General features: G+C 65.2%; 56 protein-coding genes. 48 read left to right on the plus strand and 8 right to left on the minus strand.

The window, feature by feature from the left end; translation table 11 throughout:
* Nucleotides 1-460 precede the first annotated feature (460 nt).
* The 5 genes from AC1DMG_RS01750 to AC1DMG_RS01770 form a co-directional block, all read right to left on the minus strand.
* On the minus strand, nucleotides 461-1,717 hold the full coding sequence (locus tag AC1DMG_RS01750; RefSeq protein WP_441603003.1) for an EAL and HDOD domain-containing protein: 1,257 nt from the start codon (nucleotides 1,715-1,717) through the stop codon (nucleotides 461-463).
* Between the two features lie 95 nt (nucleotides 1,718-1,812).
* Nucleotides 1,813-2,259, minus strand: coding sequence for a flagella synthesis protein FlgN (locus tag AC1DMG_RS01755; RefSeq protein WP_477176975.1), 447 nt, complete (start codon nucleotides 2,257-2,259; stop codon nucleotides 1,813-1,815).
* Entirely contained in the window at nucleotides 2,256-2,579 is a 324-nt protein-coding gene (flgM, locus tag AC1DMG_RS01760) for a flagellar biosynthesis anti-sigma factor FlgM (protein WP_441603001.1), read from the minus strand. The genes AC1DMG_RS01755 and flgM overlap by 4 nt, the downstream gene beginning before the upstream one ends.
* An 83-nt stretch (nucleotides 2,580-2,662) precedes the next feature.
* Nucleotides 2,663-3,352, minus strand: a complete 690-nt coding sequence (flgA, locus tag AC1DMG_RS01765) for a flagellar basal body P-ring formation chaperone FlgA (RefSeq protein ID WP_477176976.1) — start codon at nucleotides 3,350-3,352, stop codon at nucleotides 2,663-2,665.
* The gene (locus tag AC1DMG_RS01770) at nucleotides 3,349-4,656 is read right to left on the minus strand and encodes a methyl-accepting chemotaxis protein (protein ID WP_477176977.1); all 1,308 of its coding nucleotides are present in this window, start codon (nucleotides 4,654-4,656) and stop codon (nucleotides 3,349-3,351) included. The genes flgA and AC1DMG_RS01770 overlap by 4 nt, the downstream gene beginning before the upstream one ends.
* Before the next feature lie 160 nt (nucleotides 4,657-4,816).
* On the opposite strand from AC1DMG_RS01770, the gene AC1DMG_RS01775 reads away from it, so the two are divergent.
* The 45 genes from AC1DMG_RS01775 to AC1DMG_RS01995 all read left to right on the plus strand — a co-directional run bounded on the left by AC1DMG_RS01775 (nucleotide 4,817) and on the right by AC1DMG_RS01995 (nucleotide 50,957).
* Complete coding sequence (locus AC1DMG_RS01775; protein WP_477180136.1) at nucleotides 4,817-5,746, plus strand: chemotaxis protein; 930 nt, start codon at nucleotides 4,817-4,819, stop codon at nucleotides 5,744-5,746.
* Between the two features lie 1,003 nt (nucleotides 5,747-6,749).
* Nucleotides 6,750-7,151, plus strand: coding sequence for a flagellar basal body rod protein FlgB (gene flgB / locus AC1DMG_RS01780; RefSeq protein ID WP_441602997.1), 402 nt, complete (start codon nucleotides 6,750-6,752; stop codon nucleotides 7,149-7,151).
* Entirely contained in the window at nucleotides 7,151-7,579 is a 429-nt protein-coding gene (flgC, locus tag AC1DMG_RS01785) for a flagellar basal body rod protein FlgC (RefSeq protein WP_477176979.1), read from the plus strand. The genes flgB and flgC overlap by 1 nt, the downstream gene beginning before the upstream one ends.
* A 16-nt stretch (nucleotides 7,580-7,595) precedes the next feature.
* Nucleotides 7,596-8,300: a flagellar hook assembly protein FlgD gene (locus tag AC1DMG_RS01790; protein ID WP_477178551.1), complete on the plus strand. Its 705-nt coding sequence runs from the start codon at nucleotides 7,596-7,598 to the stop codon at nucleotides 8,298-8,300.
* A 34-nt stretch (nucleotides 8,301-8,334) separates the two neighbouring features.
* Nucleotides 8,335-9,552 (plus strand): flagellar hook protein FlgE, encoded by a 1,218-nt coding sequence (flgE, locus tag AC1DMG_RS01795; protein ID WP_441602994.1) that lies wholly within the window; start codon nucleotides 8,335-8,337, stop codon nucleotides 9,550-9,552.
* Between the two features lie 6 nt (nucleotides 9,553-9,558).
* Nucleotides 9,559-10,299, plus strand: coding sequence for a flagellar basal-body rod protein FlgF (gene flgF, locus AC1DMG_RS01800; RefSeq protein WP_441602993.1), 741 nt, complete (start codon nucleotides 9,559-9,561; stop codon nucleotides 10,297-10,299).
* A gap of 23 nt (nucleotides 10,300-10,322) precedes the next feature.
* Nucleotides 10,323-11,108 (plus strand): flagellar basal-body rod protein FlgG, encoded by a 786-nt coding sequence (gene flgG / locus AC1DMG_RS01805; protein ID WP_046973171.1) that lies wholly within the window; start codon nucleotides 10,323-10,325, stop codon nucleotides 11,106-11,108.
* Between the two features lie 8 nt (nucleotides 11,109-11,116).
* Nucleotides 11,117-11,800, plus strand: coding sequence for a flagellar basal body L-ring protein FlgH (gene flgH / locus AC1DMG_RS01810; RefSeq protein WP_477176981.1), 684 nt, complete (start codon nucleotides 11,117-11,119; stop codon nucleotides 11,798-11,800).
* Nucleotides 11,800-12,969, plus strand: a complete 1,170-nt coding sequence (locus AC1DMG_RS01815) for a flagellar basal body P-ring protein FlgI (protein WP_477176982.1) — start codon at nucleotides 11,800-11,802, stop codon at nucleotides 12,967-12,969. The genes flgH and AC1DMG_RS01815 overlap by 1 nt, the downstream gene beginning before the upstream one ends.
* Entirely contained in the window at nucleotides 12,969-13,955 is a 987-nt protein-coding gene (flgJ, locus tag AC1DMG_RS01820) for a flagellar assembly peptidoglycan hydrolase FlgJ (RefSeq protein ID WP_477176983.1), read from the plus strand. Before AC1DMG_RS01815 ends, flgJ begins: the two co-directional genes overlap by 1 nt.
* 17 nt (nucleotides 13,956-13,972) lie before the next feature.
* Entirely contained in the window at nucleotides 13,973-15,847 is a 1,875-nt protein-coding gene (gene flgK, locus AC1DMG_RS01825; RefSeq protein ID WP_477176984.1) for a flagellar hook-associated protein FlgK, read from the plus strand.
* A gap of 6 nt (nucleotides 15,848-15,853) precedes the next feature.
* Nucleotides 15,854-17,083 (plus strand): flagellar hook-associated protein FlgL, encoded by a 1,230-nt coding sequence (flgL, locus tag AC1DMG_RS01830; RefSeq protein WP_477180137.1) that lies wholly within the window; start codon nucleotides 15,854-15,856, stop codon nucleotides 17,081-17,083.
* Nucleotides 17,084-17,340: 257 nt separating this feature from the next.
* On the plus strand, nucleotides 17,341-18,768 hold the full coding sequence (locus AC1DMG_RS01835) for a flagellin N-terminal helical domain-containing protein (RefSeq protein WP_441602987.1): 1,428 nt from the start codon (nucleotides 17,341-17,343) through the stop codon (nucleotides 18,766-18,768).
* A 195-nt stretch (nucleotides 18,769-18,963) separates the two neighbouring features.
* Nucleotides 18,964-20,448, plus strand: a complete 1,485-nt coding sequence (gene fliD, locus AC1DMG_RS01840) for a flagellar filament capping protein FliD (RefSeq protein ID WP_477176986.1) — start codon at nucleotides 18,964-18,966, stop codon at nucleotides 20,446-20,448.
* Between the two features lie 16 nt (nucleotides 20,449-20,464).
* Entirely contained in the window at nucleotides 20,465-20,896 is a 432-nt protein-coding gene (fliS, locus tag AC1DMG_RS01845) for a flagellar export chaperone FliS (protein WP_441602985.1), read from the plus strand.
* Nucleotides 20,893-21,192: a flagellar protein FliT gene (locus AC1DMG_RS01850; RefSeq protein ID WP_477176987.1), complete on the plus strand. Its 300-nt coding sequence runs from the start codon at nucleotides 20,893-20,895 to the stop codon at nucleotides 21,190-21,192. Before fliS ends, AC1DMG_RS01850 begins: the two co-directional genes overlap by 4 nt.
* Nucleotides 21,193-21,270: 78 nt before the next feature.
* Nucleotides 21,271-21,828 (plus strand): PilZ domain-containing protein, encoded by a 558-nt coding sequence (locus AC1DMG_RS01855; protein ID WP_477176988.1) that lies wholly within the window; start codon nucleotides 21,271-21,273, stop codon nucleotides 21,826-21,828.
* Between the two features lie 360 nt (nucleotides 21,829-22,188).
* Entirely contained in the window at nucleotides 22,189-23,610 is a 1,422-nt protein-coding gene (locus tag AC1DMG_RS01860; RefSeq protein WP_441603155.1) for a sigma-54 dependent transcriptional regulator, read from the plus strand.
* A 206-nt stretch (nucleotides 23,611-23,816) separates the two neighbouring features.
* Nucleotides 23,817-24,140 (plus strand): flagellar hook-basal body complex protein FliE, encoded by a 324-nt coding sequence (gene fliE, locus AC1DMG_RS01865; protein ID WP_441602982.1) that lies wholly within the window; start codon nucleotides 23,817-23,819, stop codon nucleotides 24,138-24,140.
* A 48-nt stretch (nucleotides 24,141-24,188) separates the two neighbouring features.
* Complete coding sequence (gene fliF, locus AC1DMG_RS01870; RefSeq protein ID WP_477176989.1) at nucleotides 24,189-25,892, plus strand: flagellar basal-body MS-ring/collar protein FliF; 1,704 nt, start codon at nucleotides 24,189-24,191, stop codon at nucleotides 25,890-25,892.
* A gap of 123 nt (nucleotides 25,893-26,015) precedes the next feature.
* Complete coding sequence (gene fliG / locus AC1DMG_RS01875; protein ID WP_441603154.1) at nucleotides 26,016-27,011, plus strand: flagellar motor switch protein FliG; 996 nt, start codon at nucleotides 26,016-26,018, stop codon at nucleotides 27,009-27,011.
* Nucleotides 27,008-27,655, plus strand: a complete 648-nt coding sequence (locus tag AC1DMG_RS01880; RefSeq protein WP_441602980.1) for a flagellar assembly protein FliH — start codon at nucleotides 27,008-27,010, stop codon at nucleotides 27,653-27,655. The genes fliG and AC1DMG_RS01880 overlap by 4 nt, the downstream gene beginning before the upstream one ends.
* Complete coding sequence (gene fliI / locus AC1DMG_RS01885) at nucleotides 27,652-29,013, plus strand: flagellar protein export ATPase FliI (RefSeq protein ID WP_477180138.1); 1,362 nt, start codon at nucleotides 27,652-27,654, stop codon at nucleotides 29,011-29,013. Before AC1DMG_RS01880 ends, fliI begins: the two co-directional genes overlap by 4 nt.
* The gene (fliJ, locus tag AC1DMG_RS01890) at nucleotides 29,010-29,444 is read left to right on the plus strand and encodes a flagellar export protein FliJ (protein WP_441602978.1); all 435 of its coding nucleotides are present in this window, start codon (nucleotides 29,010-29,012) and stop codon (nucleotides 29,442-29,444) included. The genes fliI and fliJ overlap by 4 nt, the downstream gene beginning before the upstream one ends.
* Before the next feature lie 34 nt (nucleotides 29,445-29,478).
* Entirely contained in the window at nucleotides 29,479-30,666 is a 1,188-nt protein-coding gene (locus AC1DMG_RS01895) for a flagellar hook-length control protein FliK (RefSeq protein ID WP_477180139.1), read from the plus strand.
* A gap of 900 nt (nucleotides 30,667-31,566) precedes the next feature.
* Nucleotides 31,567-32,067 (plus strand): flagellar basal body-associated FliL family protein, encoded by a 501-nt coding sequence (locus AC1DMG_RS01900; RefSeq protein WP_441602976.1) that lies wholly within the window; start codon nucleotides 31,567-31,569, stop codon nucleotides 32,065-32,067.
* Between the two features lie 13 nt (nucleotides 32,068-32,080).
* Nucleotides 32,081-33,097 (plus strand): flagellar motor switch protein FliM, encoded by a 1,017-nt coding sequence (fliM, locus tag AC1DMG_RS01905; RefSeq protein ID WP_441602975.1) that lies wholly within the window; start codon nucleotides 32,081-32,083, stop codon nucleotides 33,095-33,097.
* A complete protein-coding gene (fliN, locus tag AC1DMG_RS01910; protein ID WP_477176991.1) occupies nucleotides 33,094-33,432 on the plus strand; it encodes a flagellar motor switch protein FliN in 339 nt (112 codons plus the stop codon). Before fliM ends, fliN begins: the two co-directional genes overlap by 4 nt.
* 5 nt (nucleotides 33,433-33,437) lie before the next feature.
* A complete protein-coding gene (fliO, locus tag AC1DMG_RS01915; RefSeq protein WP_477176992.1) occupies nucleotides 33,438-33,806 on the plus strand; it encodes a flagellar biosynthetic protein FliO in 369 nt (122 codons plus the stop codon).
* Nucleotides 33,806-34,597, plus strand: coding sequence for a flagellar type III secretion system pore protein FliP (gene fliP, locus AC1DMG_RS01920; RefSeq protein WP_477176993.1), 792 nt, complete (start codon nucleotides 33,806-33,808; stop codon nucleotides 34,595-34,597). Before fliO ends, fliP begins: the two co-directional genes overlap by 1 nt.
* On the plus strand, nucleotides 34,594-34,863 hold the full coding sequence (fliQ, locus tag AC1DMG_RS01925) for a flagellar biosynthesis protein FliQ (RefSeq protein ID WP_046973101.1): 270 nt from the start codon (nucleotides 34,594-34,596) through the stop codon (nucleotides 34,861-34,863). Before fliP ends, fliQ begins: the two co-directional genes overlap by 4 nt.
* A complete protein-coding gene (gene fliR, locus AC1DMG_RS01930) occupies nucleotides 34,860-35,630 on the plus strand; it encodes a flagellar biosynthetic protein FliR (RefSeq protein WP_477165364.1) in 771 nt (256 codons plus the stop codon). Before fliQ ends, fliR begins: the two co-directional genes overlap by 4 nt.
* Before the next feature lie 10 nt (nucleotides 35,631-35,640).
* Nucleotides 35,641-36,777: a flagellar biosynthesis protein FlhB gene (gene flhB, locus AC1DMG_RS01935; RefSeq protein ID WP_046973099.1), complete on the plus strand. Its 1,137-nt coding sequence runs from the start codon at nucleotides 35,641-35,643 to the stop codon at nucleotides 36,775-36,777.
* 10 nt (nucleotides 36,778-36,787) lie between these two features.
* A complete protein-coding gene (gene flhA, locus AC1DMG_RS01940) occupies nucleotides 36,788-38,878 on the plus strand; it encodes a flagellar biosynthesis protein FlhA (protein WP_477180140.1) in 2,091 nt (696 codons plus the stop codon).
* A gap of 143 nt (nucleotides 38,879-39,021) precedes the next feature.
* Complete coding sequence (gene flhF / locus AC1DMG_RS01945) at nucleotides 39,022-40,446, plus strand: flagellar biosynthesis protein FlhF (RefSeq protein ID WP_477178552.1); 1,425 nt, start codon at nucleotides 39,022-39,024, stop codon at nucleotides 40,444-40,446.
* Nucleotides 40,443-41,384, plus strand: coding sequence for a nucleotide-binding protein (locus AC1DMG_RS01950; RefSeq protein ID WP_441602967.1), 942 nt, complete (start codon nucleotides 40,443-40,445; stop codon nucleotides 41,382-41,384). Before flhF ends, AC1DMG_RS01950 begins: the two co-directional genes overlap by 4 nt.
* Before the next feature lies 1 nt (nucleotide 41,385).
* Nucleotides 41,386-42,159 (plus strand): RNA polymerase sigma factor FliA, encoded by a 774-nt coding sequence (locus tag AC1DMG_RS01955; RefSeq protein ID WP_477176995.1) that lies wholly within the window; start codon nucleotides 41,386-41,388, stop codon nucleotides 42,157-42,159.
* Between the two features lie 157 nt (nucleotides 42,160-42,316).
* The gene (gene cheY / locus AC1DMG_RS01960; protein WP_121882234.1) at nucleotides 42,317-42,724 is read left to right on the plus strand and encodes a chemotaxis response regulator CheY; all 408 of its coding nucleotides are present in this window, start codon (nucleotides 42,317-42,319) and stop codon (nucleotides 42,722-42,724) included.
* On the plus strand, nucleotides 42,721-43,362 hold the full coding sequence (locus AC1DMG_RS01965; protein WP_441602965.1) for a protein phosphatase CheZ: 642 nt from the start codon (nucleotides 42,721-42,723) through the stop codon (nucleotides 43,360-43,362). Before cheY ends, AC1DMG_RS01965 begins: the two co-directional genes overlap by 4 nt.
* Nucleotides 43,363-43,365: 3 nt before the next feature.
* A complete protein-coding gene (locus tag AC1DMG_RS01970) occupies nucleotides 43,366-45,321 on the plus strand; it encodes a chemotaxis protein CheA (RefSeq protein WP_477180141.1) in 1,956 nt (651 codons plus the stop codon).
* A 1-nt stretch (nucleotide 45,322) separates the two neighbouring features.
* Nucleotides 45,323-46,063, plus strand: coding sequence for a flagellar motor protein (locus AC1DMG_RS01975; protein WP_441602963.1), 741 nt, complete (start codon nucleotides 45,323-45,325; stop codon nucleotides 46,061-46,063).
* A 15-nt stretch (nucleotides 46,064-46,078) separates the two neighbouring features.
* A complete protein-coding gene (motD, locus tag AC1DMG_RS01980; RefSeq protein ID WP_441602962.1) occupies nucleotides 46,079-47,230 on the plus strand; it encodes a flagellar motor protein MotD in 1,152 nt (383 codons plus the stop codon).
* A gap of 52 nt (nucleotides 47,231-47,282) precedes the next feature.
* The gene (locus AC1DMG_RS01985; RefSeq protein WP_441602961.1) at nucleotides 47,283-47,744 is read left to right on the plus strand and encodes a chemotaxis protein CheW; all 462 of its coding nucleotides are present in this window, start codon (nucleotides 47,283-47,285) and stop codon (nucleotides 47,742-47,744) included.
* Nucleotides 47,745-47,830: 86 nt separating this feature from the next.
* Nucleotides 47,831-49,768, plus strand: a complete 1,938-nt coding sequence (locus AC1DMG_RS01990; RefSeq protein WP_477176997.1) for an AI-2E family transporter — start codon at nucleotides 47,831-47,833, stop codon at nucleotides 49,766-49,768.
* 244 nt (nucleotides 49,769-50,012) lie between these two features.
* Entirely contained in the window at nucleotides 50,013-50,957 is a 945-nt protein-coding gene (locus AC1DMG_RS01995; protein WP_477176998.1) for a SphA family protein, read from the plus strand.
* 18 nt (nucleotides 50,958-50,975) lie between these two features.
* On the opposite strand, the gene AC1DMG_RS02000 is transcribed toward AC1DMG_RS01995, so the two are convergent.
* The 3 genes from AC1DMG_RS02000 to fliK form a co-directional block, all read right to left on the minus strand.
* Nucleotides 50,976-52,184: a DUF2252 family protein gene (locus AC1DMG_RS02000; RefSeq protein WP_477178553.1), complete on the minus strand. Its 1,209-nt coding sequence runs from the start codon at nucleotides 52,182-52,184 to the stop codon at nucleotides 50,976-50,978.
* Nucleotides 52,185-52,279: 95 nt separating this feature from the next.
* Nucleotides 52,280-52,555, minus strand: a complete 276-nt coding sequence (locus AC1DMG_RS02005; RefSeq protein WP_477177000.1) for an EscU/YscU/HrcU family type III secretion system export apparatus switch protein — start codon at nucleotides 52,553-52,555, stop codon at nucleotides 52,280-52,282.
* Nucleotides 52,552-53,694 (minus strand): flagellar hook-length control protein FliK, encoded by a 1,143-nt coding sequence (gene fliK, locus AC1DMG_RS02010; protein ID WP_477177001.1) that lies wholly within the window; start codon nucleotides 53,692-53,694, stop codon nucleotides 52,552-52,554. Before fliK ends, AC1DMG_RS02005 begins: the two co-directional genes overlap by 4 nt.
* A gap of 193 nt (nucleotides 53,695-53,887) precedes the next feature.
* On the opposite strand from fliK, the gene AC1DMG_RS02015 reads away from it, so the two are divergent.
* From AC1DMG_RS02015 to AC1DMG_RS02025, 3 genes are all read left to right on the plus strand, one after another.
* Nucleotides 53,888-54,199, plus strand: a complete 312-nt coding sequence (locus tag AC1DMG_RS02015) for an STAS domain-containing protein (RefSeq protein ID WP_441602955.1) — start codon at nucleotides 53,888-53,890, stop codon at nucleotides 54,197-54,199.
* Between the two features lie 14 nt (nucleotides 54,200-54,213).
* Nucleotides 54,214-54,576, plus strand: coding sequence for a response regulator (locus AC1DMG_RS02020; RefSeq protein ID WP_046973083.1), 363 nt, complete (start codon nucleotides 54,214-54,216; stop codon nucleotides 54,574-54,576).
* A 78-nt stretch (nucleotides 54,577-54,654) separates the two neighbouring features.
* A complete protein-coding gene (locus tag AC1DMG_RS02025) occupies nucleotides 54,655-56,640 on the plus strand; it encodes a chemotaxis protein CheA (RefSeq protein ID WP_477177002.1) in 1,986 nt (661 codons plus the stop codon).
* The last annotated feature ends 25 nt before the right edge of the window (nucleotides 56,641-56,665 follow it).

The following is a 56,665-nucleotide window of genomic DNA, read 5'->3' on the forward strand; positions in this document are numbered from 1 at the left end:
GGACATCCCTGTCCTGTCGAAAAACTGGCCGCATCCMTGCGGCCACCCTTCGGGCTTTCCTCCACCCGCCCGCCGCGTCATACGGGGACCCCGGGAGCCAAGAGCCAAGAGCCAAGAGCCAAGAGCCAAGAGCCAAGAGCCAAGAGCCAAGAGCCAGATTAAGAGCCAAACAACGCCCGGTCTTGCCGGGTATCTTTTTGTAGGAGCGCACTTGTGCGCGACCAGCCGACGGAGCGGTACATCTCGGCGCTGCGGTCGCGCACAAGTGCGCTCCTACAAGAGGGCGCTTACGCCGTGGGGCGCAATTGAAGGTTGCGGATAGGCTATTTGTGGGAGCGCACCCTGTGCGCGACAAGCCTACGGAGCGGTATACCCATGCGTGGCAGTCGCGCACAGGGTGCGCTCCCACAGACGAGCGGGCGTCAACCTTGGTGCAGCGAGAAAACCACGATCAGCAAGCTCAATTGGGTCGCTGGTCCGCGAACGCGTAAACGTGATCGGCCCACTGTGTGGCTTCGAGATAGATCGCTGCCATGCGGCGAATGACTTGTGGCTGCACTTCGCCACCGCGAAGGTTGCCTGCTTCCCACGCGCGGATCTGATCGAGCAGCGTCGCGAACGGTCCCTTGTTTTCCAGCAGTGCGCTGCTGATTTCGCGGGCGAGCGGCAGGTGCCACAGGACGAAATCCATCGGGGCTTCCATCATCGCGTCGAGCAGCGAGAAGAGGCCGGCGGTGAAGGCCATTTCGCGTTGTTCGGCGGGCATGTGCTGGGCGAGCTTTTCGCACATGTGGGCGCGGATGAGCGCGGCGCGCAGCAGTTCCGGCGGGCGGTCGCCGGTGCCGCTCAGCGCCATCGTGTAGATCCAGTTACGCAAGCGCGCGGCGCCGAAGAAGATGGCAGCCTGCTGCACGGATTTGAGCTGGCGCGGCAATGCGAAGTACGCGGAGTTCACGCAGCCCAGCAGCTTGTAGCTGAGGATGGCGTCGTCGCGCACGATCTGGCCTAGTTCGACCGGGCCCGGATTGCCTTCCTGCAAGGCCTTCATCAGGCGCAGCAGACTCAGGCGGCTGGCGGAGAGCACCGGCACGGCGACGGGTTCGGGCTTGAGCAGGAACTGGCCCTGGATCGCCTGCAACGGCAGCGATTCGCAGCGGTGATAGGTGTCGTGATCGTCGACATGACCGGCGACGACATGGGTGCCGCGCGCATGCAGGTATTCGCTGCGCGAGCGCAGCGTGGCCGGGTCGAGCTTGCTGGCGTCCAGGCGCACGAACTGCACGATCTTGAGCAGGGGTTCCACGGCGGGATTGAATTCCAGCGTGGTGTCACCGGCGTCGAGCATCAGCGGGCAACCGCGCTGCGCCATGCGTGCCAGGCGTTCCACCAGGGCGGCATCGGCGGCGGCCTCGGGCTGCAGCAGCACGCCGAAGCGTGGCTGGTGCTGCAGCACGTCGGTTTCTTCCATCAGCAATTCGTGCGTGAGCCTGAGGAACGTGCGGTTGCCGCGCACCAGGCGCGCGAGCGCGCCATCGGTGATGGTGGCGAGCGCGCGACGCATCAGTGTGGCTTCGTCCTCGGCATCGTCCTGGAAGACGATCTCGTAGGCGAACAGTTCGCGCTTGCTGTCCAGCATGGGCAGACGGATCACCGGCAGCGCTTGTTCGCTGGCGGTGGAGGCGTCCGAGGCGGAGGGGATGGCCGCAGCTTCGCTCATGATCAGTCGATGTGGTGACGATGGTGGAGAGGAGCGGCAACTGCCGCCTGCAAACAACCGCGCGTGCTGGAAGGCTGGACGCGCGTCATAACGTCTTAAGCCTCGGCCAACGACTGTGAGCGCAGGCTCGTGCGCAGATCACCGGTGCGGCCGTACACGCTCGCTTCGGCTTCGTTGCCGGTCAGTACGGCCAACGCCTTGCGCACTTGCTGCAGGCGCTGACCGACGAGATAACCGTTGCGCTGGTTGAGCTGCTGGCAGGCACGCAGCGACTGCAGAATCTCTTGCCAGCGGGGAGCCAGCGTGCGGCTGGCTTCCGGCGCGCCCTGGCTGAGCTGCACGCGTTCGCTGTCGAGCTGTTCCAGTCGCACCATCAGTTCGTGCTTGCTGGCGCCGGCCTGGTTGAGCGCATCGACGTCGGCCGTTTCCAGGGCGGTGCGCTCGGTGGTGAGCGCATCCATCAATTGGCCCACTGCCAGCCGCATCTCGTCCACCGCGGCGGTCAGCGCATGGTCCAGTTCGGCTTGCAGTGACGGGCTCATGACTTGCCGTTGAGCTGGTTTTCGAGGGACATCATGCGATCGGCGATCTTGCCTGCATCGACCTTGTAGGTGCCGCTCGCCAGCTGCTGGCGGATGTGCTCGACTTTCTTCGTGTCCATGGTGGCACCGCTGTTCGTGCGGGATGCTTCCTGCAAGGCACGCGCGGAGTCGGTCAGCTGGACGCGGTCGTTTGCGCCCGTGCTGCTGCCGGTGGCCTCGCTGGCCGTGGTGCTGGTCGCGCCCTGCGTGGAGCCGCTGGCCTGGCCTGTGGCGGGCTGGGGAAGCTTGGGCAAGCCGTTGTTGGAGATCGTGGTATTCATGGGTCCGTTCTCTTGGATATCTGGCCCTGTTGCTTACAGGATCGGCCGGGGGGCCGCAAACTTTAATGGCTCATGCACTGCATTCAGGGTAGCGCCAGGACTTCCCCCGGGGCCGTCACCATGGCGTCGATCACCTTGCCGGAGCTGCCGTTGCGCACCTTCAGGCGCGAACCGCTGTCCCCGCCACCCAGCGCGACGCCGCTGGCGCGGACTTCGATCCCATCCAGCCGGGACACCAGTTGCACCTGGTCGCCCGCCTTCACCGCGCTGCGCCCGCCCAGTGCCGCCGGCGTGACCACCGAGCCGGCGCCCAGGGCGCGCGAGAGCGTACGCCCCTGCAGCTCTGCCATGTCGTTGACATAGCCGTAGCCCAGGCGCGTGATGTCGCGCTCCTCGCCGCGCACGTCGTCGGCGCGAACGCCGTCACCGCGCTGCAGCGGATGAGTCAGCACCAGCACCTGGCGAAACACCTGCAATTGCACGGGCACGTGCAGAGTCCAGCCATCCGGGCCCGGGCACCTTACCAGCACGTTCATGCGTGGCATCAGACGAGCGCCTGCCTGCAGGCCCGCCGTCAGCGAGGCCGGGCAGGGCGCGAGCTGCAGCGCGTGCGTATCAAGTTCAGCGGCTTGCGCCACGACGCGGCTGCCGGGCGTCTCGTACTGGCCACGCAGCCATTGCTCGGCCGCCGTACGCGCCGCCTGTGCCGGCTCCGTCGCATGGACGGGCAGCACGAAGGCGCCGAGCAGCAGGGCGGCCAGAGGATGCTTCATAGATCGGCGAGCAGTGCGTTCAGTTGGGTCAGCAGCGTTTCGCGCTCGCCTTCGAGCTGTCGCATCAGCTGGCCCGCCTGATCGAGCTGGCCATCGCATAGCAGGGTGGCAAACGTGCTGCCTTGCTCGCGCATGCGCGCGCCAGCGGCCGAGAGTGCGCCAGCGGCGGCGTTGCTGGAGCGGCCTGCAGTGAGGCGGTCGAGCGTGCGGCTGAGGGCCTGGGTGTCGAACCAGCGGCGATCGAGCGCGGCCGGCTCCTGCAGCGCCAACTCCATCGCCTGGCGCAGGCCTTGGGCGGCTTCGCGCACGGTGAGGCTGAGGCTGGCCGGATCTTCGCCACTTTCGCTCTCCAGCCAGTCCAGCGCGAGGCGATGGCCGAGCAGGGCGCCGCGGCTCAATGCTTCGGACTGGCGGGTGGCTTCCGCCGAACGACGATGCCACGCGCCCAGCGCGGCTTGCGCCGCGACGGCGCGGGCGTGGTGGACATCCTGGTTCTTCTGCATGCTGCCGATGCGCTCGCCGATCTGGCGCAGCGCTTCGCCGCTGTCGCGCAGCGAGGTTTCGGTCTGGCTGAGGCCGCCCTGCGCGCGGTCGAGGCGCTGCAGGCCTTGCTGCACATCGCCATCCAGCTGCAGCGAGAAATCACCGATGGAGCCGGTGACCGTTTCGATCTCGTTGGTGGCCAGGCTGGTTTTCTCGGCCAGCTGTTTCACTTCGTCGGCCACGACGGCAAAGCCGCGACCAGCTTCGCCAGCGCGGGCGGCTTCGATGGCGGCATTCAATGCCACCAGGTTGGTTTGGTGGGCGATTTCCTGCACCACACTGGTGAGCTTGCGGATCTGCGCCACTTGTTCGGCGAGCTTGCTCTGGTTGCGGTTCATGGCCGACAGCGCCGTGCGCAGCAGGCGCAGCTGGCCGTCGAGCTCGCTCACGCTGCGCTCGCTGGTCTCGCCGGTCTGGCGTGCATAGTCCAGGCCGGTGCCAATCTGTTGGAGGGATGTCGAGATTCCGGCACTGCCGTCCGTCAAACGGCCGACGTCGTCGCGGCTCTCCTGCGCCGACTGGTGCATGGACGCCTGCTCGCGCGCCAGCTGCTGCGATGCACCCAGCACCAGGCCCAGCTGCTCCATCGTCTGCATGGCCACGGCCACGGGCGGCCTGGCAGTGAGAACGGCCGCCAGCAGCGGCGCCAATGCCTGCGCTGCGCGCGGATGGCGGGCCGTCAGCTGTGCGACCTGGGCGCGATCACCCGCCGCGGCAGCGCGGGCAAGTTCGGCGAGGTGCTGGCTCCAGATCAGACTCATGGGTGGATCTTTCCTTCCTTTAGGGTCGCCTCCGGCATCGGCGGCGAACGTCGGAACTTGAGAAGCAAGCGACGTGCCATGGCGATGTTGCTGCTCAAGCCGATGCGCTGGCGGCCGATACGCGGGAGATAAAGCGGCTGGGCCGCGGCGAGGAATCCGCATGAGCGCGTGGATGGACAAGGTGGAGCAGCAGACCCGGCTGGCGGGTCACAACCGCGTGGCCATGCTGTTGTTCCGGATGGGCGATGAGCAGCTGTTCGGCATCAATGTATTCAAGGTGAGGGAGGTGATGCGCCGTCCTCCGATGGAGCGCATGCCCGATGCGCATCCGCTGATTGCCGGCAGTTGCGACTACCGCGGCACGACGATACCCGTCATCGATCTGGCGGTGGCGCTGGGCTACGCGTCTTTGCGCGACGTGAGCTCGTCACACCTGATGGTCACCGAGTTCAGCCGCAGCGTGCAGGGCTTCCTGGTCGCCGAGCCGCAACGGCTGGTGCATTGCGATGGCGAATCGCTGGCTGCGCCGTCGGCAGCGCTGGGCTTTGGCAGTCGCGTCAATGCCGTGACTCGCGTGGACGGCTCCTTGGTCGCCGTGGTCGACGTGGAGCATGTGCTGGCCACGCTCAATGCCAACACCACCGAATTGTCCGCGCCGATGCAGCGCATCGCGCGCGTACATGATCTGCAGCCGCGGCGGGTGATGGTGGTGGACGATTCGCTGGTGGCGCGCAACCAGCTGGTGAACCTGTTCCGCCAGATGGACGTGGAATGCGTGGTCGCCCAGGATGGCCGCGAGGCGCTGGAGCGGCTGGAGGCGCTGGCGGAAACGCAGGGCGAGGAAAGCGTGACCCTGGTGGTGTCGGATATCGAGATGCCGCGGATGGATGGTTACGCGTTGACGCGGGCGATTCGCGAAACGGCGTCGCTGCGGTCGCTGAAGGTGGTGTTGCACAGTTCGATCAGCGGGATATTCAATGAGGCGATGGTGCGCGAGGTGAATGCGGATCGCTTTGTGGCGAAGTTTCAGCCGGATTTGTTGGCGCAGACGGTGTTGGAGTTGATGCCGGAGAGGTTTGAAGGGTTTTGATTTTTGGGGGCGATGTTGCTGAGGCCGTGATCGTCGCGACTTGCTCCCTCTCCCCTTCGGGGAGAGGGTTGGGGTGAGGGGCCAATCTAGCCTCACCGTGTGGCGGTGCTGCAGTCTTCTTTTGCTCGTCATCCCGGCGTAGGCCGGAAGCGCTCTTCAACAGCCGAATGGCTGGTCATCCGGTAGCGAAAGTCTCCGGTTGTTGCCCTATCGCCAGCGTGCCGCCTACGCGGCGGGCGTTTCGTCTGCCTGCCGGCAGCCGAGTTACTTTCTCTTGCTTGCCCAAGAGAAAGTAACCAAAGAGAAGGGCCCCCCGGATGACGCGCCTTCCGGGCCTTTGGCCCTCCAGGTGCGCGTGCGGGTTGCGGGGTTTTTCGACAGGACATCCCTGTCCTGTCGAAAAACTGGCCGCATCCATGCGGCCACCCTTCGGGCTTTCCTCCACCCGCCCGCCGCGTCATACGGGGACCCCGGGTCAAGAGCCGCATCAAGAGCCGCATCAAGAGCGCACGGCCAGTCGTTGCCCGGTGTGCTTCTCTTGTGGGAGCGCACCCTGTGCGCGACAGCCCCACGGCGCGGTACGCCGCAACTCTGCGGTCGCGCACAAGGTGCGTTCCTACAAGGGGTGCGCAGATTCGTGGGTGGCGGACCAATGATGACGGTCTGCCATTTGTGGGAGCGCACCCTGTGCGCGACAAACCTACGCAGCGGTACACCCAGCGTGGCGGTCGCGCACAGGGTGCGCTCCCACAGGCAAGCGCCAGGTGTGGCGATGGCTGAGGGTTGAGACGCTTGAGAGCATGGCGTGGACACTCCTTCAGTCCATGCGTCAGGAAGCCGCTACCGCCCGCGTCGAAATTCCGACTCCCACCCGAAAACCCACTCCAAGGCCTTGCGCAAAATCCGCGTAAACCCAGCAACGGCGCGGCCTGCCAGCCGCGTTGTGAACCGTGGCACGCAAATTGCTCAAACCGTCCCGCGGCCTCCGCCGCAGGAGTGAGTGATGAGTTCGATCAACGACAACCTGTTCGGATTGCACACGCAGGCGCTTGATACGTGGCAGCGGCGCAGTGAAGTGTTGGCGAGCAATCTGGCCAATGCGGACACGCCGGGATACCTCGCGCGCGATGTCGACTTCAAGAAGGCCATGGCCAATGCGAGTGGCAACAGCAATACGCTAGCCATGACGATTACCCAGCCGGGGCAGATCAATCCGCAGGCGCAGTCGGCGCAACAACTTGCGTATCGCACGCCCACGCAGCCCTCGATGGACGGCAATACGGTGGACACGCAGGTGGAGCAGGCGAATTTCGCCGCTAACGGCGTGCACTACCAGGCCAGCCTGTCCTTTATCACGGCGCAGATCCACATGCTGCGCACGGCCATCACCGGAGGCCAGAGCTGATGTCCTTGTTCAAGATCTTTGATGTCTCCGGTTCGGGCATGGCGGCGCAGTCGCTGCGGCTGAACACGGTGGCGTCCAACCTTGCCAATGCCGACAGCGTGTCGAGCACGCCCGAAGGCGCGTATCGCGCGAAGGAGCCGCTGTTCTCGGCGGTGCAGCGCGCGATGGGCGGGGCCAAGAGCGCCGATGCGGACAGCTCGGTGGGCGTGCAGGTGAAGGGCGTGACCGAAAGCCAGGCTGACGTGCAGGCGCGTTACGAGCCGGGCAATCCGATGGCAGATGACACGGGTTACGTCTATGGCAGCAACGTCAACCCCATCGATGAGCTGGTGAACATGATCACGGCGTCGCGCTCGTACCAGAACAACGTCGAGGCGATGAATACCACCAAGCAGCTGATGCTCAAGACACTCGACCTCGGCAAGTAAGCCGGCAGGAAACCCCATGTCCACGATTCCAAGCAGCACCAGCAATACCAATACGAACAACTCGAGCAGTTCCAGCTCGAGCAGCTCGTCGAACGTGAATTCGGCGCTGTCGAGCACGATGACGCAGGCTGATTTCCTCAAGTTGATGACGGCCCAGCTGCAGGCGCAGGACCCGACCAACCCGGTCGACAACTCGCAGTTCGTTTCGCAGATGGCGCAGTTCAGCCAGTTGTCGGCCACGCAGCAGCTCGATACCGACCTCCAGACGATGAGCAGCAATGTCACGTCGAACATGCAGACCTCGCAGGTGCTGAGTTCGGCGAACCTGGTGAATCGCGATGTGCTGGTGCCGGCCGGCTCGGCCACGTTTGACGGTACTGACGCGATAAAGGGCGCCATCAATGTGACCGCCGCGAGCAGCCCTACGGTGCAGGTGCTCGATGGCAGCGGCAACGTGGTGCGCACGATTGCACTCGGCGCACAAAGCGCGGGCCTGGCGCAGTTCAGCTGGGACGGCAAGGACGATAACGGCAATACGGTGGCCAAGGGCACTTACACGCTGCAGGCGAGCAGTGGCTCGGGCAGCGCCAGCACCTCGTTGGACACCTATGTCTCCGGCACGGTGACGGGCGTGGGTTATGGCGGCAGCACGCTGGGCACGTACTTGCAGGTATCGGGCGTGGGCGGCGTGCCGCTTAGCCAGGTGGCACAGATTCTCTGACGCTACACGCGTCCACTCACACGAGGAATAGAACATGGCACTCAACACGGCGCTCAGCGGCATCAACGCTGCCCAGTCCGATCTCAACGTCATCGCCAACAACATCGCCAACGCCAACACCACCGGCTTCAAGGGTTCGCGTGCGGAGTTCGCGGACATCTTCGCGGTGACCGGCCTCAACCTCAATTCCACCGCGGTGGGCAGCGGCGTCACGCTGCAGGACGTGGCGCAGCAGTTCAATCAGGGCGACCTGCAGACCACCGGCAACAGCCTGGACCTGGCCATCAATGGCAACGGCTTTTTCGCGGTGAACAACGGCAGCGGCGTGCAGTACACGCGCGCCGGCGATTTCATCAAGAACTCCAACGGCTTCATCACCTCGCCGGATGGTTCGCGCCTGCAGATCTACCCGCCCAACGGCAATGGCGGCTTCGACATGAGCACGCTGTCCGACTTCAGCTGGCAGACCGCGCAGAGCAGCGCCACGGCGACCTCGTCGATCACCTTGTCGTCGAACCTGCCGGCCAGCGCCACCGTGCCGACCAATCCGTTCAGCACCACCGATTCGACCAGCTACAACAACGCCGCGCCGGTCACCGTGTACGACTCGCAGGGTGGCTCGCACCAGGCCACGATCTACTACGTGAAGACCGGCACCAATACCTGGAACGCCAATCTTTATGTGGACGGCCAGAGCGCCGGCACGCAGCCGATGACGTTCGACAGCACCGGCAAGCTCACCACGCCGACCACCGGCACGTTGGCCTTCAACCCGGTCAATCTCGGCAACGGTTCTTCGCCGCTGACGCTGTCGCTCAACGTGACGAATATCACTCAGTTCGGTACGGACTACTCGGCCGCCCCGATCATCCAGAACGGCTTCGAAGCAGGCACCTTGTCGGGTCTGGACATCGACGAAAAGGGTGTGGTCACGGCGACCTATTCGAACAACCAGAGCACGCAGATCGGCCAGGTGGCCATCGCCAACTTCGCCAACGTGCAGGGCCTGCGCCAGCTGGGCAATACCACCTGGGTGGCGAGCACCGATTCGGGCCCGGCCACGATGGGTACGGCGAACTCGGGCGAGTTCGGCACCATCGAGTCCGGCGAGCTGGAAAGCTCCAACACGGCCGATACCACCGCACAGCTGGTCGACATGATCCAGGCCCAGCGCAACTACCAGGCCAATGCGCAGGTGCTGTCGACCGACAACACGCTGGCGTCGTCCCTGTTCAACGCCGTCTCGCGCTGATAAGCCATGGACCGTTCCGTCTACGTAGCGATGACCGGGGCGACGCAGATCATGCGCGCCCAGGACGCGGTGAGCCACAACCTGGCCAATGCGTCCACGGTCGGCTTCAAGAGCCAGATGTCCGCGTTCCAGAGCGTGCCGGTGCTTGGCGATGGCACGCCAGCGCGTATCAATGCGGTGACCCATGGCATTGGCCAGAGCAGCGCGCAGGGTTCGCCGGTCAACACCGGGCGTTCGCTGGATATTTCGGTGCGCGGTCCCGGTTTCATTGCGGTGCAGGCGCCGGACGGTTCGGAAGGCTATACGCGTGCGGGCGATCTTCAGCTCACCGCCGATGGTGGGCTGACCGATTCGCGCGGCAACCCGGTGATGGGCAGTTCCGGGCCCATCACCATTCCGCCGTCGACGGATATCAGCGTCGGTTCCGACGGCACGATTTCAACCGTGCCGCAGGGGCAGGGCCCGAACTCGGTATCGCAGATCGACCGCATCAAGCTGGTCAATCCCGATGTCGCGCAGATGACGCAGGCTGGCGACGGCCTGATGCATATGAGCGATGGCAGCACGGCCGCCGCCGATGAAAACATCACCATCGCCTCGGGCGAGCTCGAAGGCAGCAACGTCAATGCATCGGCGGAGCTGGTGAAGATGATCGCGCTTTCGCGCCAGTACGACATGCAGGTGAAGTCCATCAAGACCTCCGAGGACAACGCCGATTCCAGCCTCAAGCTGCTGCAGTCCAACTAAGCCTGACTTACACGGAGTAACCGATGTTTTCTTCCCTGTGGATTGCCAAGACCGGCCTGGACGCGCAGCAGACGCGCATGGACGTGATCTCCAACAACCTGGCCAACGCCAACACCACCGCGTTCAAGAGTTCGCGTGCGGCGTTCCAGGACCTGATGTACCAGAACAAGGGCCAACCCGGATCGCAGACCACCGAGCAGACGCTCAACCCGTCGGGCCTGATGCTGGGCACCGGCGTGAAAGTGGTGGGCAACGAAAAGCTGTTCACCGAAGGCAACCTGACCCAGACCGGCGGCTCGATGGATGTGGCCATCCAGGGTCGCGGCTTCCTGCAGGTGAGCATGCCCGATGGCAGCGTGGCGTATACGCGCGACGGCGCGCTGCATACCGATCCCAATGGCCAGCTGGTGACCGCGGACGGCTATCCGCTCGAGCCGGCCATCACCATGCCGCCGGGCGTGCAGAACATCACCATCGGCACGGACGGCACGGTCTCGGCCACTACAACGTCGTCCGCGACGCCGCAGACGCTGGGCACGCTGCAACTGGCCGACTTCATCAATCCCGCCGGCCTGCAGCCGCTGGGCCAGAACCTTTATGTGGAGACCGCCTCGAGCGGCGCGCCGCAGACGGGCCAGCCTGCGCTCAACGGCATGGGCTCGCTGCTGCAGGGTTCGCTGGAATCGTCCAACGTCAACGTGGTGGCCGAGATGGTCAACATGATTGAAACCCAGCGCACCTACGAAATGAATTCCAAGGCGATCAGCAGCACCGACCAGATGCTGCAAGACCTGACCGACAAGATGTGAGAACCGTCATGCTGTCCTTGCGCTTCCTCAATCGGATCAGTGTCGTGGTGGCCATCGTCGGCCTCGTGGGCTGCGTCATGCCGCAGCCGCGCGACGATCACCAGTGGGCGGCCACCATGCCGGCGGAACAGACCGCGGCGCCGCCGACCGATGGCTCGATCTACCACGCCGAGCAAGGCATGGAGTTGTTCAACGATGCGCGCGCGCATCGCGTGGGCGACATCCTTACCATCTCGCTGGTGGAGAGCACGCAGGCGTCGAAGAAGGCCAGCACCAGCACCAGCAAGAAGGACACCGCCAGCATCGATGCGCCGACCATTCTCGGTCAGGGCCTGAGCATCGGCGGCAAGGTGGCCAATACCACCACCAATGGCGACCGCAGCTTCGACGGCAGCGGCGACAGCAGCCAGAGCAACCAGCTGACCGGCTCGATCACGGTGACCGTCGCGCAGCGCCTATCCAACGGCAACCTGCTGGTGCGCGGCGAGAAGATGCTCACCATCAACCAGGGACAGGAGCTGATCCGCATCTCCGGCATCGTGCGTCCGCAGGACATCCTGCAGGACAACAGCGTGCCGTCGACGCGCGTGGCGGCAGCGCAGATTGCCTATACCGGCAAGGGTTCACTGGCTGATGCGAATACGCAGGGCTGGTTGTCGCGCTTCTTCAGCTCAAAATGGATGCCGTACTGATGAACATCCGTCGCTTGCTCCCGCGCGTCTCGCTCGTTCGTCTCCGCGAACGCGTTGCATCGGCGCTAAGCAGTACGGCCATCGTGCTGTGCGCGTGCCTCTCGGTGAACCAACCGCTACATGCGGACAAGATCCGCGACCTCACCCAGGTCGCCGGCGTGCGCAGCAATCAGTTGATCGGTTATGGCCTGGTGGTAGGCCTGGATGGCAGTGGCGACCAGACCACGCAGGCGCCGTTCACCACGCAGAGTCTGGAAAACATGCTGGTGCAGTTCGGCATCACGGTGCCGGCCAATGTGCGTCCGCAGCTGAAGAACGCAGCAGCCGTCACGGTCACCGCACAGCTGCCGCCGTTCGCCAAGCCGGGGCAGGCGATCGATGTCACGGTGGCGTCGATCGGCAATGCCAAGAGCATTCGCGGCGGCGAATTGTTGATGACGCCGCTGCGCGGTGCCGACGGCAATGTGTATGCGATGGCGCAGGGCAGTGTGGTGGTGGGTGGCATCAGCGCGCAGGGCAAGAGCGGCTCCAGCGTGCAGGTGAATATTTCCGCCAGCGGTCGCGTGCCCAATGGCGCGACGGTGGAGCGTGCGGTGGCTTCCGCGTTTTCCAACGGCGGCGACCTCGTGCTCAATCTCAACACGGCCGACTTCACCACGGCGACGCGCGTGGCAGAAGCAGTCAATCGCACCTACGGCGCCGGCACCGCGAGTGCGCTCGATGGTGGCTCGGTGAGCGTGCGTGGTCCGCTCGATCCGGCCCAGCGCGTGGCATGGCTGGGCGCGATCCAGGGCATCGAAGTGACGCCGGGCGATGCGCCCGCGCGCGTGGTGGTCAACTCGCGCACCGGCACCGTGGTGATCGGACAGGAAGTGCGCGTGACGCCTGCCGCCGTGGCGCACGGCTCGATCCAGGTGACGATTTCCGAGAATCCGCAGGTATCGCAGCCGGCGCCCTTCAGCAAGGGTGGGCAGACGGTGGTGGTGCCGCAAAGCGACGTGCAGGTCAGCGAAGACGGCGGCCACATGTTCAAGTTCGGCCCGGGTACGAATCTCGACACCATCGTGCGTGCGGTAAATCAGGTGGGCGCCTCGCCCAGCGATCTGATCTCCATCCTGCAGGCGCTCAAGCAGGCGGGTGCGCTGCATGCGGAGCTGGTGGTGATCTGATGGCGATCTCGGGCGACGCTGCCAGCAGTCTGAATACCTGGACCGATCTGTCCGGGTTCGCCGCGTTGCGCCAGAGCGCGCAGAGCGACGCCAAGGCGGCGCTGCCGGCGGTGGCCAAGCAGTTCGAGTCGATCTTCACCCAGATGATGCTCAAGTCGATGCGCGACGCGAGCAGCGGCGACGGCTTGTTCGACAGCGATGCCGGCAACCAGTGGCGCGACATGTTCGACCAGCAGTTGTCGGTGCAGCTGTCGCAGGGCGGCAATGGCATCGGCATCGCGCAGATGCTGGTGCGCCAGTTGGGCGGCGCACTCGGCGGCAAGTCGGATGGCGCGACCGGCGACGCCAGTGGCAGCAAGACGGCCGGTGCGGCAGGCCTGGACGACAGCTGGCAGAAGCGCCTCAGCGACATCGCAGGTTCGGCGCGGCAGGTCGGCGAGAAGGTGCTCAAGCTGATGCCGGCCGACGCGGAAGATTTCGTGCGCCAGCTGGCGCCTTATGCGCAAAAGGCTGCGGAGAAACTCGGTGTATCGGTACGCGCGGTGTTGGCGCAGGCCGCGCTGGAAACGCAGTGGGGCCAGCACATGCCGGCGCATTCCAACGGCAATACCAGCAACAACCTGTTCGGCATGAAGGCCGGGCAGAGCTGGGGCGGCGAAAAGGTAAGCGTGCCCACGCTGGAATTCGAAGATGGCGTGGCAGTGCATCGCCGCGCGCAGTTCCGCTCCTACGACAACCCGGGCCAGTCGTTCGACGACTACGCCCAACTGATTGCCGACAACCCGCGTTATGCCAAGGCGCTCAACCATGGCGAAGACGTGGTGGGCTTCGCCCGCGGACTCGCCAGCGGTGGTTATGCGACCGATCCGTCCTATGCGCAAAAAATCGTGGCCATCGCCAATAGTCCCCAGATGCGTGACGCACTCGACGCCATCGGGCAAGCCGCCCTCAAGAAAGTCGGCGTCGCGCCGAACCCCTCCCAGTGATTGCCCCGGAATGACATATGTCTAACCTTCTCAGCATTGGTACCTCAGGGCTGAACGCCGCACAGGTGGCGTTGACCACCGTGGGCAACAACATCAGCAACGTCAACACGGCGGGCTATAGCCGTCAGACGGTGCTGCAGACCGAGGCCATCTCGCAGGCCGGCGGCAACTACACCATCGGCAGCGGCGTCAATGTGCAGGCGGTGCAGCGCGCTTACAGCGACTTCCTCACCACCGCGTTGTGGACGTCCAATTCCAGCCTGCAGCGCGCCACCACGTACAACAGCCTGGCCACCACGCTCAACAGTTCGCTCTCGGCCAGCGGCAACTTGCAGACTGCGCTGGATAACTTCTATGGCGCGTTCAGCACGGTCGCCAATACGCCAGGCGTGGCCTCGAGCCGTCAGTCGCTGCTGGGCAGCGCCGGCCAGGCCGTCACGGTGTTCAATACGCTGGGCCAGCAGCTCGCGGCGCAGCAGAGCCAGGTGAATGCGCAGATTTCGACCACGGTCGACAGCATCAACAACGTCTCGGCCAATATCGCCAGCGTGAACGCGCAGATCCATGCGGCGGGCAACAATGTTCCCAACGACCTGCTCGACCAGCGCGACAACCTGGTGCAGACGCTGTCGGGTTATCTGGGTGTGTCTGCCTATACGCAGAGCGACGGCACGGTCAGCGTGTATACCTCGAGCGGCGCGGCGCTGGTCACCGGCGACAAATCGTTTGCGCTCAAGACCGGCAACAATCAGTACGACGCCTCGCGCACCGAAGTGCTCGACAACACCGGCACCGTGGTCAGCAGCAAATTGAGCGGCGGCTCGCTGGGTGCGTTGCTCGATTACCGCGGCAACGTGCTCGACAGCGTGCAGAACCAGCTCGGCCAGGCGGCCGTGGCGCTGTCCACCAGCGTCAACACGCAGCAGTCCAAGGGCCTGGATCAATACGGCAAGCAGGGCGGGCCGATGTTCAGCGTACCGTCGCCGGCCGTGCTGCCCAGCAATCTCAACAAGGGCACGGCCAGCGTGTCGGCGAGCATCAGCGACGTGTCGCAGCTCACCGGTTCGGACTATGTGCTGAGCTACGACGGCAGCAACTGGAGCATGGCGACCACCGCCGGCCAGAGCGTGCCGATGACGGCCAACCCGGATGGCACGTATTCCGCCGACGGCATGACGCTGACGCTGTCCGGTACGGCGCAGGCGGGCGACACGTTCCAGCTGCAGCCGACGCGCCAGGCATCCACCGGCCTCGCGCTCACCATGACTGATCCCAACGGCATTGCTGCCGCAGCCGCGTTGAATGCGACGGCGGCCAAGGCCAATACCGGCAACGGCGCGATCGGCTCGGTGACGGTGACCGATCCCACCAATGCTGCCCTGCTCAGCGGCGCCACTGTCAGTTTTCCGACGTCCGGCAGCTATCAGGTGACCGACGGCTCGGGCAACGTGCTTGCCAGCGGCAGCTATGCGCCGGGGCAGACCATCAGCGCCAACGGCTGGAGCGTGACGCCGTCGGGCACACCGGCAGCCAGCGACAGCTTCAGCATCGGCGCCAACACCAACGGCCTCAACGACACCAGCAATGCGCTTGCGCTGGCCGGCCTGGCGGACAAGGGTGTGCTGGCCGGCGGCACGCAGTCGGTGATCGATGCGTACGGCACGCTGACCACCAACATCGGCACGGTGGGCAGCCAGGCAGGAAGCAACCTCACCACGCAGACCAGCCTGTTCAACCAGGCCATGTCCGCGCAGCAAAGCGTCTCGGGCGTGAACCTCGATGAAGAGGCGTCCAACATGGTCAAGTACCAGCAGGCCTACCAGGCCTCCGCGCAGGTGATTTCCACCGCGCAAACCATCTTCAGCAGCTTGCTCACCGCGATCCAGGGATAACCGTCCATGCGCCTTTCAACGAGCTGGATGTATCAGCAGTCGCTCAGCACCATGCTCAGCCAGCAGAGCGCGCTGGCGGCGACGCAGAACGAAGTCAGCACCGGCAATCGCATCAACCTGGCCTCCGACGATCCGGCCGGTGCCGGTCAGGTGGTGAGCCTCAATCATGTGATCGCGGCGAACGAGCAGTATTCGAACTCCATCGATACGGCGAACACCCGACTGAACACCGAGGCGAGCACGCTCAGCTCAGTCAACAGCGTGCTCGACAATGCACGCACGCTGGCCTTGCAGGCGGTCAACGGCACCTTGTCAGCGAGCGACCGCAACAGCATCGCCAGCCAGCTCAGCCAGATGCGCGACCAGCTCCTTCAACTGGCCAACACCACCGACAGCAACGGCAACGCGCTGTTTGCCGGCACCAGCACCACCAAGACGCCGTTCCAGTCGGATGCCAATGGCGTGGTGACTTACGGCGGCAACGATGCACAGCAACGCTCGGCAGTGGGCGCAGGCCTGCAGGTCGCCAGCAGCGATCCGGGCTCGGGCCTGTTCATGACTATTCCCATGGGTAATGGCRCGTTCGAAGCCAGTGCAGGCAGCGCCAACACCGGCACCCTGGTGGTGGGCAGCAACAGCGTTACTGATCTCAATGCGTGGAATAGCGCCACGTCCAGCAGCGGCGGCGGCTACACCATCACCTTCGGCACCGGCGGCACGTGGTCGGCGACCGATGCCAACGGCAACGCCGTGCTCGACAGCAGCGGCAACCCGGTCACTGGCACGTATACCGATGGCGGCTCGATCAGCTTCAACGGCATGACCATGGCGATGAGCGGCACGCCTGCCGCTGGCGACACGGTGTCGGTGACATCCGGTGGCCAGCAGGACATCTTCAGCACGCTCACCAACATGATCAATGCGCTGCAGAGCGGCAGCACCACCGATACGCAGCTCACCAATGTGATGAGTCGCCAGATCGAGTCGATCGACCAGACGCAGTCGGCGATCAGCTCGGTGCAGGTGTCCATCGGTGGACGCCTGGACACGCTGCAACAGCAGCAGGGCGCCTATCAGGATCTCAGCGTCACCTACAAGAGCGCACTGTCGGATGTGCAGGGCGCCGATGCGTATACCGCCATCAGCAATCTGTCGCTGCAGCAGACGGCGTTGCAGGCATCGCAGCAGATGTTTGCGCAGGTGAAGTCGATGAGCCTGTTCAACTATCTGAAGTAATCGCAGCAAGCTGCGCGCAAGGCAAACATCGCAAGAACGAGAGGAGGGCTACGCAACGTTGAATGGTTGATGGGACGGCAGAAAGGCGGGCAAGGCCCGATCCAGTGCGCTCCATCACGAATTGGCATCGAACACGGCTCAAGTAATCGCAGGACGGGCCGAAAAGTTCACTGAGGCGGATGGCATCCCACGCGGAACCTGATCGCCGGCACGCATACAGCCAATTCAACCGGTCACCGGTTACGTAGGAGAAATCCATGTCTCTCGTTATCAATACCAATATCTCGTCGCTGAACGCGCAGAACAACCTGACCAAGTCGCAGAGCGCGCTGTCCACCGCCACGCAGCGTCTGTCGTCGGGTCTGAAGATCAACAGCGCCGCCGACAACGCCGCCGGCTTCGCCATCTCGCAGCGCTACACCACGCAGATCGGCGGCCTCGGCCAGGCCAGCGCCAACGCGTCGGACGCCATCAACCTGGCGCAGACCGCAGGTTCCGCCCTGGACCAGGTCACCGCCAACCTGCAGGCGATCCGCGACCTCGCGGTGCAGTCGGCCAACGGTACCTACACCGATTCGGACCGCGCCTCGATCGACCAGGAAGTGCAGCAGCGCCTGGCTGAAATCACCCGTATCGCCAACCAGACCACGTTCAACGGTTCGAACGTGCTGGACGGCTCGATGAAGACGAAGAGCTTCCAGATCGGCGCCGACGTCGGCCAGACCATCTCGGTGAGCCTGGGCACCAGCGTGAAGTCGAGCGCCATGGGCCAGGTTGCCGAAGTGGCCTCGGGCGACATCAGCAATGCGTTCAAGGGCTATACGCTCGCCGCTGGCGCGCTGAACGTCTCCGTCGACGGCGGCACCACCAACGTTGCCGTTGCTGCTGGCACCTACCACAGCGCCGGTGACCTGGCTGCCGCCATCAACACGGCTGCGGGCAGCTCGGTGGCGTCGGTTGACAGCACGACGGGCGAACTGAAGATCAACAACGGCGGCGCCGCTGCCCTGACCTTCACCGGCGCAGCTGCCACCACGCTCGGCCTGCCGGCCTCGACCGCCGCTGCCGGCACCGGTGCCTCCACGGGCGTCGTGGCCGCCACGGGCGATCTGTCGAAGGAAGGCCTGACCATCAATGGCACGGCCATCGACCTGAGCAGCGCCAAGAGCCTGCAGGACGTGTCCGACGCCATCAATGCCGCCGGTATCACGGGCGTCAGCGCGGCAGTGAACGGTGCCGGCAACGGCATCAACTTCTACTCCGCCGGTGCGCTGACGGTTGGCGACACCAAGGGTCAGATCGTCGGCGCGTCCGCTACGGACGTGAACGCCGGTGCGACCTACACCCAGGGCACCTCGGCCGCGACCGGTGGCTCGCTCGCCACGGGTAGCGTGGGCACGGTGGATTCGGCCAACGACCTGATCTCCCGCGTCGACGTCGCCCTGAAGACGGTCAGCGATTTCGCTGCCCAGCTGGGTGCGGTGCAGAACCGCTTCCAGTCGACCATCTCCACGGTGGCCGCTCAGACCACCAACCTGCAGGCTTCGCAGTCGACCATCCAGGACGCGGATTTCGCGGCCGAGACGGCCAACCTCAGCAAGGCGCAGGTGCTTCAGCAGGCGGGTATCTCGGTGCTGGCCCAGGCCAACTCCAACCCGCAGCAGGTTCTCAAGCTGTTGCAGTAACGGACGCAGGCCCGGATGCGACTCCTCCCGAGTCGCATCCACCGCGGCCGGATCTACCACCAGGCGGGTTGCCCCTCGCAGCCCGCCCGGTGTTTCGGGAGCTTCCGGCAAAGTCTTCATGCGTGAAGATTTTGCCGGGGGCTCGAAAACTTCCGCCACGGCGGAATCACTTCGGGAAACGGACAAGGTAGTGCGATGACCACGACTAGCAGCACCAGCGGTAGCAGCCTCAGCGCGTTGCTCAATTCGCTCACGTCGGCCACCAGCGGCTCCGGCAGTTCATCCTCGTCGAGCGGTTCATCGTCCGCCGGCAGCGGCACGCTCAGCGCCGCAGGCATCGGCTCGGGCCTGAACGTCGATTCGATCGTCACGGCGCTGGTGAATGCACGCAAGGCCGCATCGCAACAGCAGATCACCACGCGCACCAACCAGACGAACAGCCTGCTGGGCGGCCTGTCGTCGTTGAATTCGGCGCTGGGCGGCATCCAGACCGCGCTGGCGACGCTCAGCGCCGCCAGCACGTTCAGCAGCTACAACGCGACGCTGACCGCGCAGGGCAGCAGTAGCAGCATCGGCACCGCGACGACGATGTCGAGCGCGCATCCGGGCACCTACACCATCGCCGTAAGCCAGCTGGCCACGGCGCAGAAGCGTGCCAGCAGCCCGGTGACTTCGGGTACGGCAGTCGGCGCAGGCACGTTGAACATCACGGTCGGTTCGACCACCATGAACCTGGCCGTGTCGGCCACCGATTCGCTGTCGAGCATCGCCACGGCGATCAATAATTCCTCGTCCAATCCGGGTGTGACGGCCACCATCGTCAACGGCACGAATGGCCAGCAGCTGATGCTGAGCTCGACCAAGACGGGCGTGGCCAACGGCTTCACCGTCAGCGCCAACGCCACCAGCAGCAGCGGCCTCACCAGTCTCGCAAATACGCTCAACACACCGGGCGGTAACGAGGCGCAGGACGCCAAGCTCACGCTGGACGGCATCGCCGTCACCAGTCCCACCAATTCCGTCAGCGGCATGATGGACGGTGTGACGCTCAACCTCACCGGCACCGGCACCAACACGCTGACCGTGGCGCAGGACAATACCGCCGCCACCAACGCGATCCAGGGCTTGGTGGACGCGTACAACAGCTATGCGTCCACCGTAACGTCGCTGTCGAGCTTCGACACCACCGGCGCCAATCCTCCCGGCGTGCTGCTGGGCGACAACACGCTCACCTCGGTGCAGCGCCAGATCGCCTCCGTGTTGAGCAATTCGGTCAAGGGCAACGGCATCGGCACGCTGGCCAATGTCGGCATCACGCGCAATGCCGACGGCACCATGAGCCTGGATAAAGACAAGCTTGCCGCGGCCTTCCAGAGCAATCCCTCGGCAGTGAAGGACTTGTTCACCGGTTCCAACGGCTATGGCACCACGCTCAACACGGCGATCAATTCGTACACGCAGAGTGGCGGCATCATCGGCACGCGGATGGACAGCCTCAACAATACGTTGACGCAGCTGGGCCAGCAGCAGACCTCGCTGGACAACCGCATGGCCACGTACCAGACGCAGTTGCAGCAGCAGTACACCGCGCTCGATACGCTGATGTCCTCGCTCAACAACACCAGCACGTATCTCACCACGGCGCTTGCGCAGCTGACCAACTCCAGCTCCAAGAACTGACCTCCGGGGATCGACCATGACCTACGGCTACATGCGCAACGCCAGTGCGCTCTATCAGGAAACCAGCGCGCGCGGCAGCGTGGAAGGTGCCGACCGTCACCAGCTGACCAATATGCTGTTCGATGGCGTGATCGACCGTATCAACCAGGCGCGCGGCGCGATCCGTCGCGGCGACGTGCCGGCTAAGGGCATGCACTTCAGCCGCGCACACGCGATCGTCACCGAACTGCGTGGCAGCCTCGATCATGCGCAGGGCGGGGCGCTGGCGGGCCGGCTCGATGCGCTTTACGACTACGTGAGTCGTCGCCTGCTGCACGCGCAGCTCAATAACGACGAGCGTGCGATCGACGAAGTAGTGGATCTGCTCACCCCGGTGCGCGATGCCTGGCGCCAGATCCGCCATGATTTCCTGGCAAAACAGGGCAGCCAGCCCAGCGCGGCGGCATGAACATGGACAACGCGACGCGCGCGGTGGCGCTTGAGCTCAGCGAACGCATGCTGGCAGCCGCCCGTGAAGGCGACTGGAACGCCGTGGCGACGCTGGAGACCGAGCGCAGCGAGCAGATCGCCCGCTTGCCCATGACCGAAGCCCAGTCGCTGCCCGTGCTCAAGACCTTGCTGGCGCATACCGAAGAAGTGCGCGAATTGGCTCGACAGCAGCGCGATCGCCTGGGCGAGGATCTGGGCCAGCATCAGCATCGCCATCGCGCGCTCAGCGCCTATCTGCGCGCCGGCGTCGAATAAGCCCGGCGCCACCCGGCAGCAAGCGCGCATAATCGGGCACGGCCGCGACGTTCACCGGCCCAGCGCAACGAGGGAATCATGCAAGACGCATCCTGGCAGCAGTTTTCCGAGCGGGTGGCCTATGACGACGGCCTGCACGTGAGCTGTGCGGCCTTGACCGAGCCACTGGGCGAGCTGCAGCGCATGGCCATGCGCGATCGCAATCTCAGCGTGCTTGGCACCTTGGCCGTGTTCAACGAGCGCCGCAGCGAGGCACTGGACGAAGAGAGCCAGCTTGGCCAGGACATGCAGCGCCTGGACAGCAAGCTCAACGTGCTGATGGCCATGCTGGACCAGTTGCTTCAGCGCGACGCGCAGCTGCCGCCCCGTGTGCGTGTCAGCTTCAACGCGATTGGCGCGTTATTGCCCAAGTCCTTGTGGCCGGCTGCGCAAGAGCATGCTTTGGTGCGTCTGCACTTCGACGGATGCCTGGCCTTGCCGCTGGAACTTGCCGCGCAAGTCGTGCAAGAGCGTGATGCAGATCACATTTTTGTTGCCTTTGAATCGATGGATGAGGCGACATGTGACGCGATTGAGCGACTCGTGTTCCGCCATCACCGACGTAAAGTGGCAGAGCGTCGAGCGACCGCGACGTAGACTGCGAACCCGGTTCACAATCGTAATGTGATCGCTATCACGCTACGGAAACCCGACACGAACGTTCTTTGACGCACATCTCGAAAGGGTGTCGCACAGGGTCACCATCCCGAGCATTGCGCCTCGGGATTTTTTTTTAGCGATTTCAGTGGTCTGTGGCGTACCGCTGCGTAGTTTCCTGGCAACGTTTACATCAGGTGACGCTCACCGGCAGGCGTGAAGTCCCACGCCGCGTCGAAAAAACGTGATTGGCTGGCCTTCTTCTTGCTCATTCCTACTCGCGGACGGCGACGGATTGTCGTCAGCGAGCAGGTGCAATCCAGGGGGACACCAATGAAGCAGCACGCACGAGAACATCACATGGGCAAGTTCGACGTACTGGTGATCGAGTCCGATCACCGCAGGGCGGAGTCGGTCGTTTCGGCGCTGGAATTTCTCGGCTATCGCCCGCAGCGCGGCGAAGAGTGCGAGATGGTGGACGAAGCGACGCACGCATGGCGCGCCGTGTATGTGGGCAATGTATGGGATGAAGCCGAAGCCGAACGTCAGTTCGCGCGGCTGGGCACGGCGTCCAATCAGGCAATGGTGTTGATGGCCGCCGATTCCGAATGGCTGCCGCGCCTGGGCAATGACGCCGCCGCCGACAACAGCCGTGTCGGCATCATCGAATTCCCGCTGCGCTACGACCAACTCTCGCAGACGCTTCGTGGCCCGCAGGCGCAGACGCCGCGTCGTCCGGAGTTGAAGCTGGTGGGCAGCTCCGGTCCGATGGCCCGTGTCAACGCATTAGTTCGCCAGGTAGCTCCGTTCGATTCCAGCGTCCTGGTGCTGGGCGAATCGGGTACCGGCAAGGAAATGGTCGCGCGCAGCATCCACGAGTGTTCCTCGCGTCGCGACAAGCCGTTCGTGGCGATCAACTGCGGCGCCATTCCCGCCGAATTGCTGGAAAGCGAGCTGTTCGGTCACGAGAAGGGCGCATTCACCGGCGCCATCAGTACCCGCAAGGGTCGCTTCGAGCTGGCCGAGGGCGGCACGCTGTTCCTGGATGAAATCGGCGACATGAGCTTGCCGATGCAGGTGAAACTTCTGCGCGTGCTGCAGGAGCGTGTGTTCGAGCGCGTGGGCAGCAATCGCACCCAGCGTTGCGACGTGCGCATCATCGCCGCGACGCATCGCAACCTGGAAGCCGCCATCGCCGATGGCCAGTTCCGCGAAGACCTTTACTACCGCCTGAGCGTGTTCCCGCTGGAAATGCCCGCGCTGCGCGAGCACCTGGACGACCTCTCGGAGCTGGTGGGCGAATTCAACCAGCGCCTGTCGCGTCGTGGCCTGGGTAGCGTGCGCTTCAGCGCCGGCGCCATGCATGCGCTGCATAACTATGCGTGGCCGGGCAACGTGCGCGAGCTTTACAACCTGGTCGAGCGTCTTTCCATTCTCTATCCGCACAGCGAAGTGCGCGTCAGCGACCTGCCGGAAAAATATCGCGGCCAGCAGATCGTGGAGGAAGTGCGAGGCGCGGCGTTGCTGTCGCTGATGACCGGTCACTCCACCGTGCTGCCCGAGCCGATGGCCGTGGTGGCCAGCGATTCGCTGGTGATGCTGCCCGAGGGTGGCCTGGATCTTAAGGATCACCTTGCCGACATCGAGGTGGGTCTGATCCGTCAAGCGCTTGACGTTACCGGCGGCGTGGTGGCCCACGCGGCGAAACTGCTGCGCATGCAGCGCACGACCCTGGTGGAAAAGCTGCGCAAGTACGGTCTGCAGCCGAGTTTGCAGGCCTAAGTGCGGGAGTGAGTCGGGAGGAGTGAGAGGCGGAAGAGGGCAGGCTTTGCCCTGCTCACGCCACGCACTCCGCTTCACTCACTTCCGGAAAGCGGAACTGCGTCACGCTTTCTCTCACTGCTCACCGCGCGCCACTCACTTCCGGCTTCGTGGCACACGTCGTGCAGTAACACCCTCGATAACTCTTTACGCGTTGGAATTCCGTCATGAGTCAGATCGACGTCAACAACCTGCTGTCGCAGATGCGCCAGCTCTCCTTGCAGACCAAGCCGGCGGAGCAGTCCTTTACCGCGGCAGCGCCAGGGCAGACCGATTTTGCCAGCCTGCTCAAGAAATCGATTTCGTCGGTGGCCGATGCGCAGACCGACGCCGGCATGCAGGCGGCAAGTTTCGAACGCGGCGATGACGGCGCCGACCTCGGTCGCACCATGGTCGCCATCAACAAGGCCGATCTGTCGTTGAACACGTTGACCCAGGTGAGAAACAAGCTGGTCGACGCTTACAACAACATCATGAACATGCCGGTCTGACCGGTCCATTGACGACGTTTCTGCGTCCCCCAAGCAAGAGCAGTCTTCATGGCCGATAACGCCCTCGCGACCACCGACGAAAGCCCCGGTTCTCGCCTGGACCTCAAGCAGCTTGCGCGCACCCCGGCAACACGACAGTTGTTGCTGCTGGTGGGTGTGGCCGGCGCCGTTGCCCTTGGCGTTGCCGTGGTGCTGTGGTCGCGCGGCCCCAACTACGGCCTGCTCTACGCCGGTCTGGAACAAAAGGATGCCGCCGCCGTCACGCAGGCGCTGCAGGCCTCCAATACGCCGTACACCTTGGGCGCTGATGGCAACTCCATCATGGTGCCCGCTTCCGATCTGGCGGCCATTCGCCTCAAGCTCGCCGCGCAGGGCCTGCCGCAGGGCAGCTCCGCCACTGCGGCCGCACCCGGTGCCGATTCGCCGTTTGGCATGAGCGATCTGGCCGAGCGCACGCGTTACCAGCAAATGCTGGAAAGCGATCTGGGCAGCACCATCGCGGGTCTGCAATCGGTGCGCGCTGCGCGCGTGCATCTGGCGCTGCCCAAGCCGTCGGCCTTCATCCGCGACAACAAGGAAGCGAGCGCCTCGGTGCTGGTGACGCTATATGCCGGTCGCCAGCTCGATGCGAGCCAGGTGGCGGCGATCGTCCACCTGGTGGCGTCGAGTGTCCCCAATCTCGATCCCAAGCAGGTGTCGGTGGTCGATCAGGCGGGCCAGCTGCTCACCACCACCGATGCGGGCAGCGCCAGCGCCATCGGCGATACGCGTCTGCGTCTGGCCACGCGCATCGAGAACACCTATGCGCAGCGCATCGAAGAACTGCTGACGCCGCTGGTGGGCCCGGGCAAAGTGCGCGCGCAGGTCTATGCGGATCTGGATTTCAGCGAGACCGAGAAGGCGACGGAGACGTTCGACCACGAACATCCCGCGCTGCGCAGCGAGCAGACCAATAGCGAACAGCACACCGGCGAAGCGAACGACGCTTCGATTCCTGGCGCGTTGAGCAACCAGCCGCCAAATACCGTGGCGCAGCCGACCGCAGCAAAGCCTGCCGCGGGCAAGAATGGGGCAGGCAAGACGGCCGCGACCGCGCAGAGCAACGGCCCCAGTCAAAACTCCAGCAGCGCCACACGCAATTACGAACTCGATCGCACCATCAGCCACGTCAGCGATCCGGCGGGTCGCCTCGCGCGTCTCACCGTGGCCGTGGTGGTCGACAACAAACTGGTGCCCGGCGACAAGGGCGGCAACAAGAGCGTGCCGTTCACCCCGCAGGAACTGGAACATCTCACGACCCTCGCGCGCAACGCCGTGGGCTACAACGAGGCGCGCGGCGACAGCGTCAGCGTGATCAATCAGGCCTTCCATCAGGACCCGAGCAACGATGTGGCCACGCCGGCACAGCCGTTCTGGGAACGTCCGGGCATGCTCGACCTGATCAAGCAGGCGGCCGGCATCCTGGTGGCACTGCTGGTGGCGTTCGGCCTGCTGCGGCCGTTGCTGCGCGGCTTGTCGCGCGCGCCGTCCACCAGTCGCGAGCTTGCCCTGGCCGGTGCCATGCCCATGGACACGCCGACCATTTCGGTGCGCGTGGACGACAAGGACGAGGGCGACGACGTGCTCAAGCTCGGCGTGCCGCCGCAACTGGCGTACGAGCAACGCATTGGCCTGGCCCGCCGCATGGTCGGCGAAAACCCCAAGCAGGTGGCGCAGGTGGTCAAGAGCTGGGTGGGCGAAGATGGCGGCTAAGCGCGAATTCGCACGACGTCCGCATGGCCAGCGTCGACATCGCATGTCGTCGCTGGCTCCTCTGCGGCAGGCGACGGTGAAACAAGTCAGCGGGCAGAACGCATCATGAAAGCAGAAACGCCAATCGGCGGCGCGCAGCGTGCCGCCATCCTGCTGCTCACCCTGGGCGAACAGGACGCGGCCGAGGTGCTCAGGCATCTGAGCGCACGCGACGTGCAGGCGGTGGGTTCGGCCATGGCCAGCCTCACCAATGTCACCCGTGAGCAGGTGGAAATGGTGCTCGCACGCCTCAATGAAGACATGGGGCGGCACACCTCGCTGGGCGTCGGCACCGAGGAATACATCCGCAAGATCCTGGTCAATGCACTGGGCGAGAACAAGGCGGGCGGCCTGATCGATCGCATCCTGCTTGGTCGCTCCAGCAAGGGCCTGGAGTCGCTCAAGTGGATGGAGAGCCGCGCCATCGCCGAGATGATCGGCCAGGAACATCCGCAGATCATCGCGCTGGTGCTGGCGCATCTGGAACCGGATCAGGCGGCCGAAGTGATCGGTTACCTGGCGCCGCGCGTGCGCAGCGACGCAGTGATGCGTATCGCCACGCTCGACGGCGTGCAGCCGCATGCGTTGAACGAGCTGGACGAAATCATGGAGCGCCAGTTCGCCGGCGGCAACACCAAAAAGCTCAAATCCGCGAGCGTCGGTGGCCTCAAGGCCGCGGCCAATATTCTCAACGCGATGGAAACCAGCCGCGAAAACGAGTTGATGGCGGCCATCCGTACCCACGACTCGGGCCTGAGCGGCCGCATCGAAGAATTGATGTTCGTGTTCGAAGACCTCGGTGACCTCGACGACCGCAGCATGCAGACCCTGTTGCGTGAAGTGCCGACCGCCCGCCTGGTTACTGCGCTCAAGGGCGCCGAGCCCGGCGTGCGCGAAAAGATCTTCGCCAATATGTCCAAGCGCGCGGCCGACATGCTGCGCGACGACCTGGAAGTATCCGGTCCGGTTCGCCTCAGCGAAGTGGATTCGGCACAGAAGGAAGTGCTCGCCATCGCGCGCAAGCTGGCCGATTCGGGTGCCATCAATCTCTCCGGCACAGGTGACGAGCTGGTCGCATGAACGCCGTGATGAACCGTGACAAGTTGCTGCCCTTTGAACGCTGGCTCCCGCCCGAAGTGGGCGAGCCGGTGGCGGTCGAGCCGACGCCAGAGCCGGTGCAGCAGCCGACCGTGCGCGAGCTGGAATCGATCGAGCAGCAAGCGCGCGAAGAGGGCTATGCCGCGGGCCTCGCCCAGGGCATGGCCGAGGCGCAACAGGTCTTGCACGAACGCATGCAGCGACTGGACGCCTTGCTGGAATCGGCCGCCCGTCCACTGCGCAGCATGGATGAACTGGTGGAACTGGAACTGACCCGCCTGGCCATGACGGTGGCGCGCCAGGTGTTGGCGCACGAGTTGCGCACCACCCCCGACCTGGTGGTGGAAGCCGTGCGCCAGGCGGCGCTGGCGCTGCCTTCGGCCAGCGGCAACCTGCGCGTGCGCCTGCATCCGGATGATCTGGCCTTGCTGCGTTCGCTCGAGATGGTGGAGTCGCACTGGCAGCTGCTGCCCGACAACAGCCTGCAGCGCGGCGATTGCCTGTTGGAAAGCGAGCGCTCGCGTCTCGACGCCCGCGTTGAAACACGGCTCGCCGCGGTCGTGGATGCCGTGCTCGGCGCCGAAGCCGAAGGCATCGATGAAGATGCCGACGAGGTGCGTGGATGAACGCGCCCAGCCCGTCGCGTGCCGCCTTGTGGCAGGAGCGACTGGCCCGTCGTCGGCAACGCGCCATCGGCGCGCGCACGCTGACCGTGGAAGGGCGTCTGCGCCGCGTGGTCGGCCTCACGCTGGAAGCGGAAGGCTGCGAGGCGCCCCTGGGTGCGCGCTGCCTGGTCACCACGGCTGATGGCAGCGAACTGGAAACCGAAGTGGTCGGCTTCGCCGATGAACGCCTCTTGCTGATGCCTGTCACCGAAATGCATGGCGTGCTGCCCAACGCCCGCGTGCGTCCATGCGCGCATACCAGCGGCCTGCCGGTGGGCATGGCTTTGCTGGGCCGGGTGGTCGGTGCCGACGGCGTGCCGCTCGATGGCCTTGGCCCGCTCGATGTGGACGAGCACGCCCTGCTCAAGAACGAACCGATCAACCCGATGGCGCGCAAGCCGATCGATACGCCGCTGGATACCGGCGTGCGCGCGATTAACTCGCTGCTCACGGTCGGCCGCGGCCAGCGCCTTGGCCTGTTCGCCGGTTCGGGCGTCGGCAAGTCGACCCTGCTCGGCATGATGRCGCGCTACACCRRCGCCGAMGTGRTSGTGGTSGGCCTGATCGGCGAGCGCGGCCGCGAAGTGAAGGAATTCGTCGAACACACGCTGGGCGCGGAAGGGCGCGCACGTGCCGTGATCGTCGCCGCGCCGGCGGATGCGCCGCCACTCAAGCGACTGCGCGGGGCGCAGTACGCCACCGCGATCGCCGAGTGGTTCCGCGATCGCGGCCAGCGCGTGCTGCTGCTGATGGAYTCGMTCACGCGCTATGCSMWGGCGCAGCGCGAGATCGCGCTGGCSATCGGMGAGCCGCCSGCCACCAAGGGYTATCCGCCSTCGGTGTTTGCGATGCTGCCGGCCTTGGTGGAGCGCGCTGGCAATGATGCCGAAGGCCGCGGTTCCATCACCGCGTTCTACACCGTGCTTACCGAGGGCGACGACTATCGCCACGATCCCATTGCGGATGCCTCGCGCGCGATTCTCGACGGACATATCGTGCTGTCGCGCGATCTGGCCGAAGCGGGTCACTATCCCGCCATCGATATCGAGGCATCGATCAGCCGCGTGATGCCGGCGGTCGTGAAGCGCGAACACCTGCGTTCCGCCCAGCGTTTTCGCCAGGTCTATTCGGCGTATCGCCAGCAGCGCGATCTGATCACAGTGGGTGCTTACCAGAAAGGGTCCGACCCGCAGGTGGATCACGCCATCGCCATGTGGCCGCGCTTGCGCGACTTCCTGCAGCAGGAGGTGGACGCGCCGACCACGCTCAACGACGCCATTGGCGCACTTGAAATGCTGACCGCCGGAGGCACGCCGTGACATCCCGCGCAAACCGCCTGCAACCTGCCGCCGACCTCGCGCACGACCGTCAGGAAACGGCCATGCAGCGCCTGGCCGAGCAGCAGCAAAAGCTCGCCAAGGCCGAGCAGCAGCTGGAAGAGCTGCAGAAATACCGCGCCGAGTACGCCGAGGCGCAGGGCGGGGTGAGCGTGAGCGCCCTGCTCAACCGGCGTCAGTTCGTGGAGCGCATCGACCAGGTCATCGCGCAACAGATCAACGAAGTGGCGCGCCAACGCCGCGTCCTTGATGGCGCGCGCAACCAGTGGCGCGAAGCCCACGCCCGCGAGCAGGCGCTGGGCAGTGTGATCGACCGCTACCGCGAGCAGGAACGCAAGAGCGAGGACCGCCGCGAACAGGCCGAGGTCGACGAACGCAATCAGTACCGCCGGCCGGCGAGGGGGCTCTCGTGAGCACCGCCATCAACGCATTCCAGGAGATCATCGTATGACCTCGTCCATTGCCGCGGTGGTGAATCTGCCGCCGCCCACGAACGCGCCTGCCAGCGATACGACGAGCGCTTCGTCCAGCGATCCGAACAAGGATTTCAGCAAGCCCTTGCAGCATGCCCGTCAGCAGTTGGCGCGGCAGAGCGACCCGTCACGGCCCGTGCACGACCGGCACGCATCGGCAAAGGCCAGCCCCTCGACTCCATCGCAGTCACCCGCCAAGAGCAAGCAGGACGACAAGGACGACGACAAGTCGGCCTCTGACGCGCCCGCCGCTGCCGCCGCGATGCTCGCCTTGCTGGGCCAGAGCGTGCCGGCTTCGGCGGCTGCCAGTGCGGTCCCGGCGGCGGCTGACGGTGAAGATGCGACGGACGCTGTCACTGCCGCGGCTGCATCCGTTGTGACGCCGGCCACCGTCGCACTGCTCGGTGCTGCGCAAGCAGCGGGGCAGGCAAAGGCAGGCGGCGTGGCTGACCTGGACAAGGGCTTGGGTGGGATTGAGGACAAAAGCCTTTCCATGGCGACCCAGGACGTGGGCGACGGCGATGACGCCGTGGCCGCGCCGGCGACCGATACCACGCCGAGCACGCAGGGCGATGCATTCAGCACGGCCTTGCAGGCATTGACGGCGTCTTCGAGCCAGGGCAATCACAGCGATGACTCGGTCGATGCACTGAAGAATCTCACTGCCCAGGCGATGTCGCAGCAACCGCAGACTTCGTCGAACGTGGCGACCGCGCCCGCTCCGCGTGCGCTCACGATGCAATCGAGCGTGGGGTCGCCTTCGTTCGGGCAGGAACTGAGCCAGCAAGTGACCTGGCTGGGTGGCCAGGACGTCAAGGAGGCACGCATCCGCCTGCATCCTGAGGACCTCGGCGAGCTTGATGTGAAGGTGAGCGTGAAGCAGGACCATGTGGACGTGGCCTTCATCGCGCAACACCCGCAGGCCGTGCACGCCGTGCAGCAGACGCTGAGCCAGCTTGATTCGATGCTGGCGCACCATGGTTTGACCTTGGGGCAGGCGCAGGTGGGGCAGGGGAATACGGGGCAGGGTTCTGCTCAGGCCGGGACGTCGGGTGGTTCCTCTTCCGGGTCTGAGAGTGGGGTGGCTGAGGGTGTTGGAGAGTTGGGTTCGGTGGCGGGGGCGGTGATGAAGGTGGTGGGGTTGGTGGATATGTTTGCGTAACCCGCTTCTGCTCCCTCTCCCCTCCGGGGAGAGGGTTGGGGTGAGGGGCGGGTGCTCGCGGGAACTTTTCTATTTGTCGTCCCGGCGAAAGCCGGGACCCAGAGCCTCGGTGTTTAGTTGTCGCGATACAGCGACCTGGCTCGCCTGCCGCGGGCTTCGGTCCTCCTGCCGGCGACGCAAAGCTAGTCCCCTTTTTGGGAAGGCCGGGTCACTTTCTCTTGCTTGCCCAAGAGAAGGTAACCAAAGAGAAGGGCCCCCGGATGACGCGCCTTCCGGGCTGCGCCCTCCAGGTGCGCGTGCGGGTTACGGGGTTTTTCGACAGGACATCCCTGTCCTGTCGAAAAACTGGCCGCACCCATGCGGCCACCCTTCGGGCTTTCCTCCACCCGCCCGCCGCGTCATACGGGGACCCCTAGGGCAAGAGCCACATCAAGAGCCGAACAACGCCCTGGCGTCGCGGGCCGGCAGCTTTTTTGTAGGAGCGCACTTGTGCGCGACCAGCCTACGGAGCGGTGCACCCAGCGCCGCGGTCGCGCACAAGTGCGCTCCTACAAGGGTGCGCTTGCCGTGGATCTTGGATTAATGGTTGCGGGTCGCCCTTTGTGGGAGCGCACCCTGTGCGCGACAACCCTACGAAGCGGTACATCCCAGCGTGACTGTCGCGCACAGGGTGCGCTCCCACAGACAGGCGCCGGGCGCGACAAGCTTCCGACCACCGCCACCACCCCGTCACGCCCAATCCCCGACACGCGTCAAGAAAGCGCCGCGATGCCGTCGCGATACCGCGCAAACCCAGTCGCAGCAACGTCTCCCGCCGATGGCATGCCGTTTGCAGATAACGGACATGTGCCGCCCGTGGCGGGTGGCCGATGACTGAACTTTGATAGGGATTGATTTCGCATGGCTCAGAACGAGCAAGCAGAAGCGGCGGCCGCAGCGCCCAAGAAGGGATCGAACAAGCTCGTGCTGATGATGGGCGTGGCGTTGCTCGCCATGGCCGGTGTGACTGGTTACCTGGTGATGAACTCTCGCAGCAGTGCGCATGGTGCGGAGGGGGATGAGCCGAAGGTGGCGCTGTCCAAGCAGGAGCAGTACCTCATGCTGGATCCGCCGTTTGTCGTCAATTTCAAGGACGACCAGTCCATGCGCTTCCTGCAGGTGGGTGTGAGCCTGATGTCGCATGACGCGGCGGCGCTGGCGGCGGCCAAGGATGCCGATCCGGTGATCCGCAATGCGCTGGTGATGCTGTTCAGCAGCCAGGACTACTCGATTCTCAGCGACGCCGCGGGCAAGCAGAAACTGCAGGCGCAGGCGCTGGACGCGGTGCGCAAGATCATCGAGAAGCGTCTGGGGCGTCCGGGCGTGGAAGCGCTGTACTTCACCAGCTTCGTGATGCAGTGACGGGACAGCGGCGATGAGCGACCTGCTTTCACAGGAAGAAATCGATGCCCTGCTCGACGGCGTGGAAGGTGGCGCCGTCGAAACGGGCAATGACGAGCCCTTGCCGCCCGATGCGGTGATCTCGTACGACTTCACCCAGCAGGACCGCATCGTGCGCGGTCGCCTGCCCACGCTGGAAATGGTCAACGATCGCTTCGCGCGCTTCTTCCGCACGGCCGTGTTCGGCGTGCTGCGCAAGACCTGCGAAGTGTCGGTGCTCGGCGTGAAGATGATGAAGTTCGCCGAGTACGTGCATGCGCTGGCCGTGCCCAGCAACCTCAACCTGGTGCGCATCAAGCCACTGCGCGGCACCGCGCTGGTGGTGATGGAGCCGCGCCTGGTGTTCACCGTGATCGACAACTTCTTCGGTGGCGACGGCCGTTTCCATGCGCGCATCGAGGGTCGCGATTTCACGCCGACCGAAAACCGCGTCATCCAGATCATGCTGACCGAGTTGTTCGCCTCGATGGTGGAGGCGTGGGCGCCGGTGCTGCCGCTCAACTTCGAATACCTCAATTCCGAAATCAACCCGCAATTCGCCAACATCGTCAGCCCCACCGAAACGGTGGTGGTGTCCAAGTTCCATATCGAACTCGACGGCGGCGGCGGCGAAGTGCATCTGACCCTGCCGTATGCCATGGTCGAGCCGATCCGCACCTTGCTCGATGCCGGCGTGCAGAGCGACCGCGTCGATCGCGATCACCGCTGGGCCGAAACGCTGCAGGACGAAGTGCTGGATGCGGAAGTGGAGCTCAGCTCGCTGCTGCTCGAAACGCGCCTGAGCATCGGTGAATTCCTGCGTCTTCGTCCCGGCGACGTATTGCCGATCCAGCTGCCGGAATTCAGCACGGTATTCGCCGAAGACGTGCCCGTGTTCCGCGGCCGCTACGGCCAGCACAACGGCCGTACTGCCGTCCGCTTCCATGCCCAGACGGGGCGCCGCGAAGTGCGCCTGTCGACCGAAACCACCCTGGAGATTGACCTCGCATGACCCCCAATGACGCCGCCAGCGCTACCCAGCGCGTCGAATTCGATCAGCTGACCGCCCCGCTGGGCGAAGGCTCCGAAGTCAACCTCGACATGATTCTTGATGTACCGGTCACGCTCGCCATGGAAGTGGGCCGCACCCGCATCAGCATCCGCAACTTGCTGCAGCTCAACCAGGGTTCTGTGGTGGAACTCGATCGCTCCGCCGGCGAACCGCTGGACGTGTTCGTCAACGGCACGCTGGTGGCGCACGGTGAAGTGGTGGTGATCAACGACCGCTTCGGTATCCGTCTCACCGACGTGATCAGCCCGGCCGAGCGCGTGCGCAAGTTGCGGTGAGCACGATGATGGCCCTGGTCCTTCCCGTTGCCGCTGCGCCCGAGATTAATGTGGGTGGCGAGCTGGTGCGCGTGGTGTTGAGTCTCGCGGCGATCATTGCGCTGATCTTCGTGGCCGGCTGGTTCAGCCGTCGGCTGCAGGCACGCACGACGCCGGGCGGGCGCCGCATGCGCTGCGTGGAAACCATGGCGGTGGGTGCGCGCGATCGCCTGATGCTGGTGGAGGCAGACGGCAAGCGTCTGCTGATCGGCATGGGGCAGGGCGGCATGCGCACGCTGCACGTTTACGAAGGCGTGGCGCCCGCACCGGAAGCCAGTCCGCAACCGCCGATCGCGCCGTTCGGCGACGTGCTGGCCCGCTGGAACCGCAAGTGATGAAGCACGCTCGTTGGATTCTCCTGGTCTTGCTGATGCTGTGTCCGGTGCTGCTGTGGGCGGCGCCGGCCATGCCCGCGATGCCTTCCATGCCGCAGATGCCGTCGTCGCCGGCCGGTATTCCTGTGCTGACCGTGCAGAACGCGCCGGGCGGCGCCCAGAACTGGACGCTGTCGTTGCAGTTGCTGGCGCTGATGACGGTGCTGACGTTGCTGCCGGCCGTGCTGCTGATGATGACGTCATTCACGCGCATCATGATCGTGTTGAGTTTCCTGCGTCAGGCGTTGGGCACGAGTTCCACGCCGTCCAACCAGATCCTGCTGGGCCTGTCGCTGTTCCTCACGCTGTTCGTGATGTCGCCGGTACTCAATCACGCCTATGCCGATGGCGTGAAGCCGTATATGGACGGCCAGATGACGGCCGAGCAGGCGGTGCCTGCCGCCGCCGCACCGTTTAAGCATTTCATGCTCGACCAGACGCGCGATGCGGATCTGCAGTTGTTCACGCACCTGGCCAATGAGCAGCCTTACGCAAGCAAGGAAGACGTGCCGTTTCGCGTCGCCATGCCGGCCTTTGTCACCAGCGAGCTGAAGACCTCGTTCCAGATGGGCTTCCTGCTGTTCATTCCGTTCCTGATCATCGACCTGGTGGTGGCCAGCGTGCTGATGTCGATGGGCATGATGATGGTCTCGCCCACCATCATCTCGTTGCCGTTCAAGATCATGCTATTCGTGCTGGTGGATGGGTGGACCTTGCTGCTGGGTACGCTGGCGGGAAGTTTTTACTCATGACGCCTGAGTCAGTCATCGAATTCGGCCAGCACGCGCTCTACGTCGCCATGATGGTGGCCGCCCCCCTGCTGCTCACCGCACTGCTGGTAGGCCTGATCATCGGTGTGGTGCAAGCCGCCACGCAGATCAACGAAATGACCTTGAGCTTCATCCCCAAGGTCGTCGCCATGGCCGCGGTCGCGCTGATCGCCGGCCCCTGGATGCTGCGCACGCTGGTGCAGTTCACGCGCCAGTTGATCGAGAGTCTGCCCGGGGCAGTGAAGTGACCACGGTGCAGCTCGCCCAGTTGCAGGGGCTGATTGGCTCGCTGTTGTGGGCGATGGCGCGCGTGGGTGGGCTGTGCCTGGTCGCGCCGGTGTTCGGCGACTCGGTGCTGCCGCAGCGCTTTCGCCTTGCCATCATGTTGATGCTGACCGTGGTGTTGGCGCCGCTCGCGCCGACCACGATCGATCCGATGACGGCCGACGGCATCACCACCATGGTGGCGCAGTTGTTGATGGGCGCATCGATCGGCTTCGTGTTGAAACTGGCTTTCGAAGCGGTGTCGCTCGGCGGCCAGTTGGTCGGACAGAGCATGAGCCTGGGCTTTGCCGAAACCGTGGACCCTCGTGGCGGTGGCAGTTCGCCGGTGCTCAGCCAGTTCTATCTGTTGATGGTGATGCTGCTGTTCCTCGCCATGAACGGGCATCTGCGTTTGATTTCGCTGCTGGCCGACAGTTTTCACAGTTTGCCGCCGGGGCAGGCAGTGATCGATCCCAAGGGCTTGTATGCCGTGGTCGCATTCGCCACGCACCTGTTTGGCGGCGCGGTGCGCGTGGCGTTGCCGGCGATGACCTCGCTGCTGATGGTCAACATCGGTTTTGCCGCGATCAGTCGTGCGGCTCCGTCGATGAATCTGTTCGCGGTGGGTTTCCCGATCACGGTGACCCTGGGTTTCGTCGCGCTGTGGCTGTCGCTGCACACCTTGCCGGGTGCCTTCGAGTCCTTGCAGAACACCGCATGGACGCTGATGCACGAGCTGGCAGGCGGTTGAGGGATACGCCATGGCAGAGAACGACGATCAGGAACGCACTGAACAACCATCCGAAAAGCGCCTGCGCGAATCGCGCGAAAAGGGCGACGTTCCCCGGTCGCGCGACCTTTCGGGCGCGGTGGTGGTGCTTGCCGGCGTGTCCGCGCTGATGAATGGCGGCGCAGCGGCAATGGAACACGTGCGGCGCATCTACGGACTGGGACTGACCTATGACCGCGCTGCGTTGTTTTCCGAACAGCTGCCCGGTCGCGTGCTCTCGATGGCGATGCACGAGGCGATGTCGCTGTTTGCGCCGGTGGCGCTGGCCACCATGCTGGCCGCGCTCGCTGCGCCGCTGTTGCTCGGCGGCCTCAATTTCAGCGCCGAAGCCTTGGAGCCCAAATTCGAGCGGCTTGATCCGATCAAGGGTCTCGGCCGCATCTTTGCCATGCGTGGCCTGGTGGAGCTGGCCAAGTCGCTGCTCAAGCTGCTGCTGATCGGCGGCATCCTGGTGATGGTGCTGAAAAACTGGCAGGACGACCTGATGGCCACCGGCGTCGGCGAAGTACGCGCCGGCACCTTCAAGGCGATGAGTCTGCTGGGTCACGGTGCGCTGTTGTTCGGCTCGATCCTTGCGCTGATCGGCGGTGCCGATGCGCTGTACCAGAAGTTCGATCACAACAAGCGCCTGCGCATGACGCGCCAGGAACTGAAGGACGAATCGAAGGAAAGCGACGGCAACCCCGAGCTCAAGGGACGCATCCGGCAGCTGCAGTTCCAGATGGCGCGCAAGCGCATGATGCAGGAGCTGCCCAAGGCAGACGTGCTGATCACCAACCCTTCGCACTTTGCCGTGGCCCTGCGCTACGACGAAGGCCGCATGGGCGCGCCGCGCGTGATTGCCAAGGGCATGGACGAACTGGCGCTGCAGATCCGCCTGGTCGCTTCCAGCCATCGCATCCCCACCGTGGAAGCGCCGCCGCTGGCCCGCGCGCTGTATGCCACGACCCAGATCGATCGCGAGATTCCCTCGGCGCTGTACGTCGCCGTGGCGCAGGTGCTCGCCTATGTCTTCCAGCTCAAGCAGGCGGTGTCGCGCGGTGATGCGCCGCCGTCGGCGCCGCAACCCGATGTTGATCCGGACCTGATGGGTCCCTACAAGTTCTGACGGAACAGTGATGGCAAACACGACTGCCCTAGGCAATCTCAAGATGCTCGGACGCCGCGGCCTCGGTGCGCCGGTGATCATGCTCGCCGCACTGGCGATGCTGATGCTGCCGCTGCCGCCGTTCCTGCTGGACATGCTCTTCAGCTTCAACATCGCGTTGTCGCTGGTGATCCTGCTGGCGGTGATCTACGTGATGCGCCCGCTGGAATTCGCCGCGTTTCCCACCGTGGTGCTGATGGCGACCTTGCTGCGCCTCGCGCTCAACATCGCCTCCACGCGCGTGGTGCTGCTCAATGGCCACGACGGCCCTGGCGCCGCGGGCAAGGTGATCGAAGCGTTCGGCGAGTTCGTCATCGGCGGCAATTTCGCGGTGGGCCTGGTGGTGTTCGCCATCCTCACCATCATCAACTTCGTGGTGGTGACCAAGGGTGCCACCCGCGTGTCCGAAGTGACGGCGCGCTTCACCCTCGATGCGATGCCCGGCAAGCAGATGGCGATCGACGCCGAYCTCAACGCCGGCCTGMTCAACCAGGAACAGGCGCGCGACCGTCGCCAGGAAGTGCGCGAGGAAGCGGACTTCTACGGCTCGATGGACGGCGCCTCCAAGTTCGTGCGCGGCGACGCCACCGCCGGCATTTTGATTCTGATCATCAACATCGTCGGCGGCTTCTTCGTCGGCATCTTCCAGCACGGGCTTTCCGCCGGTGAAGCCGCCAAGACTTATACGCTGCTCACCATCGGCGACGGCCTGGTGGCGCAGGTACCATCGCTGATGCTGTCCATCGCCACCGCGGTGATCGTGACGCGCGTGTCCAAGTCCACCGACATGGGCAAACAGCTCGTCGGCCAACTGTTCGGCCAGCCGCGTGCGCTCGCCGTGGCGGGCGTGGTGCTGGGCGTGATGGGACTGATCCCGGGCATGCCCAATATCGCCTTCCTGCTGCTGGGCGGCACCTGTGGCGGTGCGGCGTGGCTGATGATCAAGCGCGATCGCGAAGCGGTTGAGCGCGTGGCGAAAGCTGCCGCCGAGGTGCCGCCGCCGGCCGCGCCGACGGAACGTCTCGAACTGGGTTGGGAAGATGTCGCCAGCGTCGATCCGCTGGGCCTGGAAGTTGGCTATCGGCTGATTCCGCTGGTGGATACGCACCAGGGCGGCGAGCTGATGGGCCGCATCAAGTCGGTGCGCCGCAAGCTCTCGCAGGAGCTGGGCTTCCTGGTGCCGCCGGTGCATATCCGCGACAACCTGGACCTTGGCCCCAACACGTATCGCATCAGCCTGATGGGCGTGCCCATGGGCGAGTCCGAGGTGCACAACGATCGGCTGCTCGCGATCAACCCCGGCCGCGTGCAGGAAGGCCTGCAAGGCATCGCCACGCGCGATCCGGCGTTTGGCCTGGAAGCGCTGTGGATCGAACCGGGCCAGCGCGAAACGGCGCAGAGTCTGGGCTACACCGTGGTCGATCCGGCCACCGTGGTCGCCACGCATCTGTCGCACATCCTGCAGAGCCACGCGCACGAACTGCTCGGCCATCAGGACGTGCAGCAGCTGCTCGATCGCCTCGCGCAGACCACGCCCAAGCTGGTGGAAGACCTGGTGCCCAAGCGCCTGTCGCTGGGCGTGGTGGTCAAGGTCATGCAAAACCTGCTGGCCGAGCGGGTGCCGATCCGCAATATGCGTTCCATCGTCGAATCCTTGGCGGAGCACGCCAACCAGAGTCAGGATCCCGGCGCCCTCAGCGCTGCCGTACGCGTGGCGCTCGGTCGCCAGATCGTCCAGGAGATCTCCGGGCTCGGTACCGAGATCCCGGTCATCACGCTGGCGCCGGAGCTGGAGCAGATCCTGCTGGGATCGCTCGCAAATGGCGGCGTAGCGGGCGCCGCGGTGGAGCCAGGCCTCGCCGACCGCCTGCAGCAAGGCGTTGCCGACGCTGCGCGCAAGCAGGAAATGAGCGGCGAACCGGCCGTTTTGCTGGTCGCGCCGCAGCTGCGTCCGTGGCTCGCACGCTTCACTCGCCATGTGGCACAGAACCTGCACGTACTGGCTTACAACGAGGTGCCGGACAACCGCCGAGTGCGTTTGGTGCAGGCATTGGGTCGCTGAATCAAGCAGACGAGAGAGGGAATAGGGATGAGTAGCGAGGGCGCAAACATCGAGTCGTTGGCGAATGGGCGGTACGTGCCACGAGGCACGGCCGCGCAGGTTCGCCGCGCGTCCCTCGTCCCTGTTTCGCGGAGCAGCAAGGCATGAAGATCAAGCGTTTCGTGGCCCCGGATATGCGCCAGGCCATGCGTGAAGTGCGCGAAGACCAGGGACCGGATGCGGTGATCCTGTCCACGCGCCGGATGGACGACGGCATCGAGATCATCGCTGCCGTGGATTTCGACGAAGCCCTGGTGCGCGAAGCCGCGCGCCACGGTGCGCCGCTGGAAGTGGAAAACCGCGCACCGGCTGCTGCCGCGTCGCAGCGCGATGTGGAAGCCTCCGTTGCACGCCGTGCGGAAGTCATGCCGCCGCCGCTGCCGACGGCGAACCGTCACGAGGACGATGGCGTGACCGTGTCGCTCTCGCGTCGCGCCACCGCCGCGCCGCGCATGGAGCCGACGATCGAAACGCTGGGGGCCCGCAAGCCGGCCGCCTCGCAGGCCAAGGCGCTGGAAGAAAAATCCGCACCGGTGGAATCTGCGCAGGCCAATGTGGCCGGCGAGGTCACCGCTTCGATTCACCCCTTGCTCGAACGCGCCATGCAGGACACCGCACGCGTGCGCGCCGAACTGGGCAGCCTGCGCGACCTGCTGGAAACGCAGCTGTCCAGCCTGATCTGGAACGACCTGGAGCGCCGTCAGCCGATGCGCGCCCGTGTGCTGCGCGAAATGACGCGGCTCGGCATCGAACCGGATGTGGCCCGTCAGCTGGTCGGTGAGTTGCCGGTCGAGATCAACGCCGAGCAGGCGCGCTACCTGCCGCTGGGCGTGCTCAGCCGAAGCCTGTCGATCAGCCCGCGCGATCATTCGGAGCGCCGTGGCGTGACCGCACTGGTCGGYCCCACCGGCGTGGGCAAGACCACCACCATCGCCAAGCTCGCCGCGCGCGCGGTGATGCGCAATGGCGCATCGCAGGTCGCGCTGGTCAGCACCGATCACTACCGCATTGGCGCCGCGGCGCAGCTGGAACATTACGGCCGCCTGCTCGGCGTGCGCGTGTATCCCGCCTACGACGCCGACAGCCTGCGCCATGTACTGGAATTGCTGCGCGGCCACCACACCGTGCTGGTGGATACCGCCGGCCTGGCCGGCGGCGATCCGCGCCTGGCCGAACAGCTGGAAGTGCTGGGCAACGGCGGCGATCTGCGCGCCTGCCTGGTGATGGCGGCGAATGCACATGCCTCGTCGCTGGACGAAGCGGTGCGCGCCTACCTGCCGGTCAAGCCGCACGCCTGCATTCTCACCAAACTCGACGAGGCCCCGAGCCTCGGCGGCGCGCTGTCGGTGCTGATCCGTCACCGACTCGCGCTCGACTACGTCACCGATGGACAGCGCGTGCCCGAAGACATCGCCACAGCCGATGCGCGGGTGCTGGTGTGCCGTGCCGCGCAAGTGCTCAAGGGCACGGCGCCGGCCGATGACGTGGTGATGGCGGATCGCTTCGGACTAGCGGTGGCAAGTGCATGAGCGGTGTCTTTGCAATGAACCAGGCGATGGGGTTGGAAAGCATGCTGCGTGCGCTGACCGAACGACATAGCCGACAGGCGCCGGTCCAGGACCAGGCGTATGGATTGAGCGGCTCTGCGCCGCGCAAGCGTTGCCGCGCCATCGCGGTGGCCGGCGGCAAGGGCGGCGTGGGCAAGACCACGGTATCGGTGAACCTGGGCATGGCGCTCGCCGTGCAGGGTCACCAGGTGATCCTGCTCGATGCGGACATGAGCCTGGCCAATATCGACGTGCTGCTCGGCCTCACGCCCACGCGTCATATCGGCCACCTGCTCGACGGCGTCTGCTCGATCGAGGATCTGCTGATGACCGCGCCGCACGGCCTCAAAGTGGTGCCGGCCGGTTCGGGCACGCGTCGACTGGCGCAGCTGGGGGCGGGCGAGCACGCGGCGGTGATCCGCGCGTTTGACGATCTGGTGACACCGCCGGACTACCTGGTGGTGGATACCGCCGCAGGACTTTCCGACAACGTGGCGATGTTCGCCGCCGCCGCCGATGACGTGGTGGTGGTGGTGTGCGACGAACCAGCTTCGCTCACCGATGCGTATGCCTTGCTCAAGGTACTCAGCCGCGATTTTGGCGTGCGCCGCTTCCGCATGGTGGCGAACATGGTGCGCAACCTGGGCGAAGCCAGGCAGCTGCATCAGAAACTCGCACGAGTTTGCGATCGCTTCCTCGATGTGGCGCTGGAATTCATGGGCCATGTCCCGCATGACGAACGACTCAAGCAGGCCATCCGTCGCCAGAGCGCGGTGGTGGACCTGTGGCCGTCGAGCCGGTCGGGATTGGCATTCAAGCAATTGGCGGGTGCGGTCGATACATGGGGTGAACCCGAGCGACTGGGCCTGGATCGCATCGCCTTTTTCAGCAGGCAGGCCGCAGTAGCAACGGGGTGGTGACATGAGTGTGGCTTCCGAATATCTGCAGCTGACGCGGCAGAGTGCCGACGAACTGGTTCGCCAGCACGCTCCCTTGGTGCGAAGGATCGCCTATCACCTGATGGGTCGATTGCCGCCCAGCGTGGACGTGAGCGACCTGATTCAGGCCGGCATGATCGGTTTGCTGGAGGCCGCGCGCAATTTCACCACCGGCAAGAATGCGAGCTTCGAAACGTTTGCGGGTATCCGCATCCGTGGCGCGATGCTCGACGAATTGCGGCGCACCGACTGGACCCCACGGTCGGTGCATCGAAAAGTACGCGAAATGGCGGAGGTTGTTCGTCAGATTGAAATCGAAACCGGTTCTGATGCCGATGACGCCGAAGTGATGCGGCGACTGGGCATGGGCGCCGAGGAATATCACCAGGTGCTGGCCGACGCGGCGAGTGCACGCCTGCTCAGCCTTTCCGCACCGGATGACGCGGATGGTGGCGCGGCGTTCGACGTGGCCGATGGCGACAGCCTGAGCCCGGCGGACAGTGTCGAGCACGAAGGCATGCGCGAGGCCCTGGTGGAAGCCATCGGCGGCCTGCCCGAACGCGAGCAGCTGGTGATGTCCCTGTACTACGAGGAAGAACTGAACCTCAAGGAGATTGGTGCGGTGCTCGGCGTGACCGAATCGCGCGTGTGCCAGATCCACGGCCAGGCCATCGTGCGCTTGCGAGCGCGGATGAGCGGTTGGCATGAGGGGCAGGAAAGGAAGGCAGGAAAACGTAAAGGGGCGAGGGGCGACTAACAAGGGCGTGAGTCCGGACGGTCGCTGCGCCGTGCAGGGTCGAACCGACGTCCGGTCGTTGCGCCCTCGCAACCCGACGTCCGGTCGTTGCGCCCTCGCAACTGGTCCCTCGTCCCTGTTCAACACAAGTCATATCTACGCGCAGCGGAGAAAGCGTTTGGACAAGAATATGAAGATCCTCGTGGTGGACGACTTCTCCACCATGCGGCGCATCGTTCGCAACCTGCTGGTCGAGCTGGGTTTCAGCAACGGCCTGATCCAGGAGGCCGACGATGGCGAGAACGCCCTGACCATGTTGCGCAACAACGCCTTCGACATGGTCGTGACCGACTGGAACATGCCCAACATGACGGGCATCGACCTGTTGCGCGCGATCCGCGCCGAGCCCTCGCTGAAGGGCATGCCGGTACTCATGGTGACCGCCGAGAACAACCGCGACCAGATCATTGCCGCCGCCCAGGCCGGCGTGAACGGCTACATCGTCAAGCCGTTCACCGCCGCGACCCTGCAGGAAAAGCTGAGCAAGATCTTCGAACGTCTGGCCGCCAGCGGAGCCACCGCATGAACGCACAAGTTTCCCTGATGGCTGGCGAAGCCATGCCGCCTGAATTGCACGACCTGCTCAACAGCGCCGATGGTGCTGCCTTTGAAAAGGCCCTCGACGCGCTGGTGCGCGAGCGCGAACAGCGCGTGTTCCGCGCACTCGGCCTGCTTGCGCGCGACCTGCACGATGCCGTGCGCCGCCTCGGCGGCGACCTCGCGCAGGAAGGCGTGCCGGGCAGCGTCGCCGATGCACGCAAGCACCTGGAAGACGTGCTGGAAATGAGCTCGCAGGCCGCGCATCGCTCGCTCGATTTCGTCGAGCGCATGCGTCCGCAGGCCGACGCGCTGGCCGAGAACGCCGGTGCCGTGATCGATGGCACCACTGAAGGCGAAGTTGCGCATGTGCTGGCGACGCAGTCGCAGGCGTTCGCCCATGCTTGCCGCGATGGCCTCGCCGATTTCGTGGTCGCGCAGTCGTGGCAGGACCTTTCCGGTCAGCGCATCAAGAAGGTGGTGAATTTCATCGGCAGCGTGGAGAACTCGCTGCTGGAACTCGTGAGCCTCACCGGCGCGCTGGCGTCGGGTGAAGCCGCCGCCGGCCCGGTCAAGGTCACCAGCCAGGATGAGGCGGATCGTCTGTTGAGCGAATTCGGTTTCTGATCGATGGATCCCTCGTTCGACAACGAGTTGCGCGACGATTTCCTGGTGGAAGCCGGGGAACTGGTGCAGCGCCTGGGCGATCAGCTGATCGGGCTGGAGGCCTCGCCGCGCGACGCCGAACTGTTGAACGCGGTGTTCCGCGCGTTCCACACGGTGAAGGGCGGCGCGGGCTTTCTTGCGATCGAGCCGATGGTGCAGCTGTGCCATCACGCCGAGGATCTCCTCAACGTGGCGCGCAACGGGCAGTTGCTGCTCGACGCCAGCCGCATGGATGCGCTGCTTGAAGCGTTGGATCTGCTCAACGACATGATGGCGGCGCTGGCCGGCGGCACGGGGATGGCGATGCCGCCCGCTGGCCTGCTGCAACGCCTGATGCCGGGCAAGGCCGCTGCACCGGCGCCCAAGCCGGTGGCCGCGCCGGTAGCGCCGCCGCCGAGCGACGGCACGATCGACGATTCCGAATTCGAGGCCTTGCTCGATAGCCTCTATGGGAGCAGCGGCGCACCGGGTGCGCCCGCGGCGGTGGCCGAATCGGGCAGCATTTCCGACGACGAATTCGAAGCCTTGCTGGACAACCTGCATGGCAAGGGCGGCCAGCCTGGCGCGACGACGAACGCGGCCGTCGCATCGTCAACCGCAGGCACGATCTCGGACGACGAGTTCGAATCGCTGCTCGACAATCTTCACGGCAAGGGCGGACTACCGGGCGCGAGCGCGCCGGCATCCGCTCCTGCCCCCGCACCTGCTCCTGCCGCCGCACCGGCTAAGCAGGCGGCGCCGGCGCCCGAAAACACCGTGCGCGTGGACACCGCCCGCCTCGATGCCCTGGTGCACCGCGCCGGTGAGCTGGTGCTGGTGCGCAACCGACTGCTGAGCCTGGCGGCCAAGACCGGCGATGAAACGCTCGAGCTGGCCGCCACCGAACTCGATCGCGTGGCCGATGCCTTGCAGAACGCCGTGCTCGGCATGCGCTTGCAGCCGGTGGGCCGCTTGTTCCAGCGCTTTCCGCGCATCGTGCGCGATCTTTCGCGCCAGCTCGGCAAGGAAGTGGAACTGATCCAGGAAGGCGAGGGCACCGATCTCGATCRCAGCCTGGTCGAAGCGCTCGCCGATCCGATGGTGCACCTGATCCGCAACGCGCTCGATCACGGCCTGGAAATGCCGGACGAACGCGAGCGCGCCGGCAAGCCCCGCAAGGGCAAGGTGACGCTGGGTGCGAGCCAGCGCGGCGAGCGCATCGTGATCACCGTGTCCGACGACGGGCGCGGCATGAATCCCGAGATCCTGCGCCGCAAGGCGGTGGAGAAGGGGTTGATGGATGAGGCGCAGGCTTCGCGCCTCACCGAGAACGAATGCTACGAAATCATTTTCCGCCCTGGCTTCAGCACGGCCGCCACCGTCTCCGACATCTCCGGTCGCGGCGTGGGCATGGACGTGGTGAAGACGCGCGTGGTGGAGCTGGGCGGCACCTTGTCGGTGCGCTCGCAGCTGGGCAAAGGCAGCACGCTGGAGCTGGCCGTGCCGCTGACGCTGGCGATCCAGCGCGTGCTGATGGTGCGCGTGGGCTCGCGTCTGCTTGCGCTGCCGCTGAGCAATGTCGATGAAGTGTTCGAACTGGCCTCGGGGCAGCAACAGCAACTGGACGGGCGTGCGGTGGCTTCGCATCGCGGCCGCGCGCTCGCGCTGGCCAACCTTGGCGGCTGGATCGGTGTGGACGCTGCGCCGGGTCGCCACGTAGTGGTGCTGCACATCGGCCATATGCGCCTGGGCTGCCTGGTGCATGAAGTGCTTGGCCGCGAAGACGTGATGGTGAAACCGCTCGGCCCCCTGTTCGAAGGCGTGCCCGCCGTGGCGGGCGCCACCGTTACCGGCGACGGCCGTCTTGCGCTGGTGATGGATCTTGCCGGCTTGTCCGGCAGCGACGGTCAACTCCTCCCATCCCTCCGAGTGAATACCTGACATGGATCTGGTAAGTCTCATCGGGACGATCCTGGCCTTCGTGGTCGTGATCGTCGGCACCATCCTCAAGGGTTCCAGCGTGGAAGCGCTGTGGAATCCGGCGGCATTCGTGATCGTGTTCATGGGCACCATCGCGGCACTGCTCGTGCAGAACTCCGGCAAGGTGCTCAAGCACGCGATGTCGATGTTCCCGCTGGTGTACAAGCCGCCGCAGCACCAGCCATCGGATCTGATCAGCCGTATCGTGGGCTGGAGCGAAATTTCGCGTCGCCAGGGCCTGCTGGGCCTGGAGCCGCAGATCGACGCGGAAAACGACACCTTCGTGCGCAAAGGCCTGCAGCTGCTGGTCGACGGCAGCGAGCCCGAGGCCATCCGCGGCGTGCTCGAAGTCGAAGTGGGCGCGCGCGAACACCATGATCTGGCCGGCGCGAAAGTGTTCGAGCAGGCAGGCATCTTCTCGCCGACGATGGGCATCATCGGCGCGGTGATGGGCCTGATGGCGGTGATGCAGAATCTGGCCGATCCGAGCAAGCTCGGCCACGGCATTGCCGCTGCGTTCGTGGCGACGATCTACGGCGTGGCGCTGGCCAACTTGTGGATGCTGCCGATGTCGGCGCGCCTGAAGGCGCTGATCCACAAGCAGACGCAGATGCGCGAAATCCTCATCGAAGGCCTCGTCTCCATCGCCGAGGGCGCCAACCCTCGCCAGATCGAAGCGAAGCTCCAGGGTTACCTGGCGTAACGGAGGCGCAGCGTTGTGGCCAGGAAGAAGAAACACCACGAAGACCACGTCAATCACGAGGCCTGGGCCATTCCCTACGCCGACCTGATGACGCTGCTGCTCGCCTTCTTCGTGGTGATGTACGCGGTCTCGGTGGTAAACGAAGGCAAGTACCGCGTGATGTCCAACTCCATCATCGAGGCGTTCAATGGCTCCAGCCACGTGATCGCGCCGATGCCGCAGACGCGTGCGCAGCCGCACAATGTCGATCCGGCGATTGCCTCGCCGGGGAGCCAGCCTGGCGCGGCGACCATCCCGGTAAGCGTGCCCATTCCAGGACGCCCGCAGATGGTGCGCGCCGTGGATACCCGTGCCGCCTCCCCGGTGGAAGAGAAGCGCAATCTCGAAGTGATCCGCGACCAGGTGGTGCGCGCGCTGCAGCCCTTGATCGACAAGCAGATGGTGATCGTGCGCAAGACCACCTCGTGGCTGGAAGTGGAGCTGCGTACCGACATCCTGTTCCCCAGCGGCGTGGCGAAACTGTCGCCGGAAGCCAACGAAGTGCTCAACAGCATGGCCTCGATCCTCAAGCCATTCCCCAATACGGTGCGCATCGAGGGCTATACCGACGACAGGCCGATCAACACCGCGATGTATCCGTCCAACTGGGAGCTGTCCGCCGCCCGCGCGGCGAGCGTGGCGCGCCTGTTCACGGAGCAGGGCGTGGATCCGACCCGCCTGGGCATCATGGGCTGGGGCGAATACCACCCCAATGCCGACAACGCGACGGAAGACGGTCGCAATCGCAATCGCCGCGTGCTGATCGTGGTGCTCAGCGAAGAAGGCGAGCCCAAGCGATTGGAAAACAATGCACCGGGCGCAGGCCAGCTCACCGCCGACAGGCAGGGCGCGCCGGCTCCCGCAGCCTCCGTCGCGTCCCCGGCCAGCGCCGCCGTGGTCGCCAACACCAAGCCCGCCACAGCCGTGCCCACGGTGGAAGTGGTGGCGCCCCGGTTGATCGACGAAGTTCCGGTGAACCAGGTAATCCTCGCCAAGCCCCAGCGCAGCGTGCCGGAGGACGTCGACTCCGGTCCGGAAGTGACGCCACGCGCCAGTCTGCCCAACGTCGCGGCGGGTGCGATCACCGTGGGATCGGCCCACGTGGCCGCGCCGGAGCATGGCCCGTGATTTGCAAGCCGGTAGTACCCAACACCCATCCCACCGTCGGGGAGCCATCGCCATGAAACATGTACAGAACGCCCAGCACTGGCTGTCCTTCCGCATCGGCGGGCAGTTGTATGCCGCGCCGCTGACGCAGGTGAGCGAAGTGTTGCGCGATGGCGAGCTGACCCCGGTGCCGGGTTCGGCGCACGACGTGCTGGGCATCCGTCACCTGCGCGGCCGCATTGTGCCCGTGCTCGATGGACGCCGTCGCCTGGGGCTGCCCGACGAAATGCGTGTCGACCCATTCCAGGTGCGTCAGGTGATGCTCTCGCATGGTCCGCATCTGGTCGGCATTCGCGTGGATGCGGTTGGCGACCTGCTGGACGCCGCCGCCGCCGATATCGCACCGCCGCTGCCGGGCGCCATGGCGCGTGAAGACGATCCCGTGCACGGCGTATTGCCATCACAGGGCGGCTTCGTAGCCTTGCTGGATGTGCGCCGCCTGTGCCGCTTGCCGCTGGAACAAGAAGCGGCCTGACCCAACCGACATCGGGCAAGGCTATCCTTGCGCTATCCGGGACGACGTCGTCGTCCCGGACACGCCGCGGTGTAGAGGAGATGCCCATGTCGTCGCAAGACCCCACTTTGCCCGCCGTGACGGCGAGCCAGCGCGCGGTTGTCATCATCGCCGCGGCATCGGTGCTGGCGTTGCTGTACTTCGGGCGTGAGGTGCTGGTGCCGATCATCCTGGCGCTCTTTCTCAGCCTGCTGATGGCGCCATGGGTGCGCTTGTATCGCCGCATCGGCCTAGGCCACGGCATGTCGGTGATGATTGCGGTGCTGGCGCTGGTGGTCATCGTGACCGGCACGACGGCGATGATGGGCACGCAGGTAGTGCATGTGGCGCGCAGCCTGCCGCAGTACGAGGCGACCATTCACACCAAGGTGCAGTCGCTGCGCGAACAAACGGTGGGACGCCTGGATCTCCTCAGTGGCGAACTGGGCAAGGTGATCGACGAATCCGGCCAAGGGTCGGCACCTGTCACGGGTGCGGCCGCGCCCCCTTATCTGACCAACGCGCCTGCCGTGCCCAAGCCGGCATCAACCGCGACCAAGCTGCCTAGTGCGCCGGTGTCGGTGATCACTCGGGTGCTGTCCACCGCGTGGGTCCCGGTGGAAACGGCGGGCATCGTGCTGGTGGTCCTGATTTTTGTGCTGCTGGAACACGAAGCCCTGCGCGACCGCTTCATCCGTCTCGCCGGCGGTGCGGACCTGCGCGCCACCACGGCCGCGATCAACGATGCAGGCGAGCGGCTCTCGCGCTTTTTCATCTCCACTTTCTCGGTCAACTTTGGCGTAGGCGTGGCGATCTGGCTGGGCCTGGCCGTCATCGGCGTGCCCAGCGCCCTGCTGTGGGGCCTGCTCACGGCGGTGATGCGCTTCGTGCCTTACATCGGTGTGTGGCTGGTGGCTGCCGTGGTGAGCTTGTTCGCGGCCGCCGTGGCGCCGGGTTGGTCGCTGCTGCTGATGACGGTGATGTTGTACCTGGTGGTCGAGATCATCGTGTCGCAGCTGATCGAGCCGTTTCTGTACGGGCACACCACGGGCCTGTCGCCACTCGCCGTCGTAGTGGCCGCGATTTTCTGGAGCTGGTTGTGGGGTCCGGTGGGCCTGCTGATGTCCACGCCGCTGACGCTTTGCCTGGTGGTAGCGGGCCGTCACGTGCAGGCGTTGAACCTGCTCAATATCCTGCTCGGGGACACGCCGGCGCTGACCATGCCGCAACGCGTGTATCAGCGCGCCTTGTCGGGCGATGCGAGCGAGATCTTGAGCGAGGCGCGCGAATTCCTGAAACGCAAAAGCTTCGCCGCATATTGCGACGCGGTGCTGCTGCCCGCGTTGCAGCTGGCGCGCATCGACCTGGCGGCTGGCGCGATCAGCACCGAGCAGCAGACTGCGGTCAAGCGCGCCATCGTGACCGTGGTGGAGACGCTCGACAGCCATGAAAGCAAATGGGCGCGCTGGCGCCGTCGCAGCTCGGTGCTGGAGAGCGTGAGCATCGGCCGCAGCCTGCGCCAGCACCGCGAAGATGCGTTTGGTCGCTGGCAGGGGCCGCTCGCCGTTGCGCCGCGCTCAGTCGTGCTTTGCCTGGGCCTGGGTTCGGTCGCCAGCGACTTTGCCACCGAACTGCTCACCCGCATCCTGCGCGACCTGAATATCGATGCGCGCCATCTTTCCGTCGAGGATTTTGCAGCCTTCGACGCCGAGCCGCATCCGGAAGCCACGCCCAACGCTGTGTCGATGGTCTACATCGTCAGCACCCACCCGACCAAGGAGCGCGAGAGCTTCGACGAGGCCGTTGCGTTGACTCGCCGCGGGATTCCGGATGCCTGCCTGGTTGGTGTGTTCTTTCCCGAACCGCTGGCGGCGACGGAAGTGGAGCCGCCGGTCAATGCCGAGCTCAACGAAGTGGTCACGTCGCTGGAGCAGGCGGCGCAGCAGGCGATTGCGCGCTTTCCGGAAGGTGGCGTGGAGCGCGAGGTTCGCGGCGCCACTATCTGACGGCGCGTGTCCTGACACCGCAGCGCCCAGACCGCACGGATGCCGTCGCGCGGATCGCATGTCGCAAGATCATGGCGCGGCATTTTTGGTACGCGGCCCGCACGCCGTTCTGCGTATTTCTACGTAGATCCAGTAGGTGGATTTTCGCTTGTCCGACTCCCGTGATCCGTAGAGGCTGAGGCCGTGCGGGCAGTCCGGCTGCCGCACGAAACGCGCATGCCGTCGCGCCACGCCTGGAGCTGTCATGAAACGAATCGCGCTGTATGGCGTCCCGTTGGCTGCGCTGTTTGCCTTGCCACTGCACGCCACGGAAACGGGCGTTGGCCGCTCCATCACCGGCATGCAGGCGACGTCGTACTCGGGCCTGATACCCCCGGAGCCGGGGCTCACCTGGCAATACGGCTATGCGTATTACGACGGCTCGATCAGCGCGTCCAAGCAGGTGCCTATCGCCGGCGGCGGCTCGGCGCTGGGTCTCAAGGCGGAGTTCCAGCTGGCCACGATCACCGGCCTGTATATCTGGAAGACGGCGCCTTCGTCCTGGAATTTTGCCTCGATGATGACCATGCCCTTTGCCTACGTCGATGCCAACGTCAACGCACGGCTCGGCGGTTTCAGCGCGAGTCGCTCATCCCACGTGCTGGGGCCGTACGACTTGTTCTTCGCGCCCGTGATCGCCAGCCATCATTTCAGCCAGACGCAGCACATGTCGTTCTCGCTGTACTTCTATGCGCCCACCGGCGACTACAAGGATGGCCGCCTGGCCAATGCCAGCCTCAACACCTGGACCTTCTCGCCCACCATTGGCTATACCGGGTTGTTCGACCAGGGCTCGCTGGAATGGAGCGCCACCACGGCAGTGGACTTCTACACCAAGGACAAGGCGACCAATTACCAGAATGGTTCGGTGTATCGCCTCGATACCTTGCTGGTAAAGCGCTTCCCCACGGGGTGGGGCGTGGGCGCCGTCGGCGGCTGGATCTATCAACTGGAAGACGACACGGGGCCGACGGCCGATCTTCTTGGCGGCTTCAAGGGACACGCACTGGCGGTGGGCCCGATGGTGAACTACCTCAAGAAGTGGCAGGGCGGCCAGGTCGAATTCTCGCTGCGCTGGCTGCACGAATTCGATGTCACCAATCGACTGCAGGGCAACCCGGCGATGCTGTCGGCCACGATCACGCTCTGACGGTTCTGTGCGAACGATTCAGGCCTGGCCGCCCACGTAACGGCGGCAGTGGTCCAGATAATCGCGCTCATGCATCGACAGCAGGCCGGTCACGGCCTGCCATAGCCACGACGGTGCATCGAGGGTGCGCGAATGATTGCGTTGCAACTCCTGGCACCAGGACTTGCGCGTGGCCGGATCCATCTGACGCGAATGGGCGTGTCCCACCACGTGGGCGAGAAAGGCCGCCACGCGCCGCGCCTGCTTGCGATGCAGGCGGGCAATATCGATCTTCAGGTCCTGCGGCAGCAGTTCGCGCACAAACACCGGCTTGTCCAGCAGGTGCGTGGGACGCATGCGATTGCCCAGCGCCGGCGACAGGTGACGTGCCGCAAGCACCACGCGCTCGGCATGATCGCGCGGCATGCGCACCCGTTTCGCGCGGGGCGCGATCGAAGCGGCCGCTTCCTTGATATCGATCAGGCACAGATCATCGCCTTCGACCGCATTGCCATCCACGTCGAGCAAAGCGGCATAGCGCAGCTTGCCGAGCGAACTGCAGCCTTTGCGCCAGTACGCGGCATCGAGCACGTTTACCTCGCCGGTGGGATCGCGATGCTTCCACTGTTTGGCGAGCGCATCCAATTCCGGTTGCCTGAAGATGGCCTGGATGGCTTTGCGCTCTTTGGCGACGATCGGCCAGAACTCCTTGCCCAAGGGCAGCTCCAGTCCGGCCCCGTTGGTGCGTTCGTTGGCAAGCGACCTCCAACTGCGTCTGGCCGCTTGCTTCATCACCAGCTTGATGGTGCTTGGCATGCTTGGTTCGGGATCGTCGGTTTCCGGAAAAGCGGCCTCGTAGCCGTCGAGCATCGCTTCCATCATGTTGGCGGTGGTGATGCCGGGCAGATCCGAACCGCGTGCCGCCATGGCGAGCGAGAGTGCGAGCCGCACGAGGTCGTGTGCGGGATTGCCGATCACGCTCTGGTCGAAATCGCGTATCTGGATATGCAGCTTGCCCTGGTCGTCCGCCACCGGGCCAATGTTGCCGATATGGCAGTCGCCGCAGATCCAGATCGCCGGTCCCACCGGCAGGCGCGGCGCTGCTCGCGAGTCCAGCCATGCGTAGAACTGCGCCGTGTTGCCGCGCACATAGGCATGCGCCGAGCGGGCCATCTTGGTATTGCGTCGTCTGGTCAGGGCATCCTGGCGATGCGACGGCGACACGCTGGCGTTGCGGGAACGGGACATAAGCGATCCTGTGTGTGCAGGATCACTGTTGCGGACCCAACATGAAGGACGTGTCGCGTTTTTAAGCGTTGTGCCTGCTTCGCAGGAACGTGCGATCAGTGCTGTGCGTCGGCCGCGTCGTAGATGCACGACAACACCGCTGCCGCTGCGGCATACAGCGTGGCCGGCACTTCCTTGCGCAAGCGCAGCGAGGCGAGCAGCGCGGCCATCTGCGGATCCTGATGCAACGGGATGCCCAGTGCGCGTGCACGTGCCAGCAACGTCTCCAGCGATTCCGGCGGAAGACTTACCGGCGTGGCAGGCGCATCGTTGGGTCCGCCGGAAAGACGCAGGGTGACGCGGCGACGTGCGGGCGGCAGTGCGTTGCTCATGCCATCGTCCTCAGCAGAATCGCACTGTGTTGATGCGTGGATTGCGGCAGCCCCTGCTGGCAGGAGAGCTGGTCGAGGATCAGGCCGGTCGCCGACAAAGCCTGGCGCAACGGACCGAACTGTTGTTCCAGTCGATGCACCGTATCGGCGCGTTCGGCCCACAGGCGAACCGATAGACGCAGGTCGCGCAATTGCAGTTCGCCCTGCAGCGGGCCCAGCCCGGGCAGGTCGATGGCGAAGCCGAACGTCCACGACGAACCGGCGCCGCCCTCGGCGTTCTGCTGCAGCTGCACCTGCAGGATGTCGCGACCGTCTTCGCCCTGCAGCGGAATCTCGATCATCCAGGCGGACGCGGTGGTGGCCTCGAGCTGGGCCACTTCCACGCGCGCCAGGGCCGCATGCACTTCGCCGTGCAGGCGGCTGAGCAAGGCGTCGACATCGTCATCGAGCAGGGACAGCGGCAGCATCGCGCGCGGTTGCGCCTGCAGGCCGCGCTGTTGCAGTGGCGGCGGCGTTTCGCTGGACGAGCTGCTCGCGCGTCGCGCCGGCAAATAGTCGTCGAGCAGGCTGGCCAGGCGCAGCAGCGCTCCCTTCCAGTCTTCCTGGCTAAGCCCGGCCATATCCAGGTTGGGCTCGGCCAGCTGCGATTCGAGGAACAGGCCGCTGCGCTTGATCGCTTCTTCCAGCCCTTCGCCGCGGGTGATTTCGGTGGGCGTGCGCACCACGTGTTCCAGCGCCGCGAGTGCCGGCCGCAGGTAGGCGGGCAGCTGGCGCAGCGCCGGGCGCTGGGCCAGCGCGTCGAGCGTGGCGAGCAAAGGCGCGTAGCCATTCTGCTGGGGCAGGCGTTCGCGCATCGCCAGCTGCGCTGCCGGTGGAGCGCTCTGCGGCAGCATCAGCTCAAGCTGCGGCTGCGCGCCCAGGGTGAGCACGCGGACCTGGAACTGGGCCGGCAGCTGTTGGCCGCTTGGCGCTTCGGTTTCCACGGCCACGGCGCCGATCTGCAGCACCATCATGCCGTCCGGATTGATCCCCAGCGGACGCGCGGACAGCACCGTGCCGATGCGCCAGCTCTCGGCGGCACTGCCGGAGGCAGCGCCGGCCCAGGCGAGGGCTGCGAGACTGGTGGGTTGGATGATCAAGCGTAGCTCCTTGCGAACGAAGCGGCATGCGCGCCCGTCCGTGCCCTAGGCATCGGCGGCCTTCGAGAAAACTTGAGGGCCCATTTTGAGCGCATCGGCGGCGCCCGACCGGGACAAAGATCGCTAAAGCGAACAACGGCATGGCCGATAAACCACCCGTAGACGCCCAACAGGGCAGGCACAGGATCACACCATGGGCAAGACGACGGGTGAGGCAAAGGCGAAGGCGCGCGTGATCGCGCTGCCCGCCGATTTCCGCCTCGGCAGCGTGGCGCAGGTAAAGGCCGAACTGATCGAAGCGTTCGATGCCGCCGCGCAGCTGGACGGCGCGGGCGTGGAGCGCGTGGATACCGCGGCGCTGCAGCTGCTGGTGGCGTTTCGCCGCGAGGCGACGGCCCGGGGCCAGTCGCCCACGTGGCTGGGTGTGAGCGAAGTGATGCGTGACGCGGCCGGCGTGCTCGGCCTCGCACAGGCTTTGGAACTGCCGGCACCGATGCCGGCCTGAAACTGAGGTGGAAGATGGCGAAGATTCTTGCGGTTGACGATTCGGCTTCGATGCGCGGCATGGTGGCCTTCACCCTGCGCAATGCCGGCCATGATGTGAGCGAGGCGGAAAACGGCCAGCTCGCGCTCGATGCGGCCAAGGGCAGCAGCTTCGACCTGGTGCTGGCGGACGTGAACATGCCGGTGATGGATGGCCTGAGCATGGTGCGCGAGCTGCGCACGATGCCGGCGTACAAGGGCGTGCCGATCCTGATGCTGACCACCGAGTCGCACACGGACAAGAAGATGGAAGGCAAGGCCGCCGGCGCGACCGGTTGGCTGGTCAAGCCGTTCGATCCCGAACAGCTGCTGGCCACCGTCAAGCGCGTGCTTGGTTGAAAACAGCTGCGTTGTGCCGGCGAACGCCGGCATGACGGCAGTGAACCTGCGTCCGCAATCCCTTAGAGAAGTGTCCCCATGAGCAAGGCCGGTCTGGCGCAGTTCCAACAGGTGTTCATCGAAGAGAGTCTGGAAGGACTCGACACGATGGAGTCGTCGCTGCTTGCGCTGGACGAGGGCGGTGACGGCGAGCTGGTGCACACCATCTTCCGCGCCGCACATTCGATCAAGGGCGGCGCGGCCACCTTCGGTTTTCCGGAGATGTCCTCGTTCACCCACGAGGCCGAGTCGTTGCTGGATGAAGTGCGCAGCGGCAAGCGCGCCATCGACGGTTCCATCATCGAACTGCTGTTGCGTACGGTGGACTGCCTGCGCGGCATGTTTGCCCGCGCCCAGGCCGGTGAGCCGCTCAATGACGCGGTGGCCGAAGGGCTGCGCAATGAATTGGCCGCTGCGATGGGGCGCGGCGTGCCGGCTGCTGCGCTGCAGGCGCGGCGTGATGTGGACCAGGCCGATGCCTGGACCATCCGCTTCCGCCCGCACGCCGGCATGCTCGCCAGCGGCAACGAGCCGCTGCGCCTGATCCGCGAACTGGCCGGACTCGGCAAGCTGCAGGTCACGCCCGAGTTCGACAAGTTGCCGGCATTCGCTGCACTGGAACCGACCGAGTGTCATATCGGCTGGACTATCGAGCTCACCGGCCCGGTGAAGCGCGCCGATATCACCGGCGTGTTCGATTGGGTCGAGGACGAATGCGACCTCGCCATCGAGGCCAAACACGTGGTGGCCGAGGTCGTCGCCGCACCGTCGGCGCCCGCTGCTGCACCGGCGGCACCGGTGGCCGATGCCGGGGCCGCGCGCGCGCAACGCGAAACCAGCGCCGAATCCAGCTCGGTGCGCGTCTCGATCGACAAGATCGATGGACTGATCAACCTGGTGGGCGAGCTGGTGATTACCCAGTCCATGCTCGACACCTTCCGCGAAGGCGACATCGACGCCGCGCGACTGGCCGTGCTCGAACAAGGCCTGGCCCAGCTGGCGCGCCACACGCGCGAGCTGCAGGAAAGCGTGATGGGCATCCGCATGCTGCCCATCGCCTCCGTGTTCAACCGCTTCCCGCGCATGGTGCGCGACATCAGCCAGAAGCTTGGCAAACAGGTGAAGCTGGAGCTGATCGGCGAACAGACCGAGCTGGACAAGACGGTGCTGGAGAAGATCGGCGACCCGATGGTGCACCTGGTGCGCAACGCCATCGACCACGGCCTGGAAACGCCGGACAAGCGCCGCGCGGCAGGCAAGGGCGATACCGGCACACTCACGCTGAAGGCCTCGCATCGCGGCGGCAACATCGTGGTGGAAGTATCCGACGACGGCGCCGGCCTCAATCGCGACGCCATCGTGGCCAAGGCGATCCAGCGCGGCATCATCAGCAGCAGCGAGGGCATGAGCGACGACGCCGTGGCGGAGCTGATTTTCCAGCCTGGTTTCTCCACCGCCGCCGTCACCACCGATCTTTCCGGTCGTGGCGTGGGCATGGACGTGGTCCGCCGCAACGTGTCCGACCTTGGCGGCACCGTGGCCATCCGCAGCACGCCGGGCAACGGCAGCGTGTTCACCATCACCTTGCCGCTGACCCTGGCGATCATCGACGGCCTCACCGCCGCGGTGGGCGAGGAGCGCTACATCGTGCCGCTGGTCTCCATCGTGGAGTCGGTGCAGCTGAAGGCCGAAGCGGTGCGCAGCGTGGTGGGTGGCGGCGAATTGTTCCGCTTCCGCGGCGAATACCTGCCGGTGATCCGCCTGCACGACGCCTTCGCTTGCGAGGGCGCGATTCACGCCATCGACGACGGCCTGATGGTGGTGGTGGAAGGCGATGGCTCGCGCGTGGGCTTGTTCGTCGACGGCCTGATCGGCCAGCAACAGGCGGTGGTGAAGTCGCTGGAAGCCAACTATCGACGCGTGCAGGGCGTCTCCGGCGCGACCATTCTGGCCGACGGCTCGGTGGCGCTGATTGTCGACATCGCCGGACTGGTTCGCATGCAGGGTCGCCGGAAAGCGGCCTGACCACAGAGCGCAGCGTTCAGCGCTG

The organism is Dyella sp. 01N36, from assembly GCF_056399745.1.

What these genes read in the sequence shown, in the direction of transcription:
- fliM (WP_441602975.1), top strand. Translation starts at nt 32,081, where the DNA reads ATGAGCGACCTGCTTTCACAGGAAGAAATCGATGCCCTGCTCGACGGC.
- AC1DMG_RS01955 (WP_477176995.1), top strand. Translation starts at nt 41,386, where the DNA reads ATGAGTGTGGCTTCCGAATATCTGCAGCTGACGCGGCAGAGTGCCGAC.
- AC1DMG_RS01855 (WP_477176988.1), top strand. Translation starts at nt 21,271, where the DNA reads ATGCAAGACGCATCCTGGCAGCAGTTTTCCGAGCGGGTGGCCTATGAC.
- AC1DMG_RS01790 (WP_477178551.1), top strand. Translation starts at nt 7,596, where the DNA reads ATGTCCACGATTCCAAGCAGCACCAGCAATACCAATACGAACAACTCG.
- AC1DMG_RS02020 (WP_046973083.1), top strand. Translation starts at nt 54,214, where the DNA reads ATGGCGAAGATTCTTGCGGTTGACGATTCGGCTTCGATGCGCGGCATG.
- AC1DMG_RS01750 (WP_441603003.1), bottom strand. Translation starts at nt 1,717, where the DNA reads ATGAGCGAAGCTGCGGCCATCCCCTCCGCCTCGGACGCCTCCACCGCC.
- fliS (WP_441602985.1), top strand. Translation starts at nt 20,465, where the DNA reads ATGACCTACGGCTACATGCGCAACGCCAGTGCGCTCTATCAGGAAACC.
- AC1DMG_RS01965 (WP_441602965.1), top strand. Translation starts at nt 42,721, where the DNA reads ATGAACGCACAAGTTTCCCTGATGGCTGGCGAAGCCATGCCGCCTGAA.
- AC1DMG_RS01850 (WP_477176987.1), top strand. Translation starts at nt 20,893, where the DNA reads ATGAACATGGACAACGCGACGCGCGCGGTGGCGCTTGAGCTCAGCGAA.
- flgB (WP_441602997.1), top strand. Translation starts at nt 6,750, where the DNA reads ATGAGTTCGATCAACGACAACCTGTTCGGATTGCACACGCAGGCGCTT.
- AC1DMG_RS01775 (WP_477180136.1), top strand. Translation starts at nt 4,817, where the DNA reads ATGAGCGCGTGGATGGACAAGGTGGAGCAGCAGACCCGGCTGGCGGGT.
- fliO (WP_477176992.1), top strand. Translation starts at nt 33,438, where the DNA reads ATGATGGCCCTGGTCCTTCCCGTTGCCGCTGCGCCCGAGATTAATGTG.
- AC1DMG_RS01950 (WP_441602967.1), top strand. Translation starts at nt 40,443, where the DNA reads ATGAGCGGTGTCTTTGCAATGAACCAGGCGATGGGGTTGGAAAGCATG.
- AC1DMG_RS01835 (WP_441602987.1), top strand. Translation starts at nt 17,341, where the DNA reads ATGTCTCTCGTTATCAATACCAATATCTCGTCGCTGAACGCGCAGAAC.
- flgA (WP_477176976.1), bottom strand. Translation starts at nt 3,352, where the DNA reads ATGAAGCATCCTCTGGCCGCCCTGCTGCTCGGCGCCTTCGTGCTGCCC.
- AC1DMG_RS01985 (WP_441602961.1), top strand. Translation starts at nt 47,283, where the DNA reads ATGAAACATGTACAGAACGCCCAGCACTGGCTGTCCTTCCGCATCGGC.
- AC1DMG_RS01755 (WP_477176975.1), bottom strand. Translation starts at nt 2,259, where the DNA reads ATGAGCCCGTCACTGCAAGCCGAACTGGACCATGCGCTGACCGCCGCG.
- AC1DMG_RS01880 (WP_441602980.1), top strand. Translation starts at nt 27,008, where the DNA reads ATGAACGCCGTGATGAACCGTGACAAGTTGCTGCCCTTTGAACGCTGG.
- flgF (WP_441602993.1), top strand. Translation starts at nt 9,559, where the DNA reads ATGGACCGTTCCGTCTACGTAGCGATGACCGGGGCGACGCAGATCATG.
- AC1DMG_RS01895 (WP_477180139.1), top strand. Translation starts at nt 29,479, where the DNA reads ATGACCTCGTCCATTGCCGCGGTGGTGAATCTGCCGCCGCCCACGAAC.
- AC1DMG_RS01770 (WP_477176977.1), bottom strand. Translation starts at nt 4,656, where the DNA reads ATGAGTCTGATCTGGAGCCAGCACCTCGCCGAACTTGCCCGCGCTGCC.
- fliE (WP_441602982.1), top strand. Translation starts at nt 23,817, where the DNA reads ATGAGTCAGATCGACGTCAACAACCTGCTGTCGCAGATGCGCCAGCTC.
- flgK (WP_477176984.1), top strand. Translation starts at nt 13,973, where the DNA reads ATGTCTAACCTTCTCAGCATTGGTACCTCAGGGCTGAACGCCGCACAG.
- AC1DMG_RS02005 (WP_477177000.1), bottom strand. Translation starts at nt 52,555, where the DNA reads ATGAGCAACGCACTGCCGCCCGCACGTCGCCGCGTCACCCTGCGTCTT.
- flhB (WP_046973099.1), top strand. Translation starts at nt 35,641, where the DNA reads ATGGCAGAGAACGACGATCAGGAACGCACTGAACAACCATCCGAAAAG.
- AC1DMG_RS02015 (WP_441602955.1), top strand. Translation starts at nt 53,888, where the DNA reads ATGGGCAAGACGACGGGTGAGGCAAAGGCGAAGGCGCGCGTGATCGCG.
- AC1DMG_RS01860 (WP_441603155.1), top strand. Translation starts at nt 22,189, where the DNA reads ATGGGCAAGTTCGACGTACTGGTGATCGAGTCCGATCACCGCAGGGCG.
- AC1DMG_RS01975 (WP_441602963.1), top strand. Translation starts at nt 45,323, where the DNA reads ATGGATCTGGTAAGTCTCATCGGGACGATCCTGGCCTTCGTGGTCGTG.
- fliF (WP_477176989.1), top strand. Translation starts at nt 24,189, where the DNA reads ATGGCCGATAACGCCCTCGCGACCACCGACGAAAGCCCCGGTTCTCGC.
- AC1DMG_RS01995 (WP_477176998.1), top strand. Translation starts at nt 50,013, where the DNA reads ATGAAACGAATCGCGCTGTATGGCGTCCCGTTGGCTGCGCTGTTTGCC.
- flgC (WP_477176979.1), top strand. Translation starts at nt 7,151, where the DNA reads ATGTCCTTGTTCAAGATCTTTGATGTCTCCGGTTCGGGCATGGCGGCG.
- AC1DMG_RS01900 (WP_441602976.1), top strand. Translation starts at nt 31,567, where the DNA reads ATGGCTCAGAACGAGCAAGCAGAAGCGGCGGCCGCAGCGCCCAAGAAG.
- fliD (WP_477176986.1), top strand. Translation starts at nt 18,964, where the DNA reads ATGACCACGACTAGCAGCACCAGCGGTAGCAGCCTCAGCGCGTTGCTC.
- flgJ (WP_477176983.1), top strand. Translation starts at nt 12,969, where the DNA reads ATGGCGATCTCGGGCGACGCTGCCAGCAGTCTGAATACCTGGACCGAT.
- fliN (WP_477176991.1), top strand. Translation starts at nt 33,094, where the DNA reads ATGACCCCCAATGACGCCGCCAGCGCTACCCAGCGCGTCGAATTCGAT.
- AC1DMG_RS01815 (WP_477176982.1), top strand. Translation starts at nt 11,800, where the DNA reads ATGAACATCCGTCGCTTGCTCCCGCGCGTCTCGCTCGTTCGTCTCCGC.
- AC1DMG_RS02000 (WP_477178553.1), bottom strand. Translation starts at nt 52,184, where the DNA reads ATGTCCCGTTCCCGCAACGCCAGCGTGTCGCCGTCGCATCGCCAGGAT.
- flgE (WP_441602994.1), top strand. Translation starts at nt 8,335, where the DNA reads ATGGCACTCAACACGGCGCTCAGCGGCATCAACGCTGCCCAGTCCGAT.
- fliQ (WP_046973101.1), top strand. Translation starts at nt 34,594, where the DNA reads ATGACGCCTGAGTCAGTCATCGAATTCGGCCAGCACGCGCTCTACGTC.
- flgG (WP_046973171.1), top strand. Translation starts at nt 10,323, where the DNA reads ATGTTTTCTTCCCTGTGGATTGCCAAGACCGGCCTGGACGCGCAGCAG.
- AC1DMG_RS02025 (WP_477177002.1), top strand. Translation starts at nt 54,655, where the DNA reads ATGAGCAAGGCCGGTCTGGCGCAGTTCCAACAGGTGTTCATCGAAGAG.
- flgH (WP_477176981.1), top strand. Translation starts at nt 11,117, where the DNA reads ATGCTGTCCTTGCGCTTCCTCAATCGGATCAGTGTCGTGGTGGCCATC.
- AC1DMG_RS01990 (WP_477176997.1), top strand. Translation starts at nt 47,831, where the DNA reads ATGTCGTCGCAAGACCCCACTTTGCCCGCCGTGACGGCGAGCCAGCGC.
- flgM (WP_441603001.1), bottom strand. Translation starts at nt 2,579, where the DNA reads ATGAATACCACGATCTCCAACAACGGCTTGCCCAAGCTTCCCCAGCCC.
- fliP (WP_477176993.1), top strand. Translation starts at nt 33,806, where the DNA reads ATGAAGCACGCTCGTTGGATTCTCCTGGTCTTGCTGATGCTGTGTCCG.